This window comes from Anaerostipes butyraticus (assembly GCF_016586355.1).
GTDB classification, from domain to species: Bacteria; Bacillota; Clostridia; order Lachnospirales; family Lachnospiraceae; genus Anaerostipes; species Anaerostipes butyraticus.
Genome location: NZ_BLYI01000046.1, coordinates 54,232 through 104,359 on the forward strand (window position 1 = coordinate 54,232; position 50,128 = coordinate 104,359).

The following is a 50,128-nucleotide window of genomic DNA, read 5'->3' on the forward strand; positions in this document are numbered from 1 at the left end:
TTCATAGACCGATTGCGTGTCTGAATACAATCATCCATCAGGATCTGATCCTGGCGGATAATATCTGCGGGGATCTGGATTTCGAGGAAGGCGGCAGCCCGGTGGCTATGAACCGGATTCTGGCATTTAGGGATCCGGTGCTTTGCGACAGCTTTGCAGCAGAAATCATGGGCTATGAACCTTACGATATTGAATACATCCGTCTGGCGGAGGAACTGGGAGTGGGAAGCGCAGACACAGAGAAGGCCCGGATTCATGCCCTGAACCGGGAGGCGGAGACTGTGAAACAGGCGGCGCCGAAAGGGCAGGCGGCAAAACTGGCTGCTTATGTGAAAGCAAAAGACGCCTGTTCTGCCTGTTACGGTTCTTTGATCTATGCCTTAAACCGCCTGGATGAGCAGGGAAGGCTGAATCATAAAAAGAAAAAAAGTCTGGCCATTGGCCAGGGATATCGAAAGAAACAAGGAACATACGGAATTGGAAACTGTACGTCATGCTTTCGGAAATATGCCGCCGGCTGTCTGCCAAAAGCAGTGGATGTTGTAAGATTTTTGGAAGAAGAGTGGGAATAAGGTTTAAGATTGTACTAAAAATAGTAATTGTTATAAAACCGAAGAACTGGTAATCTAATTTTAAATATGATATAGTAATGTCGAAAAGAAGATACAAAGATCATAGAGTTTGGAGGTAACAAATGAAAGATATTGTAATTACAGATGCGATTAAATATATCGGTGCGGATGACAAAGACCTGGATCTGTTTGAGAGCCAGTATGTGATTCCAAATGGCGTATCATACAACTCTTATGTTATTTTAGATGAGAAGGTTGCAGTTATGGATACGATCGATCAGAGAAGAACCGATGAATGGCTGGCTAACCTGGAAAGAGAATTAGATGGAAGAAACGTGGATTATATCGTTGTTTCCCATCTGGAGCCGGACCACGCGGCAAGTCTTCAGGTTCTTGCAGAAAAATATCCGGAAGCAAAACTGATCGGAAATGCGAAGACATTCAATATGATCCCTCAGTTCTTCAGCATTGACAATCTGGCAGACCGCAGTGTGACAGTGAAAGAAGGAGATACGGTATCTCTTGGAAAACATACGCTTCAGTTCTTTATGGCTCCGATGGTACACTGGCCGGAAGTTATGGTAGCATATGAGCAGTCTGAGAAAATCTTATTCTCAGCAGACGGATTTGGTAAATTCGGCGCTTTGGATGTAGATGAAGACTGGGCATGCGAAGCAAGACGTTATTACTTCAATATCGTTGGAAAATATGGAATGCAGGTACAGGCGCTTCTTAAGAAAGCAGCCGGACTTGACATTCAGATGATCTGCCCGCTTCACGGACCAATCCTGAAAGAAAATCTCGGATACTATATCGGATTATATGATACATGGAGCAAATATGAGCCGGAAGATGAAGGTATTGTAATCGCATACGCCTCCATTCATGGAAATACAGGAAAAGCAGCGAAGAAATTTGCAGAGATTCTGGAAGCAAAAGGTGCAAAGAAAGTTGTTGTGACAGATCTTTCCAGAGATGATATGGCAGAAGCAGTGGAAGATGCTTTCCGTTATGACACTCTTGTTCTTGCATGTGCTACATATGATGGCGGATTATTCCCTTGCATGGAAGATTTCCTGCATCATTTGAAAGCAAAGAATTATCAGAAGAGAAAGATTGCGTTTATGGAAAATGGTTCCTGGGCTCCAACAGCCGCAAAGAATATGAAGGCAATCGTAGAGAACTTCAAGAATGTAGAATTAGTTGATCCGGTTGTTACGATCAAGTCTACAATGAAAGAGGAGAATGTGAAGACAATGGAAGAACTGGCAGACAATCTTCTTGCATAATCAGCATACATAAATATAGAAGAAACAGCGCAGCAGGAAAATTTTCTGCTGCGTTTTCCTTTTTCTGCTATAATAAAAAGAAAACTTGAAAGGAAGAGAAAAATGAAAAAATTTCGATATATATTCGGGCCGATTCCTTCCAGAAGACTGGGACGTTCTCTGGGAATTAGTCCTCTGCCAAAGAAGACATGCAATTATTCCTGCATTTACTGTCAGCTTGGAAGGACAGACCGGATGACCAACAAACGGCAGGAATTTTATAAGACGGAAGATATTCTAAAAGAATTTAAGGAATACCTGAAAGATTCTGATAAATTTGACATTGTAACTGTAGTAGGAGAAGGGGAGCCGACTCTTTGCAGCAACTTGGGAGAATTGATCTGTGGATTAAAAGAAATGACAGATAAGCCGGTGGCAGTGATTACCAACGGGGCTCTGCTTTCTGATCCGCAGGTAAGAGAAGAACTGTGCCATGCAGATATGGTGCTGCCGTCTCTGGATGCATATAATCAGGATATTGCAAAGAAAATTGACCGTCCTTACGGAACAATTCGATTTGAAGAAGAATTTCTGGGACTGAAAAAGTTCTGCAGCATGTATCAGGGAGAATTATGGCTGGAAATCATGCTGGTTGATGGAATCAATGACGATGAGGAATCCATTGCGCAGTTCAAAAAATTATTAAAAGAATTAAAGTACGACCGTCTGTATCTGAATACACCGGTACGTCCTCCGGCTGAAGAAGGCGTCAATGTGGTATCTGATGAGAGAATGGAATATGCGGTAAAAGAATTAGGCGGAATTTCCATCGAGATGCTCAGCTCCGGCAGTTTTTTCAGTGAGATTGAGGATGATTATGAGGCAGTCAAATCCATTATCGGACGTCATCCTATGAATCAGTTTGAACTGAATGGATTTCTGGACAGCCGTGGGACAGCAAATAAAGAAGAAATGATCGAGAAAATGAAGCAGGATGAAGAGATCGCTGTCATTGATTATAAGGGAATCTTAACATTCCGGCTGAGATAGAGAGGGGGAGACGAATATGAGAAAGCGCAGTGTACAGAGGGTAGCAGCCATCCATGATCTTTCAGGATTTGGAAGGGCGTCTTTGACAACGATCATACCGATTTTATCATCGATGGGAGTGCAGGTCTGTCCATTGCCGACAGCGATTTTGTCAAATCATACGGGTGGATTTGAAACGTTCAGTTATGTGGACTTTACCGATTATATGCAGGATTACATTGATGGATGGAAGAAGCTTAATCTGGATTTTGACTGTATTTACTCTGGATTTCTTGGATCAGAGCGTCAGATTCAGATCATTTCTGATTTTATCGATGATTTTGGAACAGAAGACAATATGGTGGTTGTGGATCCGGTGCTGGGGGACAATGGAACACTGTATTCAACCATGACCCAGGACCATGTCAGCAAGATGAGCCGTCTGGTGGAGAAAGCGGATATTATTACGCCGAACTTTACGGAAGTCAGTCTGCTGTTAGGAGAACCTTATGAGGAAAAAATCACAGATCATAAGATCAAAAAATGGCTGAAGACACTTTCTGATATGGGACCGGAAATCGTAGTGGCAACCAGTGTGCCGGATCAGGGAGAAGGAAAAGACACCAATGTAGTAGCTTTTGACAGGAGAAGCAATACTTACTGGAAGATTCAGTGCAGATATATACCAGCTTCTTATCCGGGAACCGGAGATGCCTATACATCCGTTATGATCGGGAGTCTTTTAAATGGCGACAGCCTTCCAATCGCCCTGGATAAAGGGGTGCAGTTTATTACCCAGGCAATTAAGGCAAGCTATGGATTTGATTATCCGAAACGAGAGGGAGTGCTGCTGGAAAAAGTACTGGAAGTTCTGAATATGCCTGTAGTCATAGGCGGATATGAGATGCTGGAATAGGAGGATGTATGTTTCGACGGATTGATCAGGAAAAATGGGAACGAAAAGAACATTACAAATATTATACGCAGAAGCTTCCATGCGGTTATTCTGTTACCGTCCGGCTGGATGTGACGAATTTTTATGATCAGATCAAAAAACGGGGGCTTCGGTTTTATCCGGCCTTTATTGCCTGTGTTTCCAGGGCCGTAAATGGAAGAAAAGAATTCCGCATGGGGAAAGATGCGGAAGGGAATCCAGGAATCTGGGACGCAGTGCATCCCAGTTATACGATCTTCCATGAGGATGATCATACCTTTTCCGATATCTGGTCTTTTTATGATGAGGATTTCCGGAAGTGTTATGAAAACATTGTCAGGGATATGGAAACATATAAAGACTGCAAAGGTCCCAAAGGAAAGCCGGATCAGCCGCCGAATTTTTACTGCATTTCCTGTGTGCCGTGGATGGATTTTACAGGATACGGAACCTGGGTGCCGGGAGGAGAACCGAATCTTTTCCCGATCATTACATTTGGAAAGTATGTGGACCATGACGGGAAGAAAGAATTATCAGCAGCATTGACGATTTCTCACGCGGCAGCAGACGGATATCATACCAGTATGCTGTTTCAGGAAATACAGAAAATTCTCTCAGAGTTTTCCGCTTTTTAAAAAATCAGAAGCGGCGGAGAAAGATAAGGATTTCAGCAGGTGAGAGATTTCTTTTTCTGACTGTTGAAATCCATTACGGATCCATTGCTGTATGATGCCAATGCAGCCCCGGGAGATGAAAATATAGCAGAATTCCAGATCCTCTTTCTTAAATTCCGGATACTGCTGTTCCCAGTTGGCGATGTTGTTTTCCTGAACACGCTGGTTCAGCTGATTCAGAAATGCAGGGTCACCATGGTCAGAGAATACCAGCCGGATCAGATCTTTGTGGCTGGAAATATAATGGATCAGAGAATCCATAAAGTCGGTCAGGGAGTTGTTGATATTGTACTGCTCCACGTTTTCATCCAGAGCCAGCAGAATCTCTTTTTCAATCTCACGAAGCAGATCCATGGGACTGGAATAATACGTATAAAAAGTACTTCGATTAATATCCGATTTCTCGCAGAGGCGGGAAACGGATATTTTTTGTATAGGCTGTTCTTTCATCAGAAGCAAAAGATTGGTTTTTAAAGCATGCTGGGTACGACGGACCCGGCGGTCGGTTTTTATTTCTTTCATATAATATCTCCTATCCTACAGTTTGTGATGATATGTCGGATATCCATCAAAAAGAGATGGTTTGGTGGTTGTTCTGTTTCTTTTTCTTTATTATAATATACATATGAAGGAAAAACAACAAATGTAGGATAAGGTGGTGTTTTTAGTGAACAGACAGGATTTTTATGATGGAAAAATGTTTGACGCCTATCAGTATATGGGGGCGCACAGAAAAGGGGACGTCATAGAGTTTGTTACTTATGCGCCGAGGGCGGAAAAGATAGCAGTGATCGGGGAGTTTAATGACTGGACAGAAGAATTTATGGAGAAAGATGGACAGAGCGGATTTTTTTCCATGAAATCCAGTGCGGCAAAAGAAGGAGATATGTATAAATACTGCATTTACGGACCGGGAGGAAGGATGCAGGAGCACTGTGATCCTTACGGATTTGAAATGGAACTGCGGCCGGGAGCCTGCTCTATCATTTGTGATCTTAAGCAGTACGAGTTTCATGATAAAAAGTGGATGGTAAACCGAAACAATGGAAAACACAGTCCGGTCAATATCTACGAGATGCATCTGGGTTCCTGGAGACAGAATCCGGACGATGAAAACGGATGGTATGAGTATGACGAGATTGCAAAGATGCTGGTTCCGTATTTGAAAGAAAATCACTACACCCATGTGGAATTAATGCCGCTGTCTGAACATCCTTTTGACGGATCCTGGGGATATCAGAATACCGGATTTTTTGCTCCGACCAAGCGTTATGGAAAACCGCAGCAGCTTATGAAATTTGTGGATATGCTTCATCAGGCGGAGATCGGGGTGATCATGGATTTTGTTCCGGTTCATTTTGCGGTTGACGGGTATGGACTGCGGCTTTACGATGGAACACCATTATATGAATACGATAATAAAGATACGGGAGAAAGTGAGTGGGGGAGCTGTAATTTTATCCACTCCAGAAGGGAAGTAAAATGTTTTCTTCAGTCTGCGGCCAATTACTGGCTGGAAGAATATCATTTCGACGGGCTTCGGATGGATGCGGTCAGCCGGCTGATTTACTGGCAGGGAGATGAGCGAAGAGGCGTAAACGGCACTGCCATTGAGTTTTTGAAAGATATGAATCTGGGGTTAAAACAGAGACACCCGGATGTCATGCTGATTGCGGAGGATTCCACCTCTTATCCGGGGGTTACAAAACCGGTGTACGAGGGAGGACTGGGCTTTGATTATAAATGGGATCTCGGATGGATGCATGACACGCTGGAATATTTTCAGACGCCTCCTGAGTACAGAAGCAGAGATTATCATAAGCTTACTTTTTCTATGATGTATTTCTGGAATGAACAGTATCTTCTGGAATTCAGCCATGACGAAGTTGTTCACGGAAAAGCAACGATCCTGCAGAAAATGTACGGCGATTATGAAGGGAAGTTCCCTCAGGCCAGAGCCATGTATTTGTATATGATCATGCATCCGGGGAAAAAGCTGAATTTTATGGGAAATGAGTTTGGACAGCTCCGGGAATGGACAGAAAAACAGGAACAGGACTGGAGTGTACTGAAATATCCGATTCATGACGCTTTTCATCATTATATGGAAGAACTGAACCGGATTTATCAAAAGGAAACGGCGCTGCATGAGGATTATGATCCGGATTATTTCCGGTGGCTGGACTGCCATCAGGAAGAACGGTGCATCTATGCCATTGGGCGCGGCGCAGGAGAAATGATGCTGGCGGCAGTTTTTAATTTTTCAGATCGGGAGCAGGAAGATTATGAACTGGAGATCGATGGAAGCTGGGAAGGAAAATGCATCCTGCACACTGACTGGGACTGCTGGAGCGGAGAAACGCCGAAAGGAAAAGAAATATGGGAGATAGAGAGAGGAAAGGAGACGTCAAAGATCACTGCGGCGCTGCCTCCATACAGCGGTATGCTGCTGGAGCTGACCAGGGATAAGAAGAAAACGCTAAAAACAAAAAATAAGAAATAGAATAGGCGGCATGCTGAAACGAATATGAAAGTTTTTTGATAAAAATGAAATAAAAATTTCCTTTTTGTTTAAAATGATATTTAACTTTCATTTTACTAAAGAATGAGAGAATAATTTACATGAGGCTGATATGATAGGTCATGTAGAAAAGAGACAGACTGACTGACAGGGAGGAAAGAGATGAATCAAAAAGCAAACATTACACAGTCACAGAAGTTAATGGTTTTCGTTTTAAGCATGTCGCTTTATGGATTAGCAACGTTATTTACAGAATTAATTCCGTCATTCCAGGTGGGAATCGTGGAATTTTCAGTGGAATATTTCTTGTTCATTCCACTGACACTGGCTATTTTATTTGATCCGATGTCCGCAGCGCTGGGAGCGGCCACAGGGGAAATCGTATTCAGCGAGATTATGCTGGGACAATTCGGAGGTCTGGGAGAACTGGAAAAATTCATTACCCTGACCATCGGAATTTATGTGGCAGGAAGACTGGTAAAGAATCCGAAGAACCGGAAAGCCGTTGCGGCTGCATCTATTTTCGGAATGATTCTCCAGCAGTTTATGGGATGTGTTGTAGATATCCTGAAAGTACAGCTTGCGGTATCTGATTTCGAAGCGGTGCCGGGACTTCCGCAGAGCGTTTTCTTTACCGAAGGATTTGCCTTCTTAAATGATGTGCTCTTCTCAGGAATTTTGTTCTGTATGCTGCCGACAGTATTCCTTGTCCCAAGATTATACGGAAAAATCGAGCCGCTTCTGGGACTGAAACCAAGAGATGAGAAGAATCTTCCGGCAGGAGACGCGGGTATGACAGCAAAAGCTGCCGCAGGAGCAGTGATCGGTTTCGCGGCAGCAGTGGGAGCCGAGCTTCTGGCGGAGAGCGGAATGTCTCTGATCGACTGGGAAGCCTCCTGGGCAGAAAGTTCCACGGCGTTTATTGTAGGAATTGCTGCTGCAGCTGTTCTGGTAATTCTGGTCTGTTCCAGAATCCTGAAAAATTCCAGAAGGACTGAAGCGGTGCAGGGAGAGATGTAAAATGATCCAGATTGAGAATTTGACATTTACTTATCCTGGTGCCGAAGAACCAACGTTAAAAAATTTATCAGTTGAGATCGAACAGGGAGATTTTCTCGCAATCGTTGGAAACAACGGCTGCGGGAAATCCACTTTCTGTAAGACACTCAACGGTCTGATCCCTCATTTTACAGCGGGCGACATGGAAGGAAAGGTTGTCATCGGAGGTCTTGACACGAGAGAGTGTGAAATCGGTGATCTGGCGCAGAAAATCGGATATGTGTATCAGGATTTCGAAAATCAGATCGTACGGCCGACGGTTTTGGATGACGCGTCCTTTGCGTGCCTGAATTTTGACGTAAAAGATTATGAGGAGAAGGGACGCAGAGCCCTGGAAATGTGCGGCATCGCCCACAAGACAGATGAATATATCTGGCAGCTGTCCGGCGGTCAGAAGCATCTTCTTGCTCTGGCGGGAGCGGCCGCTCTGTCACCGGAGATTCTGGTGTTGGATGAGCCGATCGCCCAGCTGGATCCGGCTCATGCGAGAGATATTTATGAAGTGCTGAAAACAATGAACGAGACATATGGAAAGACGATTATCGTCATCGAGCATCATACGGAATATATTGCCCGGTACTGTAAGCATGTAATGCTGATGCGCGGCGGGGGCATTGCCTGGAAACTGCCGGCCAGGGAAGCACTGTGCCGGGTGGAAGAGCTTCAGAAAAGCAATATTTTTCCACCGCAGGTTACGCTGGCGGCCAATCGCGTGGCAGGAGGCGCAGAGACGGTGCTTCCGGTTACCGTGGAAGAGGGAAAAGAGTTTTTTGGCAGATATCCGCAGACGGATGTGGCGAAAGCCAGGATTCTGGACGCGCCGCCGGAAGAAAATACCATACTGGAATTTGAAAATGTATCAGTGGAATACCGCTCCGTAAAAGGAGATCCAGTCCGTGTGCTGAATGATTTTAATCTGGAAATCCATAAAGGAGAGAAGATTGCGGTGATCGGCTCCAACGGCGCAGGAAAGTCCACGATCATGAAACTTATGTGCGGCCTGCTGAAGCCGTCTGAAGGGAAAATCCTTCTGCAGGGACAAAACATCAAAGAAATGGAAATGAATGAACTCTCCCAGATTCTGTCTCTTGTATATCAGAATCCGGAAGAAATGTTTATTAAAGATTCCATCCGAAGAGATATCGAATATGCCATGAAAGTACGGGATGTGGAAAATTATCAGAAAAGAACAGAAGGGCTTCTGGAAAGGTTCCAGCTGACGGACCTTCAGGACCGGGACGGGCGTCTGCTGTCAGGAGGACAGATGAGACGTGCTTCCCTGGCTATCGGCATCGCGCTGAATCCGTCTATTCTTCTGCTGGATGAGCCTACCGCCAATCTGGATATTGCCACAAGGAAGGAAATCCTTCGTACCTTAAGTGATATGAAGAACATTACAGATACTGTTATGATCGCAACCCATGATATGCAGCTGGTCTGTGAATGGGCAGAGAGGATCCTGGTATTGTCCGGAGGAAAATTATTAAAAGACGGCACGAGAGAAGAAGTGTTTAACGACCGGGAAGTTATGAAGGAAGCAGGCATCCAGCCGCCGGAAATTTACCAGATGGGGAAAGAAATCCGTCCGGAGATTTCCTGCTATACCGTAGATGAGTTTTTGCGTTTATTTCAAAGGGAGGCAGTGTAAATGAAAGAAAAATTATCGGAGAGTATTTTTGATAAAATATCCATTGATTATATCCGGAACCAGGTGCTGAAAAATGCCTATGGAAATGATGATACCGTCATTGCCAGGCTGGATCCGCGCGTCCTTTTGATCTGGTATTGTTTTTTCGGGATCGTGCCCTGGTTTCTGGACAATGTAGTTCTTTTGATCTGCCTGTTCCTGTTTGTGGCAGCTGCTGCCTATAAGGCGAAAATAGCGCCTCTCGTTATGTTCGTCTTCTGTCTGGGCGTTTTCTCCCAGACAGGATATCTTCTGATCGTTTCGCTGTTTTTTGGCGGAAATGCAGAGACAATCGTTCCGGTACTGATCATGACCCTGAAAGTTGCCATCGTTTCCATGGCTTCCATTACAGTATTTTCCGGGCTGGATCCGGACCGGCTTGCCAACGGACTCCTGTGGTTTGGATGCCCGGAGCGCCTGTCTTTCAGTATTTCATTTGCCTACAGGATTCTGCCGATTCTCATGGAAGAATTTCAGAATATTCTGCTGTCTTACCGCATGAGAGGAAAGGCGCCGAAGAAAAAAGGAATTTCAGGAAAGATAAAATATCTGATTTATCAGGTAAAGGTGATCATTCAGGCTTTTTATCCGTTGCTTCTGAATACGGCGAAAAGATCCAGGACGACCGTGGAGGCGCTGGAACTGAAGGGATATCGTTATGCGGCTTCCAACAAAGAAGTGAAGAGAATGAAATTATCAAGTTTAAAAATCGTAAAACATGATTTCGCTTTCATTGCCATCTCTGTTGTATGGGTATTTGGAAGCATAGGCATGTCTGTTACTATATAGAAGGAGAAGAAAATGAAGATAGATTTTCATACCCATGGAAAATTAGCAAAAAAACTGCCTTTTTCAGGAGCCTATACCAGCTGGCTTCTGACGGAGGCAAAAACAGCCGGTCTGGATGCCATCTGTCTGACGGAACATTTTAACACCATCGGATTCCAGGAAATATATCAGTATCTGGAGAATCACTATGAGAAAGAGGGAGACTGTTATGTAACGGATCAGGGCCTTAAACTATTCCCGGGAATGGAGACGGACATTGCGGAGGGCGGCCACGTGCTTTCCATCGGACCGTCCGATCAGATCCTGGAGTTAAACCAGAGACTGGAGCCATACAAAGAGAAAGGAAACTTCCTTCCGTTTGAGACCTTAAGCCGGTATTTTGATTCTTATGATCTGCTGGTGGGAGCGGGACACCCTTACCGGGAAGGCGGACACATTCCGGAACTATCGGACCATCTGATCCGGAAATTCGACTTTTTTGATCTGAATGGGAAAGATATCGCGGAAGATGAGGCCGGCACCAAAGAGAAGGTATATGCACTTGCCGGAAAATTTGACAAGAAGGTGGCAGCAGGAAGTGACACCCATCAGTCTTTCCAGTATGGATGCATTTACAATGTATTTGAGAAAGAATGTGTCACAGTAAAAGAAATCCGTGAGCAGATTGAGAAAGAAGCGTATGAAATCCGGATCTCCCAGATGGCGTCTTTCCAGGTGAAAACAGCAGGACTGCTGAAGAAGTCGCTGAAAGAGATCAATGCTCTGGGAGGAGATTATGTGACGCTTCTGGTAAAAGGAGCATAAAAAAGAGGGGAATTCCCTCTTTTTCAGCGCGGTATTTCTTTGGAATAAGATTCTTTCAGCTGATGCAGCTGATTCAGGGTATCCACCGGCATATCCATGGCGTCAGCTGTGAGAACCACCAGAGCGTCGGCCAGGGCGGTAGGGACGGTCATGGAATGATACTCCTCCGGCTGGCCGCGGTAGGCGTACAAATTGATATAGGCCCGGTTCTCCGGAGAGTCATAAATCTGACTGGTAAACAGGATGGTGGAAGCCTCCTGTTTTTTTGCGTAGTCTAAAATAACCCGGACTTCCAGGGGAACTTTCTGGAATCCAAACAGAAGAACGCAGTCGCCGGACCGGATATGGATCAGATCTTCAAAAATTTCAGAACCGGCAGAACGGATCATATGCACCGATTTGCCGAAGCGCCCCAGACGGAAATGAAGAAGCTGGGCCAGGCTTCTGGACGCGCCCTTTCCGAAAATGTGGATCTGGGAAGCCGATGCCAGGAGTCCGGCGGCCTCGGAGGCGGCCGAAAAATCCAGCTGCCGTATGGTGTCTTCCATATATTCAATCTGTTTCTGCAGAAGTTTCTTGAAGGATGAAGCCTCGTCGGTGTGAAGCGTGCGGGAAATCTTGTCCGCGGGGCTTAAAACATCCGGCTCCAGTGATTTCTGCAGATGATGTTTCAGCGCTTTGAAATCCTCGTATCCGGCGTGGCGGGAAAAACGGGAGATGGTAGATTCCGAAATCCCCAGCGCTTCGGACAACTGCTGTATGGACATAAAAATCACAGCAGAAGGATGCTGGTAAATATAATTGATGATTTTTTTCTCGGCTTTTGTATAAGAAATTCCCTCTGTGGGAAATTGAAAAGATGTCATTGTGTTGTCTCCTCCTGCCGAAAGTATATCACAGAATATTTACCAGCGGATAAAAAACAGGTAAAATTTTTATGAATCTTTACCTCTGCGGTAAATATAATAGGAATAAATAAACGGAACAAAACAAAGGATCAAAATGGCAGCCAGCAGGACGCCCAGATTCAATGGAGAAGGAAGGAATGCGGACAAAATGATGAAAAATCCTCCGGCGCACCATACTTTTGCGCTGAAACGATGGGTCTGAAACCAGATTTCAGGATCTGCCAGAGTCCATGGCGTTTTGATACCGACAAAATAGTTGTGTTTGAATTTGGGCATCATGTTTCCGATATAAATAAACAGAATGCCGATCAGAATCGGAAGAACAATCTGAACCTGCACATCGATGCCGAGACATACAGCAGTCGTGATGAGCTGGACCAGAAGGAGAAGAAGGCAGACAGCCGCCTTGATGCCGTCAAAATTTTTCTCAAATTTTACATAGTTGGCCCGCTTAGGATCAATATTTCTGGTCACATCCAGAAGGATGGTAAGAAACAGCATCATCAGAGGTTCTGTGAAAATCCATAATCTGCTGCCGTATCCATCGATTTCACCGGCCATATTCCAGTGGATCGGAATGCGGCTTTCCAGAAAAGGAAAGACTGCCGCGGCAAGCAGAATGGAAAACAGAAAAATCAAAAAGCAAATTTTATTTCTCTTGATCATTTTTTTCATAGGACAAATCCTCCTTAAAATCTTGGAGCCAGTTGATGATTTCTTCCAGGACGGAAAGATTCAGTTCGTAATAAACGTATTTTCCCCGTTTTTCATCAGTCACCAAACCGGCATCTTTTAATATACTTAAATGGTGAGAGATGGTCGCTCCTGTCATATCAAAATGCTGTCCGATCTCTCCGGCGGACAGAGATCCGTGTTTGAGAAGGTTTAAAATCTTCCGGCGGGTGCTGTCGGATAATGCTTTAAAAGTTTTCTGAAATCCCAAAAAATCACCTCTTTTTAAAAAACATTTAGAAGATTATCTAAATAATAAAGCACATACAATGTAAAGTCAAGGATATTTAGAAAAATATCAAAATGAAAATTCCGGGAAATAGAATGGGGAGAGAAAAAACATGGAAATCGCGCGAATATGGAATTGCAGTTTGGGATAAGGTATAATGATAGAAAGATAAAAGAAAAGGAGATGAGTAAAAATGAAGATTTATGATCTGGTAATTATAGGATCCGGACCTGCGGGAATGGCAGCAGCAATCTACGCAAAAAGAGCGATGCTGGACTGTCTTTTACTGGAAAAGGAATATATGCCGGGAGGACAGGTAATCCAGACTTATGAAGTAGATAATTATCCGGGGATTCCGAAGACCAACGGAATGGAACTGAGCAGTAAATTTGCAGAACATGCCAGAGAACTTGGGATTGAGACCCAGGTGGCTGAAGTAACAGATATCATGCCGGATGGAGATGTAAAGGAAATCATTCTCAAAAATGGAGAGAAGATTCAGACAAAAACGATCATACTGGCGACCGGAGCGGTTCACCGGACATTAGGTGTGCCGGGCGAGAAGGAACTGGCTGGTATGGGAGTTTCTTACTGCGCTACCTGCGATGGAGCATTTTTCAGGAATAAGATTACGGCAGTCGTTGGAGGAGGAGATGTGGCTTTGGAGGATGCGGTCTTTTTAAGCAGAATGTGCGAAAAAGTGTATCTGATCCATCGAAGAGATGAATTCCGCGGGGCTAAAATCCTTCAGAATCAGGTGAAAAACAATGATAAAATTGAAATTCTCTGGAACAGCGTGGTGACAAAAATCGACGGTGACAGCAAGGTTGAAAGCATACAAATTGAAAATGTGGATAGTCATGTGGATAAGACGCTGGATGTGGACGGAATCTTTATTGCCGTGGGAACGAAACCGGTTTCTGATCTGCTGAAAGGCCGTCTGGACATGGATGACCAGGGCTATATCAAAGCCGGAGAAGACGGAGTCACGAATCTGCCGGGAATTTTTGCAGGTGGGGACGGACGAACGAAAAATCTGCGTCAGGTGGTGACTGCGGTCGCAGATGGAGCTAATTGTGTTCAGTCAGTGGAGCGTTATCTGCAAAAAATGTAATTTTCAGATAATTTAGATGTATTTTTTTTGGTGACTAAAAAATTAAAAATCAAGGGTTTTTTTACGATTTGTGACAGATGTATAAGAGAAAGGAATGCAAGAAGTATTTGAAAAAAAACATCACATAATATGCACAAAGTTATCCACATGAAAAATCACGCAGAAAAGCCAAAAAATAGTTATACACAAAGTTATCCACATTATCCACAGTCTGTTATCGACAAAAATCGATTGTTAAAAACCAGAAAAAGGAAACGTTTGTTTTGTGTAGTATTTCCAAAAAGATTTTGTTTCATTGCCAGGGGTTATATGTTATAATAAATTTACATTAAAAGTAAAGGAGTTGGGAGCCATGAAGTTCATTATTAGTGGAAAGAACATTGAGGTCACCGAAGGAATCAGAGCAGCAGTTGAGGAGAAACTTGGACGTCTGGACAAGTATCTGGTAGACGATACGATCGTAAATGTTACCCTCAGTGTTCAAAAAGGAAGACAGAAGATAGAAGTTACCATTCCTATGAAAGGCCATATTATCCGTGCGGAGGAAGACAGTGAGGATATGTACGTATCTATTGATCTTGTAGTTGATGTAATCGAGCGTCAGATCCGCAGATATAAGACAAGATTGATGAATCAGAAGCATGAGGGAACCAGCTTCAGACAGGAATTTATGGATATGGAAGATGATGAGGAAGAAGATGAGATCCAGATCATCCGAAGCAAGAAGTTTGCAATCAAACCGATGGATGTTGAAGAAGCATGCATCCAGATGGAGCTCCTGGGACATGACTTTTTCGTATTCCGGAATTCCGATACCTTTGAAGTCAATGTAGTTTACAAACGAAAAGGAAATACATACGGTCTGATTGAACCGGAATTTTAAGCTGTATTCATGAGAGAGAGGTCTTCGGACCTCTCTTTTTCTCTTTCTGCCAGAAGCAGAAATATGTTTTTTTAAAGAGGAGTTGTGAAAAGAGATGCCCTGGAATTCATAAGAAACCTGGGGGAAAAGAATTTTGAGAATTTACAGGTTGTTAACTTGCGTCTTATATTTAGAAGTGTTACAATATGACAGTCTATATATTGCTGTAAAAGAGAGGAAATAGAACCATGTATGGACATTGAGAAGTTAGGAGAATAAGAAATGAGTTTATTAGATAAGGTTTTTGGTTCTCATAGCGATAAGGAGATCAAGAGAATCAGCAAGACAGTAGATAAGATTGAAGCATTAGATGAAGAAATGCAGAAATTGTCAGATGAAGAACTGAAACATAAGACGAAAGAATTCAAAGAGCGTCTGGAGATGGGAGAGAATCTGGATGATCTGCTTCCTGAGGCTTTTGCTGTTGTTCGTGAGGCCAGCAGCCGAACGATTGGAATGAAGCATTACCGGGTGCAGCTGATCGGAGGAATTATCCTTCATCAGGGACGAATCGCTGAGATGCGTACTGGAGAAGGAAAGACGCTGGTAGCGACGCTTCCGGCGTATTTAAATGCCCTGGAGGGAAAAGGCGTCCACATCGTTACGGTCAACGACTATCTGGCAACCCGTGATGCCCAGTGGATGGGACAGGTGCATAACTTTCTGGGGCTCAGTGTCGGCGTTGTGACCAATGACATGAACAATGACGCGAGAAGGGCGGCTTATCAGTGTGATATCACTTACATTACCAATAACGAACTTGGATTTGATTATCTGAGAGATAACATGGTGATTGATAAGAAGGATCTGGTTCAGAGGGATCTGCATTATGCCATTGTGGATGAGGTTGACTCTGTACTGATCGATGAGGCGAGAACTCCGCTGATCATTTCCGGACAGAGCAATAAGTCCACAGAACTTTACCGTGCCTGTGATATCCTGGCACGTAAGATGGAAAGAGGAAGTTCCGACGGAGAACTTTCCAAGATGGACATTCTGATGAATGAGGATATCGAGGAAGACGGAGATTTCCTTGTAAATGAAAAAGACAAACAGATTATGCTGACGGCGGAAGGTGTGAAAAAGGTAGAAGACTTTTTCCATATCGAGAACCTGGCTGATCCGGATAATCTGGCAATCCAGCATAATATCATCCTTGCCCTGAGAGCTCATAACCTGATGTTTAAGGATAAAGATTATGTGGTAAAAGATGATGAGGTATTGATCGTTGATGAATTTACCGGACGAATCATGCCGGGAAGACGTTATTCAGACGGACTGCATCAGGCGATCGAGGCGAAAGAGCATGTAAAAGTAAAGAGAGAGTCCAAAACACTTGCGACGATTACATTCCAGAACTTCTTTAATAAATACAGCAAGAAGGCTGGTATGACAGGTACGGCACAGACAGAGGAACAGGAATTCCGTGAGATTTATGGAATGGACGTTGTCGTGATTCCGACGAATAAGCCGGTGATCCGTGTGGATCATAACGATGCCATTTATAAGACAAAACGTGAAAAAATGAATGCGGTGGTAAATGACATCATTGAATCCCACAAAAAGGGACAGCCGGTGCTGGTTGGTACGATCACCATCGAGACATCGGAAGAATTGTCCAGAATGCTGAAAAAGCGAAATATCAAGCACAGTGTCCTGAATGCGAAATTCCATGAAAAAGAAGCGGAGATCGTATCCCATGCCGGTGAGATCGGAGCAGTTACCATTGCGACCAACATGGCAGGACGTGGTACGGATATCGTGCTGGAAGAAGGAGTTGCGGAACTTGGAGGATTGAAGATCATCGGTACAGAGCGTCATGAGTCCCGCCGAATCGATAATCAGCTGAGAGGACGTGCAGGACGTCAGGGGGATCCGGGAGAATCCAAATTCTATCTTTCTCTGGAGGATGATCTGATGCGTCTGTTCGGATCTGAGAGAATGATTGCGGTATATAATGCCCTTGGCATTCCGGAAGGAGAAGAGATCCAGCATAAATCTATCAGCAGGACCATTGAGAAAGCCCAGAAGAAGATTGAGAACAACAACTTTGGAATCCGTAAAAACCTGCTGGATTATGACAGGGTCAACAATGATCAGAGAGAAGTTATCTATAAAGAGCGCCGCCGGGTTCTGGACGGCGATAATATGAAACAGTCTGTTCTGAAGATGATGAAAGATACAGTGGAAAACAGGGTAAGACAGGTCATCAGCAATGAACTGTCACCAGATGAGTGGGATATGGCTGCTCTGAATGCGGAACTGCTGCCAATCATCCCTCTGCAGAAAATTGAACTCACGGAAGAAGAAAGGAAATCCAAGAAAGTTGAAAAACTGATCGAGAGACTTCAGCAGGAAGCTGTGGATCTTTATGAGCAGAAAGAAAAAGAATTCGAAGGATTTGATCTGCGTGAGATTGAGCGCATTATTCTTCTGAAAGTCATTGACCGTAAGTGGATGGATCATATTGATGATATGGATCAGCTGCGGGAAGGAATCGGAATGCAGGCATATGGTCAGAGGGATCCGGTTGTGGAATATCGTCTGGTCGGATTTGATATGTTCAATGATATGATCAAGTCTATTGAAGAGGAGACAGCAGGTGCCTTATTCCATGTACAGATTGAACAGAAGATCGAAAGAGAAGAAGCGCCGAAAATTACAGGAACCAACAAGGATATTGACGGACCAAGGACGCCTTATGTCAGAAAAGGCGCAAAGGTAGGAAGAAACGATCCTTGTCCTTGCGGAAGCGGAAAGAAATATAAGAATTGCTGCGGCAAAAACAAGAAATAAGGAGTTTATCAGTGATTGAGTTAGAACAATTAAAATATACTTTAAACTCTTTTCGAGAACCACTGGAGGACCTCAGTGGTTCTCTTGCGTTAGACGCGAAGAGAGAGCGGATCGATCAGCTGGAACAGTCCATGGAAGCCCCGGGATTTTGGGACAATGTGGAGGAATCCCAGAAGGTCATGAAGGAAGTAAAAAGTTTAAAAAAAGTAGTAGAAGAATATGAAGAGTTAAAGACCAAATTTGAAGATGCGGAAACCCTGATTGATATGGCAGAGGAAGAGGAGGATCAGGAACTTGCTGCAGAAGCTCAGGATACAGTAGACAGTTTTCAGGAAGAATATGAAAAGCTTCGTATTTCGACTCTTTTGACGGGAGAGTATGACAGAAACAATGCGATTCTGACGCTTCATGCAGGAGCAGGAGGAACAGAATCCTGTGACTGGGTCAGCATGCTGTACCGCATGTACACCAGATGGGCAGGAAAGAAAGGGTACGAGACGGAAGTTCTGGATTATCTGGACGGAGAAGAAGCAGGAATCAAGTCTGTGACAGTGAAGATAAAGGGAGAAAATGCTTTTGGATATCTTCGTTCTGAAAGAGGGGTCCACCGTCTGGTAAGGATTTCACCGTTTAATGCGGCAGGCAAGCGGCAGACATCCTTTGCCTCCTGTGATGTTATGCCGGAAATCGAGGAAGATCTGGAAGTAGAAATCGCAGATGAAGATATCCGCGTGGATACTTACCGTGCCAGCGGAGCCGGCGGACAGCACATTAATAAGACAGATTCTGCAATTCGTATTACCCATATACCGACCGGAATTGTCGTACAGTGTCAGAACGAACGTTCTCAGCATAAAAACAAGGATCAGGCAATGAAAATGTTAAAAACAAAGCTGTTTTTGTTAAAAGAACAGCAGCACCTGGAAAAATTGTCTGATATCAGAGGCGATGTATCAGACAATGGATGGGGAAGTCAGATTCGTTCATACGTTCTGCAGCCGTATACTATGGTAAAGGATCACAGGACCAATGAAGAAAGCGGAAATCCATCTGCGGTTCTGGATGGGGATCTGGATCCTTTTATGAATGCGTATCTTGCCTGGGAAAACCAGCAAAACCAGCAGAAAGAGGGAGAGTAATGAGAAAATGGATCGGATATCTGCTGGGAGCGGGTATTGCGGCGGGAACAGCTGGCGGAGCCTTTTCCTTATTCTGCAATAAGAAACTGAAAAACAGCCGGAAGACGTATTCTCTGGAAGAAATCGGGGAAATCCCGCAGTCAGATTTTATTATTGTTCCGGGATGCCTGGTCCATCCGGACGGCACGCCGTCTTATGCTCTGGAAGACCGGCTGACGGCAGCACTGGCTTTGTACGAAGAAAAAAAGGCAGATAAGATCATTGTGTCAGGAATCGCAAAAGAAAATCAGACAGGCAGGAATTACCTGCTCCGTCATGGTGTGGCAGAAGAAGATATTTTAAAAGATGACGGCGGTCTGGATACGTATTCCACAATTTACCGGTGTCGGGATGCTTTTTTAGGAAAACAGTTTTTAATCTGCACCCAGGAAAAATATTTTAAAAGGACAGGGTTCCTGATCAGTGAACTTGGGATGGACGGATTTTGTGTGAAAGCGGATGCCCGCCGCTATCAAAGAGAATACTATGAGAGATTCCGGGACTTCTTTGCGGCAGATAAGGCATGGCTGGAATGTAAAGTAACGAAGCCAAAACCAAAATATAGTTTGAAAGATCTTCCAATTTCCTATTGATTCCGGAAAACATCTGTGATAGTATTCTGTAGAAAGACAAATGTACACCACAGAAATACAAGAAGGAAAGATGTATGGAAGATGCAAAGTATTATGTGATCAAAAAGAAGGCGGTTCCTGAAGTCTTGTTAAAAGTACTGGAAGTGCAGAAGCTTCTTGATTCCAAGCAGGCGGTGTCTGTCATGGAAGCGGCAGAACGTGTAGGGATCAGCAGAAGCTCTTATTACAAATACAAGGATGATATTTTCCCGTTTTACGCAAAAGAAAAAGGGAAAAATATTACCTTTGTCATTGAGATTGAGGATCAGCCGGGAGTTATGGTTTCCATTCTGGAAGTTTTTGCCCGGTATCATGCCAATATTTTAACAATTCATCAGAGCATTCCGATCAATGGAAAAGGAGTTCTGACCGTCAGTGTAGATATTGTCTCAGAGCAGACGAATATATCGGCGATGATCCAGCAGGTAGAACAGCTTGCGTCTGTTTCCTGTGTAAAGATCATTGCCATGGAGTAAATAAGCTGACTAGAATTATCTGGAGGACTGATATGAAATACGTAATTATTTTAGGAGATGGAATGGCCGATGAGCCGATTGAGAGCCTTGGAGGAAAGACTCCTCTGCAGGCGGCTCATAAGCCGGTTATGGATGAGATGGCAAAAAAAGCGGAACAGGGGATTGCCTATACGGTGCCGGATAATCTTCCGGCAGGAAGTGATGTGGCGAATCTGTCCATGCTGGGATATGATCCGCAGAAATATTATTCCGGACGTTCCCCGCTGGAGGCCCTGAGCATCGGTGTGGATATGAAAGATACCGATGTGGCGTTAAGATGCAACATTGTCACCTTGGAAGAAGACGGGGAGTATGAAGACAAAGCGATCCTTGACCACAGTGCCGGGGAAATCACCACCGAAGAGGCGAAGATTCTGATTGAAGCGGTAAGAAAAGAGCTGGAAGATGATGAATACAAATTCTATCCGGGAGTCAGCTACCGCCACCTGACCATATGGGATCATGGAAAAATGGCTGATCTGGTTCCGCCTCATGATATTTTGGGAAAAAAGATTGGTGAATATCTTCCAAAAGAAGAAAAACTGCGTGAGATGATGAAGAAAAGTTTTGATATTCTGGATCATCATCCGATCAATGAGGCAAGAGCAGAAAAAGGCCTGAATAAAGCGAACAGCATCTGGTTCTGGGGAGCAGGAACGAAACCGGCTCTGGATGAGTTTGAAAGCAGAACCGGAATGAAAGGAGCAATGGTTTCTGCGGTAGACCTGCTGAAAGGAATTGCGGTCGGCGCCAAAATGAGAAATCTGGATGTGGAAGGCGCCAACGGAGGTCTGGATACTAATTATAAAGGAAAAGCAGAAGCTGCCCTGGAAGCCCTGCTTGAAAAAGGCGATGATTTCGCGTATATTCATGTGGAAGCACCAGATGAAATGGGACATCAGGGAAATACAGAGCATAAGATCCAGGCAATCGAATATCTGGACGACCAGGTAGTGAGAATTGTGAAAGAAGGACTGGAAAAGGCAGGGGAAGATTTCCGTATGCTGATCGGACCGGATCATCCGACGCCAATCGCAATCCGGACACATACAAAAGATCCGATTCCGTTTATGATCTATGACAGCCGCAGATCTCTGGGATCTCAGGAAGAATACAGTGAAGCGGCAGCAAGGAGTACAGGGCTGGTCATGGAATACGGATATGAACTGATGAACCGTTTATTACAAAAATAAGAGAAGATAGATGTAGGAGGCACGAAGATGCTAGTAGTGAAAAAGTTTGGCGGTACTTCTGTAGGCGATAAAGACCGCATTGTAAATGTAGCAAAGAGATGTATTGAGGAATATCAGAAAGGAAACGACGTAGTCGTGGTACTTTCAGCCATGGGCAAGATGACAGATGAGCTGATTGCCAAAGCGCAGGAAATCAATCCGAATCCGTCCAGAAGAGAGATGGATATGCTTTTGACAACCGGGGAGCAGACATCGGTTTCTCTGATGGCAATGGCAATGGACGCGTTAGGAGTGCCGGCCGTGTCTCTGAATGCATTTCAGGTTGCGATGCATACAACTTCTGTATACAGCAACGCAAGGATCAAGAGAATTGACACAGACCGCATTCTGAATGAACTGGAACAGCGAAAGATCGTAATCGTAACCGGTTTCCAGGGAGTGGATCGTTTTGACAATTATACCACGCTGGGACGCGGCGGTTCTGATACGACGGCAGTTGCCCTGGCAGCGGCGCTTCATGCTGACGCATGTGAAATTTATACAGATGTAGACGGCGTTTATACAGCGGATCCGAGAAAGGTGCCGGATGCAAAGAAATTGTCTGAGATTACCTATGATGAAATGCTGGAAATGGCGACCCTGGGCGCAGGAGTCCTGCATAACAGGTCAGTGGAGCTTGCGAAGAAGCATGATGTGCAGCTTGTGGTAAGATCCAGCATGACTCAGGAAGAAGGAACCGTTGTAAAAGAAAACGTAAGAAAGAGAACTTCTGAAATCAGCGGTGTTGCCGGAGACGATGACGCAGCAAGAATTTCTGTTCTCGGCGTGGAAGATATTCCGGGAATGGCATTTAAGATTTTCAATGTTCTTGCTAAAAAGAATGTAAATGTTGACATGATCCTTCAGTCTGTAGGTCATGGAAACAAAAAAGATATTTCCTTTACAGTAAAAGAAGGAGATATGGAACTTGCGGTAAAAGCGCTGGAAGATCATCTTCCGGATGACGCCTATGAAGGAATCAACTACACTGCAGAGATGGCAAAAGTATCCATCGTCGGCGTGGGACTGCGCAACCATTATGGAATGGCAGCCCGTATGTTCCAGGCATTATATGAGGCAAACATCAATATTCGTATGATTTCTACATCTGAGATTCGTGTAACGGTTCTGGTAAATAAAGAAGATATGGAAAAGGCAATGATCGCCGCACACGGCGCATTTAAACTGTAGCAATCAAAAAAACCGCCTGTAGACAGTTCAGGCGGTTTTTTTCAGGTAAGAAAGGATGGAAGCAGGATCAATGAAACGGAAGGATTATATTTCATGGGATCAGTATTTTATGGGAATTGCGCTGCTCTCTGCCCAGAGAAGCAAAGATGATCACACACAGGTAGGAGCATGCCTGGTGAATGATCATAATAAAATCCTGTCAGTGGGATACAATGGAATGCCGATCGGATGCAATGATGACGATATGCCGTGGGAGAGGGAAGGAGAGCCTCTTGATACAAAATATTTTTATGTTTGCCATGCGGAACTAAATGCCATACTAAATTACGGCGGCGGTTCCCTGGACGGAGCCAGGGTTTATGTGACTCTGTTCCCATGCAACGAATGTGCCAAGGCTATCATTCAGAGTGGAATGAAGGAAGTTATCTATATGCAGGATAAATACGCAGATTCAGATGCGACAATGGCGTCAAAGAAAATGTTTGACATGGCAGGAGTCACGTACCGGCAGTTTCAGCCGAAAGGACAGAGGATTATCATCGACTTATAAGGAATGGGAAAATGGATATTATAAAAATTTTGCAGGAAGAATTGGGAATCCGCCGGCAGCAGGCGGAAACAGCCGTCAGGCTGATCGATGAAGGGAATACGATTCCATTCATTGCCAGATACCGAAAGGAAATGACAGGGTCCCTGAATGATGAGACGCTCAGGAATCTGTACGAAAGACTGATGTATCTGCGCAGCCTTCAGGAACGAAAGGAGACTGTGGCAAAGAAGATCGAAGAACAGGGGAAAATGACGCCGCAGCTTGCTGAAAGTCTGGAGGAGGCAGAGACTTTAGTTGCTGTAGAAGATATTTACCGGCCGTATAAGCAGAAAAAAAGGACCCGGGCAATGATCGCAAGGGAAAAAGGTCTGGAGCCTCTGGCAGAGACAATTCTCGACCAGCGGCTGAAGGCGCCGGCAGAAGAGGAAGCAGAAAAATATGTCGATGAAGAAAAAGGCATCGCTTCTGCAGAAGAGGCTCTGAAAGGCGCAAAAGACATTCTTGCGGAGATGATTTCAGACAATGCCAAATACCGCAGCTATATTCGTAAATCTACCTGGGATCATGGGAAGATTGTTTCTGCGGCGAAAAAAACGGATGAGTCTTCTGTTTTTGAAATGTATTATGATTTTCAGGAACCGGTCAGCAGAATTGCAGGATATCGGATTCTGGCCATAAACCGCGGGGAAAAAGAAGGAATCCTTCAGGTAAAGATCGAACCGGATCAAAAAAGGATCGCAGGTTATCTGACCAGACAGATAATCAAGAAGAAAAACGGGCATGCAGCCAAAATTCTTCTGGAAGCGATCGAGGACAGTTATAAAAGGCTGATTGCCCCATCCATTGAAAGAGATATCCGGGGTGAACTGACAGAGAAAGCGGAAACAGAAGCTATCAAAGTATTTGGAAAAAACCTGGAACAGCTTCTGATGCAGCCGCCGATCGCAGGTCAGGTTGTCCTTGGATGGGATCCGGCTTTTCGAACCGGCTGCAAGCTGGCAGTCGTAGATGCTACAGGAAAAGTACTGGATACGGTGGTGATTTATCCGACAGCGCCTCAGAACAAGGTAGAGGAAGCGAAAAAAACAGTGAAGCAGCTGATCAGAAAATATGGGATAACGTTAATTTCCATTGGAAACGGAACGGCTTCCAGGGAATCAGAACAGATTGTAGTGGAACTGCTGAAAGAAATTCCGGAATCGGTACAGTATGTCATTACGAATGAGGCGGGAGCTTCGGTATATTCCGCCAGCAAACTGGCAGCAGAAGAATTTCCGGATTTTGATGTAGGACAGAGGAGTGCCGCTTCCATTGCCAGGAGAGTGCAGGACCCGCTGGCAGAGCTGGTAAAGATCGAGCCAAAAGCCATCGGAGTGGGACAGTATCAGCATGATATGAATCAGAAACAGCTCTCAAAGGCACTGGAAGGCGTAGTAGAAGCCACAGTCAACAAAGTAGGAGTGGATTTAAATACAGCATCGGCTTCTCTTCTGGAATATGTTTCCGGAATTTCTAAGGCAGTGGCGAAAAATATTGTGGCTTACCGGGAAGAAAATGGAAGATTTCAGAACAGAAAAGAACTGATAAAAGTATCCAAACTGGGACCAAAAGCTTTTGAGCAGTGTGCAGGATTTTTAAGAGTGACAGGGGGAGATCAGCCGCTGGATGCCACAGGGGTGCATCCGGAAACCTATGGAGAAACAAAGCAGCTGCTGGAGAGTCTGGGATATTCTCCGGAAGACCTGACGGGCGAAGGCGTTCGGGGAATCAGCAGAAAAATTACAGATTACAGTCAGCTGTCACAGGAACTGGGAATCGGGGAAATCACTTTAAGAGATATTGTAAAAGAGCTGGAAAAACCAGGAAGGGATCCGAGAGAGGATCTGCCAAAGCCGATCCTCAGAACGGATGTCCTGGAAATGAAAGATTTAAAACCAGGCATGAAATTAAAAGGAACTGTGAGAAATGTCATAGATTTCGGCGCATTTGTTGATATTGGCGTTCATCAGGACGGCCTGGTCCATATATCGCAGATGTCAGAAAAATATATCAAACATCCGCTGGAAGTTGTCAGCGTCGGTGATGTGGTAGATGTAACTGTCGTCAGTGTAGACGAGGCGAAAAAAAGGATCCAGCTGACAATGAAAGAGAATTAATACCAGCCTCCGGAAAAGGTGATCACCTGCCCGGTCATATAAGAAGGAGCCAAAGCTGTGTGATAGATCATCAAAGCAGCTTCTTTGGGGGAAGCAATATAGTCGGCGGGGATTTCTTCACGAATCATCTGCCGGTCTTCTTCTGAAAATTCCTGGTTCATATCGGTATCGATCATGCCAAAGGCAATAGCGTTAACCTGAATGCCGCTGGGAGCGACTTCTTTTGCCAGTGCTTTTGTAAATGCGTTGATGCCGCCTTTGGAAGCAGAGTAAAGGACTTCACAGGAGGCTCCGGCTTCTCCCCATATGGAAGAGATATTAATGATTTTTCCGGAATGCCGGGAAATCATATGGGGAAGAACGCTGTGGCATGCAGAAAAAGCAGACAGAAGATTTGTATTCAATATTTCATGCCAGTCTTTCACGGTTGTGTCTGTAAACAGTCCGACCTGGGAGATTCCTGCGTTGTTTACCAGACAGTCAATGGCGCCAAAATGGGAAATGGCACTGCGGACCATTTCGCCGGTAAAACCGGGATCACTGATATCACCGGTGAACGACAGACAGGAAACATCCTGTTTACAGATAGCCTCTTCCAGAGAACGCAGATGTTCGGGGTGATGAAATCCGTGGATGACGACATTCCATCCATTGGCGGCAAAACAAAGTGCTGCGGCGCGGCCAATTCCACGAGAACTTCCGGTTATTAATGCTGTTTTCATAAAAACCTCCGATTTTTTATTTAAGAAAATATTAAGAATAATTATATAAGATTATAACATAGCGGATTATTGAAATGAATCGAATAATTTGTTATACTGAACGAAACTGTAGAGGGAAGGAGCAGATAAATGTCAAAAAAGAAAAAAAAGAAAGCAGGGATCGGGGCGATTTTTGCAAGGATTCTTGTTGTGATTTTGACGATGGCCGTTGGTGGAATTGCCAGCTTTTTTGCTGTGAGGCAGTTCTTTTCTTATAAATTCGCGAAGGAGAAGAAAAAAGAGGTTTCCCAGCAGCTGGAAAAAGAGAATAAAGACCGGGTGGATGTGGCGCTGATGCAGGCAGGTGACATGATGACGATCCGCGTGTATCACAGCAAAAATAATCAGATGGTTTATATTCCGCTTCGCTCTGATATGGTGCTGAATCTCACAGACGACGGGAAACGGGCGGTAGAGCAGGAACTGGGAGAGAGTGTAGATACCGCAGAAGTATCGGATGTGATCAAGGCCATGAACGATGATGGAAATACCATGAAGGAACAGGTGGAAGAGACCCTTGGAATTACGATCAATTCCTATGAGCTGATCAAGGATGACGATCTTGTGGATATCATCAATGACGCAGGAACCATTCAGGCAGATCTGAGCCAGACCATCAGTTATGAAGATCAGGATGGAAAATCTGTGACACTGACATCTGGTGAGAATACAGTGGATGGAGACGCGGTTCTGGCGCTGGTGTCCAATGAGGCGAATATCGAGGATGAGGATGTCCATATGAAACTGATTGGGGACATACTCGTACAGGCATCTAAGACCGTGACAAGCATGACGTCTTCTGATTTTGAAAACTACGTTAAGAATTATTATTCCAAAGCAGATTCCGATACCAAGTACAGTGATGTTTCAGACAATCTGGAACAGATTCAATCTATTGAGGAAGATGATGTTAATTATCTGCTCCTGGACGGAAAAGAAAGCGGCGGGAAATTCAAAGTCGATACAGATGCGGCGAAAAAAGTATTCGATGTGCTTCTTGCTGAAGACGGAGATATTGATTCTGTGCTGAAAGCAGAAGATGCATCGACAGAGAAGACGACAGAGGCAGCCACAGAAGATACAGAAGATTCTTCTAAGAGCATCACGATCGAGATTCAGAATTCAACAAAGATTTCCGGTCTTGCCAGCCGATGGAAAGACAAGCTGACAGAAGATGGATACAGCATTGGATCGGTCAAGACAAACCGGCAGGGAGAGCTGACTCATACAAAGATCATCATTGCGGAAAAAGGTCTGGGTCAGGATCTGAAGAGTTATTTTAAGAACCCGGAATATGAAGTAGGCCAGGTGAGCAGCGGGGCGAAGATTTGTATCGTACTTGGAACAGAAGATGAGATTTAAGATTTCTGGATAGGAATCCGAAATTTTTCCATACTAACCACAAATGGTTTAGGAGGAATTTCGGTTGAAGAATTATTTTAAAATAATACTGGGAACATTTTGTATGGCAGCAGCGACAAATACGGTATTTCAGCCATTTGGCATTGTGACCGGAGGATTCAGCGGATTAGGGATCATCCTTTGGAGCATATTTCGAATACCGTTATGGGCAGCGAACACCATACTGAATGTTCCTTTTTTTATCGCGGCCTACCGGCAGAAAAACAGGAAATTTTTCTGGAATACCTTGTTTGGGGCTGTTATGCTGTCATTTTTTCTGGGAGTGCTGCCAAAATTCTCTTTTTTTCCACGGGATTTTTATGTTAACCTGATACTGGGCAGTCTCCTGATGGGTACAGGGATCGGCATCATTCTTAGAGATGGTAATTCCACCGGTGGGACGGATCTGATCGCGTTTCTGATGAAAAAACGCTTTCCTACAGTCAGCATCGCGGTGCTCCTTGGAATCTTTGACGGAGGGATTGTCTTTTTGGGAACCTTTGTATTCGGGATTGAAAATGCCTGCTATGCTCTGCTTTGTATCTATGGGATCACAAAAGTTGCGGATACGATCGCAGAAGGTCCGGGAGTGTCAAGACTGTTTCTGGTAATCAGTTCCAGAGGAGAAGAAATCGCAGAGATGGTTTTACACGATAAAAAGCGGGGCGTAACCAAAATCGTGGCATATGGTGGTTATACCGGCCGGCAGATTCCCATGTTTTTGTGTGTTGTTTCAAAGAAGGAAACGCCGGTTATGAAGGAGATCGTGAAAGAGAAAGATCCGCATGCCTTTGTTGTGATCACGGATGCAAGGGAAATTCTGGGAGAAGGATTTGTGAAAAATATACAATGAGTGTAAAAAAAACCTGATTTTTTCTTTTTTTCTTGTAAAAAATGCTGTATAGTAAAAGAAAAAGAAGAAGGCACATAGGGAAAGGTTGATGAAGGAATGATTTCGAATCAGGTTTTACAGGAAACAATTAATGGAATTAAAGGCATAACGGAAGTTGATTTATGCGTTATGGATCTGTCTGGCCGTCCGGTCGTTCAGACAATGGAAGCGATTGGCGATGTAGAGAAAGAAGTCAGATCCTTTTCTGAATCTATGGCCGAAAGTCAGGTAATCGACGGGGTACAGTACTTTAAGATCTTTGATGATAAAAGGCTGGAATATATTCTGCTGATTCAGGGACAGAATGAGAATGATTATACGATCGGAAAACTGGCAGTCTTTCAGATTGAAAATCTTCTGGTTGCGTATAAGGAACGTTTTGATAAAGAAAATTTTGTGAAGAATCTTCTGCTGGACAATTTACTGCTGGTGGATATTTATAACCGGGCCAAGAAGCTGTACATTGACGTAGAGAAAAGACGGATTGCATTTCTGATCCAGACTTCCTATGGCAAAGATCATAATCTGGTGGAAGCCATGAAGCAGCTGGATCTGATCCGGGAATCTGATTTCATTACGGCGGTGGATGAAAAAAGCGTAGTGTATGTGACAGAGGTGGAAGAAGAGGATTCACAGGGGCATTTTCTTGAACATGCGTCCCGAATTGTACAGGCTTTGGAGGCAGAGGAAATTCTGGATGTTAAGATTGCGATCGGGAATCCGGCGGACAATATTAAAGATGTATCCAGGTCTTATAAAGAAGCTCAGATTGCTCTGGAAGTCAGCAAGATTTTTTATGAAGAATCTACGGTCATCGCATATAATCAGCTGGGAATTGGAAGGCTGATTTACCAGCTCCCGCTTCCGCTGTGCAAGATGTTTATCCGGGAGGTATTTGGAGACTACTCTCCGGATTCGATTGATGAAGAAACTCTGATTACGATTGATAAATTTTTTGAAAATAATCTCAATGTATCAGAGACGTCCAGACAGCTGTTCATACATAGAAATACACTGGTTTATCGTCTGGATAAGATCCAGAAGAATACAAATCTGGATCTGAGAAACTTTGAGGATGCGATCGCATTTAAGATCGCGTTGATGGTTGTTAAGTACATGAAATATATGGATACGATGGATTAGGACTATGATTATACTAGATAACGTAACAAAGGAATACAAACAGGGCCATCCGGCCCTGGATCGTGTGTCACTGCACGTTCACAAAGGGGAATTCGTCTTCGTGGTAGGGAAGAGCGGTTCCGGAAAAACGACGCTGATGCGTCTTCTGCTGAAAGAGATAGAACCTACCAGCGGCAGGATCATTGTCAATGGATATGATTATGCCAAGATCAAATCAAGAAAGATTCCTTATCTGCGGCGTCAGATTGGGTTTGTTTTCCAGGATTTCCGATTATTGCAGGACAGGAACATTTATGACAATGTAGCGTTTGCGCAGAAAGTTGTAGAGGCGCCGAACCGTCATATGAAGCGCCAGGTGCTCAATGTCCTGGATCTGGTTGGTCTGGCGGACCGCCTGAAAGCATTTCCGGGGGAACTTTCCGGAGGAGAGCAGCAGAGGGTTGCAATCGCAAGGGCGATGGTCAACCATCCTCTTTTGCTGCTTGCGGACGAGCCAACCGGCAATCTGGATCCGGTTACAGCCAGAGAGATCATGGATCTCCTTGATCAGGTTCAGAAAAGAGGAACGACAGTTGTAACGGTAACTCACAACAAGGATCTGGTCAATGCAATGGGCAGGCGAGTGATTTCCCTGGAAGATGGACGGATAGAACAGGACGAAGCAAGGGGGTCTTATGATATTTAGACGTTTTTTTTATGGACTAAAAGAGGGAGCCAAGAGTATTTTTCGCAATAAAGTGTTCTCACTCGCATCGATCGGAACGACGATCGCATGTGTGTTTTTAATCGGAGTGTTTCTTGCCGTTGTACTGAATGTACGAGCTACAGTGCATAAAGTGGAGCAGTCTGTCGGCATTTCAGTTTTCTTTGATGAAGGACTTTCCCAGGAGAGGAAAGATCAGATTGGAAAAGAGATCAAAAAGAACAAAGATGTAGACAGTGTTACTTATATTTCCGCAGAGGAAGCGTGGGAACAGTACAAAGAAGAGGTTTTCAAAGGAAATGAAGACCTCTTGGAAGGCTTTGAGGGAGACAATCCCCTGAGCGAATCAGATTCCTATGAAGTAACTTTAAATGAAGTCGCTGATCATGAAGAAGTGGCGGAAACCTTAAAGAAGATAGAAGGCGTCCGGAAAGTGCAGTATTCAGAAATTGCGGCAGAAGGAGCGGCAAAACTGAATTCTCTTGGTACTTATGTAGCCGCCGCTTTGATTCTTATTTTATTCGGGGTTTCTATTTTCCTGGTAAGCAACACAGTTTCCATCGGAGTCACTGTCCGAAAAGATGAGATTGCGATCATGAAGCTGATCGGGGCTGCCAATGGCTTTATCAAAGCGCCGTTTTACATGGAAGGAGTGATCATCGGGATTGCAGGATCTGCGATTCCAATCCTGATTATCTATTTTGGATATCATCACATCATATCCTGGATGGCGGAGAAGTTTTATGTGGTAACTTCATTTATGGAATTTGTTTCAGTCCGTGAGATTATGATGTATCTGATTCCGGCCTCATTGATTGTAGGGCTGGTGATCGGTCTTTTGGGCAGTTCCATAACGATTAGAAAATATTTGAAAGTATAAGAAAGGATGAATATTTTATGCAGAAAAAGAGGGTCTTGCTGGCCGCTGCGGCAATGATGGCGGCATGCTCTTTAGCGACAGGAACATATCGGACAGATATCTGGGCAGAAGGAAGCAAAAATGAGATTCAGAAAAAGACGCAGAAGCTGGAGAATCTTAATGCTCAGATGGCAGATGAGATTGAGCAGCTGGATAAGAAGGTAAGCGAAAGCAATGAAAAGTACGAGAAATATGTGAAAAAGCAGAATAATCTGGAAGAGCAGATCAAAGAGACAAAAGAAGAACTGAAAGAAGCCAAAGAATCCAGAGAAAAGCAGTATGAAACAATGAAAAAGCGGATCAAATTCATGTATGAAAATGGAGATACCGCATATCTGGAAATTATATTGAAATCAGAATCTTTTCAGGAACTGGTTACAAAAGCAGAGTATGTTTCAAAAGTAGCAGAATATGATTCCAATATGTTCAAAAAGCTGAAGAAAACAGAAGAAACCATTGAAAATGCGTCCCAGAAGCTGGAAGAGGACTATGATAAAGTTACAAAACTGGTGGATCAGACGAAGGAAGAGAAAGATCAGCTGGACAAGGTGGTGACGGCAAAGAAAGAAAAGGTTCAGGAATACCAGAAGGAACTGAGTGAGAATGAAGAACTGCTGGCAGTATATGAAGAAGCTGAGCAGCAGGATGAAGATGCAGCTTATGTAGAGGCAGACAGCGCTGCGGCAGTTATAAGCACAGAAAGCGCTCAGCAGAACAGCACATCTGCAGATACAGGCAGCAGTACGGAAACTTCAGCCGGTACAGGCGCTTCTGCAAGTACAGAAAATACTGCGAGCGCTTCCACAAGCACCAGCAGCAAGCCAGGCGCTTCTACAAGCACCAGTAAAAAGCCAGGCGCTTCTACAAGCACCAGTAAAAAGCCAGGTGCTTCCACAAGCACCAGCAAAAAGCCAGGCGCTTCCACAAGCACCAGCAAAAAACCAGGCGCTTCCACAAGCACCAGCAAAAAGCCAAGTGCTTCCACAAGCACCAGTAAAAAGCCAAGTACATCCACAAGTACCAGCAGTACAAGTTCCTCCAGTACACTTTTATGGCCGGTACCGTCTCTCCATACGATTTCTTCCGGATATGGATACCGGGTACATCCGGTAACGGGAGTATATAAGCTTCATGGAGGAATTGATATTCCGTGCAGCACCGGAACCACACTGGTGGCAGCAGCTTCCGGAACGGTAGAGGTGGCCGGATACAGTGTTTATAATGGATATTATATCAAGATTGATCATGGAAATGGTCTCGAGACTATGTATCTGCATTGTTCCAAACTTCTGGTTTCTGCAGGTGATCATGTGACCCGGGGACAGACCATTGCCAAATCCGGAGCGACAGGAATGGTAACCGGAGCACATCTCCATTTCGTTGTGAAGAAGAATGGCAGCTATGTAAATCCAATGAATTATCTGTAAAGGTACATATTTTGCAGGGAAAATGCCAGGGGCAGGTAAGACTCATATGAGTCTTACCTGCCCCCCCTTACTTTTTGTGTTCCAAATTTGCAGAGTTTTCGTTTTATAATTCTTCACCGTTAGTTTCGATGACTTTCTGATACCAGTAGAAGGATTTCTTTTTCAGCCGGGCAAAATCACCAGTACCGTCGTCGTAGCGGCGGACATAGATGAAACCATAGCGTTTTGCGTATTCTCCGGTGGAAGCGGATACCAGGTCGATGCATCCCCATGGAGTGTAGCCGATCAGATCGACACCGTCTTTTACTGCTTCTTTCATCTGCTCGATATGGCGGCGCAGATAATCGATGCGGTAGTCATCATTGATGGAACCGTCTTCTTCTATGGTATCTTTCGCTCCCAGGCCGTTTTCCACAACCATCAGAGGGAGACCGTAGCGGTCGTACAGATCATTGAGGCCGTAGCGCAGACCTTTTGGATCGATCTGCCATCCCCAGTCGGAAGTTTCCAGATAAGGGTTCGGTACACCGCCGAGAATATTTCCCTCGCCGCTTTCTGCGTTCGGATCGGCAGACTGGCAGGAAGACATATAGTAAGAGAATGTCAGAAAGTCTACGGTGCCTTCTTTCAAAATCTCATCATCCCCAGGCTGTTTTTCAATCACAATGTTATTTTCACGGAAGAACCGGTTCATATAGGCCGGATAAGCTCCTTTGCACTGGACATCAGAACAGAAATAGTTCTGGATCCGGTTATATTCCTGATTGGCAAGGACATCATCCGGATTGCAGGTCAGCGGATAAGAGCAGGAATAGATCATCATGCTGCCGACTTTGTAATCAGGATCAATTTCGTGGGCTCGTTTTACAGCCTTTGCGCTGGCAAGGAACATATGATGAAGCCCCTGATACCGCTGCTGCGGAATATCCGGCTGATTCATAAATTCCGTCGGATGTTCCAGATCATTTAAGATTCCCTGATTCAGAAGCGCTCCCATAGGCGCTACGGAACTGTTGATTTCATTGAAGGTGAGCCAGTATTTGACTTTTCCTTTGTAGCGCTGGAAAATCGCCTCACAGTAGTTCATAAAGTAATCGATCATTTCACGGCTGACCCAGGAGTTGCATTTCTTAGTGAGGCCGAAAGGAACCTCATAATGAGAAATGGTGATCAGCGGTTCGATGCCGTATTTCAGACATTCGTCAATGACTTCATCATAATGGCGCAGACCGGCCTCATTCGGTTCAGATTCATCTCCATTTGGGAAAATTCTTGTCCATGCAATGGAGAAGCGATAGGTCTTAAAGCCCATTTCCGCAAACAATTTGATATCTTCTTTGAAACGTTCGTAGTGATGAATGGCTTCGTGGCTTGGATAGAAGGTTCCTTCCTGAAGAACCGGAGTGATGGTCTTTGACTGACCGAATTTTCCGCCGGTGCAGATGTCGGCGACGGAAATGCCTTTTCCGTCCGCATTCCACGCGCCTTCACACTGGTTGGCGGCTGTGGCGCCGCCCCATAAAAATCCATCTTTAAAAACTGACATAATCGGTATCCTTTCTGTGTGGCTGGGTTATCTGGTTAATGTTAAAATTTCTTCACCGGCATTGACAGCGCCGGTTTTTGTAAGTTTCAGTTCCTGATAATCGTCTGTGTTGGTCACAATCACAGGAGTGGAAGTGTCAAAGCCTTCTTTTTTCAGGGAGTCCAGATCAAAACTTAACAGCAGATCTCCTTTTTTGAAGGTATCTCCCTGTTTCACATGAGGCGTAAAGTATTTTCCGCCCAGTGATACGGTTTCCAGTCCTACATGGATCAGGAGGGTTGTACCTTGTCTGGAAGTAAGTCCCAGGGCGTGATGGGTATCCATCAGGGTTTCCACAGAACCATCGAACGGAGCGTATACTTTTCCTTCGGAAGGGATCACAGCGTATCCCTGTCCAAGAATACCGGCTGCGAATGTCGGATCATTGACATTTTCCAGAGGGATGGCTTCTCCTGTCAGAGGATTTGCAACTGCCGGCTGACTGCTGGCAGCTGGTTCTGCTGTGTCAGCATCCGTCATAATGGCCGTGTTATCAGAACCTTCGGCAGGGGCCTCATTTTTCGTTACAATGAATGTGAAAATGAAGGCCAGAATAAAGGCGGCTGCGGCAATGATGCATGCGTATATAAAGTTTTGTCCGCCGTCCGGAGCTACAAACTGAACAATGGCAGTCAGGCATGGCGTTGCAAAAGCATATGCTTTTAACTGTACCAGGCCGGTGATCAATCCGCCGATGCCGGAGGCGATACAGGCTGCGTACATTGGTTTCTTTAATTTTAAGGTAACTCCATACATGGCAGGTTCGGTAACTCCCGCAAGCAGTGCGGAAATTCCTGCAGGAAAGGCAATCTGTTTCATTTTAGAATCTTTTGTCTTAAAAGCTACGGCGAATGTTGCTCCTGCCTGTGCGAGGTTGGATGAAAGCATGGCAGGCAGCAGCATGGTATCAAAACCAGCAGAAGCAATCGCAAGCAGTGATGCAGGGACGAAAGCCCAGTGCATACCGGTCATTACGATAAACGGCATGAATCCGGCAAACAGCGCAAGCGCCAGCCATGGAGCAAAGTTGTAAATCCCATTTAATACATACTGGAGTCCATTTCCGACAATTAGTCCGATCGGAGCCAGAATACATAATGTGACCGGAGCAACGATTACAACGATCAAAAGTGGTTTTAAGAAGTTTTTGGACCATTCCGGAGTAATCTTATCGATAAAGATTTCCACATATTTCAGGAGAATCGTGGAGAACATAGCCGGGATAACGGAAGAAGAATAACTTCCGTGGATAACCGGAATCACTCCAAAAAGCCGGGTTGGCGTATCACTTCCAAGGAGGCTGATAATATCCGGATGGATCAGCATAGCTGCAACCATAACAGATAAGAAGGTATTGCAGTTTAATTTTTTGGAAGCCGTGTAGGCAACAAAAACCGGGAGAAAATAGAATGCCGCGTCTCCAATGGCATTAATAATAATGTAAGTATCACTGGTTGTTTCCAGTATACCGAGAAGGGATGGCCCCAGAAGAATTGCAAGAACCTTCAGGAGACCTCCGGCAATGATGGCAGAGATCAGAGAAGTCATACATCCTGCGATGAAATCCAAAGCTACATTGACCGGATTCTGCTTTTCTTTTGGCTGATCTGCGGCAGATGAAGATCCCGCAAAGTTTCCTGGTTTTGTAACTTCCTGATAGCATTTGGCGACGTTATTGCCGATGATGACCTGGTATTGTCCGCTCTTTTTCATGATTCCCATAACGCCGGGAATATTTTCCACAATTTTATCGTCCACAACAGATTCATCGTTTAAGATAAAGCGGAGTCTTGTCATACAGTGGGTGACAGTGCGGATATTGGACTGTCCTCCCAGGTTTTCAATTAATTTCTGGGCAGTAGTAGAATAATCCATAATATAGTCCTTTCTTGAAATTTAGTGAATAGTGTTATTTATCAAGAAGTTTTGCCCGCGACGCCGTACGCTCGTCTTGGTTACAAGCCTCATGGATGCCTCATAAAAATGAGGAAATTTATTTAGATTCTCTGGTTAGTTTTTCCACATAAATGATCAGATAAGCACGCTCTTCTGTGGAAATGCTCCGGTGATATTTAAATGTAATGATCGTACTGATTTTATTGACACATTTGGCGGACTCTGGATAGGCTGCTGCAACAGAGTCATAAAGAGTCGGGTCATCCCGGAAAAGATTGCCGGATATGATACGCTGTGTCAGATATTTCAGATGAGTTACAAACCGGTAATAAGGAGTGGAGTCCTCATCCAGATGGATGTTAAAATGGGCTTCCACGGTCCGGATGATATCATTTACAAATTTCACAACCGTTTCAAGATCAGCGGTGCTGACTGCGTGATCTGTGCGGTTATCGATAAAATGAAGGGCGATAAATGCTGCCTCGTCATGTGGAAGTGCATATCCGGTACGTTTTTGAATCAGGTCAATGGCATACAGGCCAACGGAAAACTCAGTGCGGTAGGCACGGCGGATTTCCATGGTCAGCTGATTGGCAAACAAAACATTGCTTTTCAGCCGGTCCAGCAGACCATCAATATGATCTGTCAATGTAAGATGGATGATATCATTCAGAGACAGATCTTTTTCTTTGCAGGCGAAGGATATGATATCTTCCGCCAGTTCAGCGGCCAGAGGATCGGCATTGCTAAGAAGCTGGTCATAGCGGCCTTTTACTTCATCGGAAAGTACAAAGATTTTCTGAGAATCATCACGAGGGAAAAGATCGCCTTGTTTTTTTCGGAATCCAAGGCCAAGACTCATGACAATGACTTCTTTGTCATTCTCATCCCTTGCGATCACCACATTATTGTTCAGTATCTTTTGTATCTTCACGATCAAAACCTCCTAAAAACAAAAAAAACAACACCTTTTCCTATTCATCCTGACAACAGAAAAGATATAAAAAACCCCTGTTCCAAGATTAATAAAAAGGTATTGCCCATTACGGTTACAAACCAACAATCTAATAAATTTTTTATCTGCTGATATTCTAACATGAGGGTTTTTGAATTGCAAGAAAAACTTAAACTTTTATGAATTCTTTGTGAAAACAATCAAATACTAGATAAGTAAGGAAAAGAATCTGCTATAATAAGAACCATTGGAGAAAGACGGGAGGAAAGATTTCATGAAGAAAAGAATTACAAAGATCGTCATAGCGGTTTTGACGGTACTGTGCCTTGCGGAAGGATTTTTTCTGTACCGGGCCTACTGGGGAGCCAGCGATACGATGCGGATGGTTCAGAAAATAAGGAATATTGAAAGAGCCATCCAGACATACTATAAAGGTGATGTCGATGAGGATCAGCTGGAAACTTACACGTATAAAGGACTGGTGGCCGGACTTGGAGATCAGTATTCTGACTATTATTCGGAGGAAGAGTACAAGGAACTGACAGAGAGTACAGAAGGAGTCTACAGCGGAGTAGGAATCACCATGACAAAAGATTCCAGCAGCGGCGAAATTACTGTAGTCAATACGCTGAAGGGAAGCCCTGCTTATGGAAGCGGACTTAAAAAAGGAGATGTTCTTACTAAAATTGGTGATGAAGAAATTGGAAAGAATGCTAATTTAAATGACGTAGTCAGCAAAGTAAAAGGAAAAGAAGGAACGAAAGTTACTCTGACATTTCAACGGGGAGACGATACAAAAGAGTATACATTTACAAGAAAATCCGTAGAAAATCCAACGGTTGATACGAAGATGTTAAGCGGAAACATCGGATATCTGTCAATTTCCGAATTTGATGAAATCACAGTGGAACAATTTGAAGACGGTTTAAAAGATCTTCAGAAGCAGGGCGCCAAATCTCTGATCATTGATCTGAGAGATAATCCGGGAGGACTGCTTTCAGCAGTGGTGGATATTGCCGATGATATCCTTCCGAAAGGAAAAATCGTATATACGGAAGACAAAAACGGCAAAAAGAAATATTATAATGCAGAAGATGATGATCAGTTAAATATGCCGTTATGCGTTCTGGTCAATGGAAACAGTGCCAGTGCTTCAGAAATCCTGGCAGGAGCAATCAAAGACAGAGATGCAGGAACTCTGGTAGGAGAAAAAACGTTCGGAAAAGGAATTGTCCAGGGATTTTATGGTCTGGGAGATGATTCCTATGTAAAACTTACCTATGCGTCTTACTATACGCCGGCAGGGCATAATATTCATAAAAAAGGCATTCAGCCGGATGTTGCTGTGAAGGATAATGAAAATACAAAGACAGATGAGCAGCTTCAGAAAGCGGTTGAAGTGCTGCAGAATGAAGATTAGGAATAAAAAATCCGGGTCTCAGAAAGAGACGCCGGATTTTTTCAATCCCAGCGAAGATAGAACAAACATTCGAAAATGGTCTGTACAATTTAAGACGGCTTTGCTATAATAAGCGAAAGAGAGCGCCTGTACAGGCTAAAAAGGAGAGATTTACATGGATCATTTTGAATTAGTATCAGAATATGAACCGACCGGTGATCAGCCTCAGGCAATCGAGAAACTGGTACAGGGGTTTAAAGAAGGAAATCAGTTTGAGACGCTGCTGGGTGTTACAGGATCCGGCAAGACATTCACAATGGCAAATATTATTCAGGCCCTGAATAAGCCGACACTGATCCTGGCGCACAATAAGACGCTGGCAGCACAGCTTTACAGTGAATTCAAGGCTTTTTTCCCGCACAACGCAGTGGAATATTTTGTAAGTTACTATGATTATTATCAGCCGGAAGCTTATGTTCCGTCTACAGATACGTATATTGAGAAGGATTCATCGGTCAATGATGAGATTGATAAGCTGCGCCACAGCGCTACGGCGGCACTGATCGAGCGGAAGGATGTCATTGTCGTGTCCAGTGTTTCCTGCATTTACGGAATTGGTAATAAGGAAAGTTATACGAAGATGATGATCTCCCTCCGCCCTGGAATGATCAAAGACAGGGATCAGGTGATTGACGAACTGATCAATATCCAGTATGTAAGGAATGAACTGGATTTTAAGAGAGGAACGTTCCGTGTCAAGGGTGATGTTCTGGAAGTTGTTCCGGTCTCTACCTTTGAAGATGCAGTGAGAATTGAATTTTTTGGAGATGAGATCGACCGGATCGTGGAGTTTGACATTCTGACCGGTGAAGTCAAAAGAAGTGTGAATTTTATTGCAATCTTTCCGGCGTCTCATTATGTTGTTCCTCAGGAACAGATTGAGCGGGCTATCAAAGGCATTAAGGAAGAACTGGCACAGCAGGTGGAGTATTTTAAAGAGAATGACCAGCTGATCGAAGCCCAGAGGATTGCGGAGAGAACAAATTTTGATATTGAGATGATGAAGGAGACCGGATTCTGCTCCGGAATTGAAAATTATTCCCGGCATCTTTCCGGGCTAAAACCGGGAGAGCCGCCGAATACCCTGATTGATTTCTTTGGGGATGATTTTTTAATGATCGTGGATGAATCGCATATGACCATCCCGCAGATCGGTGGAATGTATGCGGGAGACCGGTCCAGGAAATCTACACTGGTGGATTTTGGATTCCGGCTTCCGTCAGCGCTGGACAACCGCCCTCTGGAGTTTTCAGAATTTGAGCAGAAGATCGATCAGATGCTGTTTGTCTCCGCGACACCGGGGAAATACGAAGAAGAGCATGAACTGCTGAGAGCTGAGCAGATCATACGGCCGACCGGGCTTCTGGATCCGCTGATTGATGTGAGACCGGTCAGCGGACAGATTGATGATCTTTTGGGAGAGATCCGGAAGGAGACGGACAAAGGACATAAGGTGCTGGTAACAACGCTGACCAAGCGGATGGCGGAAGAACTTACAGACTATATGAGAGAAGTGGGAATCCGCGTCAAATATCTCCATTCGGATATTGATACACTGGAGAGAATCGAGATTGTCAGGGATCTTCGAATGGGTGTTTTTGATGTGCTGGTTGGAATCAACCTGTTAAGAGAAGGTCTGGATATTCCTGAGATTACGCTGGTCGCTATTTTGGATGCCGATAAGGAAGGATTTCTCCGGTCTGAGACCTCCCTGGTACAGACTATCGGACGTGCCGCCAGAAACAGCGAAGGACACGTGATCATGTATGCAGACACGGTGACAGATTCCATGGAAGCAGCCATATCAGAGACCAACCGAAGGAGAGAGATCCAGGATCAGTATAATAAAGAACACGGCATTACGCCGCAGACCATTCAGAAAGATGTCAGGGATCTGATCAGGATATCAGATGATCAGGAAGAGGCTGTGGATGAATACGAAAAAGACATAGAATCCATGACGAAGAAAGAATTAAAAGAGATCATAGAGCGTCTGACGAAGAAGATGAATCAGGCGGCAGCAGAACTGAATTTTGAGGAAGCAGCGAAACTGAGAGATGAATTAAAAGAATTTAAGACAGCATACAGAGATTATGATGAGTAGGAGCAGTGATGAAGAACGAAACCATTCGAATCAAAGGAGCAAGAGAAAATAATTTAAAAAATATCGATTTGGAAATACCGAGGAATCAGTTTGTCGTCCTGACAGGGCTGAGCGGATCCGGCAAGTCCTCTCTGGCGTTTGATACGATTTACGCAGAGGGACAGCGCAGATATATGGAATCTTTGTCTTCTTATGCAAGACAGTTTCTGGGCCAGATGGAAAAACCGGATGTAGACAGCATTGAAGGACTGTCTCCGGCGATTTCCATTGATCAGAAGTCCACCAATCGAAATCCGAGATCCACAGTCGGAACGGTAACGGAGATTTATGATTATTTCCGTCTGCTTTATGCAAGGATTGGAATTCCTCATTGTCCAAAATGCGGAAAGCCGATCAGCAGGCAGACAGTGGACCAGATGGTAGACCGTCTGATGCAGCTGGAAGAAGGAACAAGAATCCAGCTTCTGGCTCCAATCGTACGGGGAAGAAAGGGAGAGCATAAGAAGATTTTCCAGAATGCCAAGAAAAGCGGTTATGTCCGTGTCAGAGTGGATGGAAGTATTTATGATCTTTCTGAAGACATTCCAATGGAAAAAAATAGAAAGCATAATATAGAGATTGTGGTGGATCGTCTCGTAATCCGGCCGGGAGTGGAAAAAAGAATGACAGATTCCATCGAAACAACTTTGAATCTGACAGACGGCCTGATGACGGCAGACGTCATCGGCGGAGAGCCGATCAATTTCAGTCAGAGTTTTTCCTGTCCGGACTGCGGAATCAGCATTGACGAGATCGAGCCGAGGAGTTTTTCATTTAATAATCCATTTGGCGCCTGCCCGGTCTGCCATGGTCTGGGATATAAGATGGAATTTGACCCGGATCTTATGATACCGGATCAGAAGCTGAGTATTGATGAGGGCGCGATCCAGGTATTCGGATGGCAGTCCTGTACCGATAAAAAAAGTTATACCAGGGCGATCCTTGACGCGCTGGCCAGGGAGTACCAGTTTGATCTGTCCACACCATTTTGCGAATATCCGGAAAAAATAAAAAATATACTGCTGTATGGAACCGGCGGGCATGAAGTGAAAGTTCATTATAAAGGACAAAGGGGAGAAGGTGTCTATGATGTTGCTTTTGAAGGAATTATAAAGAACGTAAGCAGAAGATACCGTGAGTCTTCCCAGAGAATGAAGGCAGAATATGAAGCTTTTATGACGATCACGCCATGCGATGCCTGTCATGGACAGCGTCTGAAGGCAGAATCTCTGGCAGTGACAGTGGCGGATAAAAACATTGCGGAAATGTGTGATATGTCCGTAGGTGAACTGGCGGCTTTCCTGGATCAGATGGAACTGACCGAGAGACAGCAGCTGATCGGGGCACAGGTTCTAAAAGAAATCAGGGCAAGGATTGGATTTTTGAATGATGTCGGACTGGAATATCTGACACTGACCCGGGCGACAGGAACGTTATCGGGAGGAGAAGCCCAGAGAATCCGTCTTGCGACTCAGATTGGATCTGGTTTGGTAGGAGTTGCATATATTCTGGATGAGCCAAGCATCGGACTGCATCAGAGAGATAATGACAAACTGATCCGGACGCTGAAAAATTTGAGAGATCTTGGAAATACGCTGATCGTAGTGGAACATGATGAAGATACGATGCTTGCGGCAGATCATATTGTGGATATCGGACCGAGAGCGGGAGAATTTGGCGGAGAAGTGGTTGCGCAGGGAACTGCGGAGGAGATCATGGAAAATGAAAATTCCATCACCGGAGCGTACTTAAGCGGAAGAATCCAGATTCCGGTTCCAAAGGAGAGACGGAAACCAACAGGTTTTCTGAAAGTAGTCGGAGCTGCAGAGAACAATCTGAAACATATTGATGTAGAATTCCCGCTGGGAGTGTTCACCTGTGTGACGGGAGTGTCCGGATCAGGAAAGAGCTCCCTGGTCAATCAGATTCTATATAAAAGACTGGCGAAGGAACTGAACCGGGCCAAGACAAAAGCAGGAAAGCATGATGATATCATTGGATTTGACCAGCTGGATAAGATTATTGATATCGATCAGTCGCCAATCGGGAGAACACCCCGCTCTAATCCGGCGACTTACACAGGAGTATTTGACCAGATCAGAGAACTGTTCGCTATGACAAAAGATGCAAAAGCCAAGGGCTATAACAAAGGACGCTTCAGTTTCAATAAGAAGGGCGGACGATGTGAGGCCTGCGCGGGAGATGGAATCATTAAGATTGAGATGCATTTTCTTCCGGATGTTTATGTTCCATGTGAGGTCTGCCATGGCAAAAGATACAACAGGGAGACCCTGGAGGTAAAATATAAAGGAAAAAGTATTTATGATGTGCTGAATATGACGGTAGATGAAGCATGTACGTTTTTTGAGAATCTTCCATCCATCCGCAGAAAGATTGAGACGCTGAGAGATGTGGGGCTGGGTTACATCCGGCTGGGACAGCCGTCAACAGAATTGTCAGGAGGAGAAGCTCAGAGAATTAAGCTGGCTTCCGAGTTAAGCAAGAGAAGCACAGGAAAAACGATTTATATCCTGGATGAGCCGACAACAGGACTGCATTTTGCAGATGTACACAAGCTGATCGACATTCTTGGGAAATTAACAGAAGGCGGAAATACAGTGATTGTAATTGAGCATAATCTGGAAGTGATCAAGACCGCGGATTATATTATTGATATGGGGCCGGAGGGAGGCTCCGGAGGAGGAACCGTTGTGGCAAGCGGAACTCCGGAAGAAATTTGTGAAGTGGAAGCTTCTTATACAGGGCAGTATCTGAAAAAATATCTTCAGAAAACGCATCCGGCGTCCTGAAACTGAAAAATTCCCGATGGAACGTCCATTGATTCAGAGGATCCGGCGTCCGGTCGGGAATTTTTTTTAATCTTCCATCTGTTTTCCAAGAAAGGAGGCGCCAATCCGGGCCGTTAAAAGATCCTGGTCAGTAAAATTTCCTTCATTGGAAAGAAGGCATACCAGACCGATGGCGTCTCCCTCTGCGATAATGGTGGAAAAAGCAATTTCAGCAAATTCTTCAGGAAAATCTGAAACCAGGGGGAAGAAGCCGGAATCTTTTTTTGCAAGAATCATCTGTTTTCTGTCGTGAAGGGCGTCTTCGGCCTGGGGGTGAAGTATTTTCCCAAGAAGTTTTTTTCCGTTGGGACCAGCAGCCGCGATTACGGAATCCTGGTCACAAACACAAACTGTATAGGGAAGAGAAGCGGCAACCGCATCTGCAAACTGCTGTGCGGAAGGACTCATTTCTCCGATCGGAGAATACTTTTTCAAGATAATCCCGCCGTCCCGTTCTGTAAAGATTTCCAAAGGATCGCTCTCCCGGATATGCATAGTTTTACGTATTTCTTTTGGAATGACAATGCGTCCGAGATCATCGATTCTTCGTACAATACCTGTAGCTCTCATGATTGATCCTCCATCATTTTTTTATATCCATAGTATTTGTAAAAAGGTTGGTTTTATACCCAGGATTATGCTATAATATCTCATTAATAGGAAAAAGGAGAAAGAACATGAAGTTTCAAACACAGCTGACAGCAAAAGATATTTTTAAATTTTCCATGATGTACACGTATTCTGGAGCATCAGGAATTTTTTCCATTGTTATGATCATTGTAGGATTTTTTATGTGCATTCGAGGAATCGCTCAGGGCCAGGACTGGACTTACATTGTAACAGGAGCCTTGATTCTTCTGCTTCTTGTAGTGATCAATCCGCTTATTTTATACCAGAAAGCTAAAAAACAGGCCGACACCCATCCTACGTATCAGCAGCCGTCTTATTATACGATGAAAGAGGATGGGATTTTTGTTGAAATTGGAGATGACACAGGAATCATTGAGTGGAACCGTATTATGAAGATCAGGCATAGTTTCGGACTTTATATTCTGTATACCGGGAAACAGCAGGCATTCGTTTTTCCGGATGAAGCCATGGGAAGCCAGAAACAGGAAATCATGAAGTATATTGAAGAACATGTCAGAGCAGCAAGAACAAATCCTGTCAGACAGACACAGAAAGATTCAGGGATTTCCAGATATGCCAAGGCTTCCGGCGAGGCGAAGGAAGAAGAAGGCAAAGAAGAAAAAACGGAAGAGTAAAGGAGATTAGAATGATCATTCAGAGTCATAGCGCAGATGAAACTTTCCAGCTGGGCGAGAAGATCGGAAAAGAAGCGAAAGCCGGGCAGGTGCTTTGTCTGTATGGGGATCTGGGAGTTGGGAAAACCGTGTTTACCCAGGGGCTGGCGAAAGGGCTTGGAGTTGAAGAGGCAGTCTCAAGTCCTACATTTACAATCGTAAAAGAATATGAGGAAGGCAGACTGCCTTTCTATCATTTTGATGTCTATCGGATCGGCGATATTGAAGAGATGGATGAGATTGGATACGAAGATTATATATATGGAAATGGTGTCTGTCTGATTGAATGGGCAGATTTGATCCAGGAAATTCTGCCGGATCATTTTACAAGGATTGAAATTCGGAAAGATCTGGAAAAGGGATTTGATTATCGGGATATAGAGATAAAGGAGATATAGATGAAATTATTGGTATTGGATAGTTCCGGGCTGGTAGCCTCCGTGGCACTGCTGGAAGACGACAGACTGATCGCTGAATATACGACAGGAAATAAACTGACACATTCTCAGACTCTTCTGCCGATGCTGGATGAGGTGATCCGGAGAACGTCTTTTAACATGGATGAAATTGACGCAGTCGCAGTGGCAATGGGACCGGGGTCTTTTACAGGACTGCGAATCGGGGCAGCAACAGCCAAGGGGCTTGGACTGGCTCTGAACAAACCGATCATTGGGGTCCCAACAGTGGATGGACTTGCATATCAGCTGTTTGGTGTGAACAGTCTGATTTGTCCGATGATGGATGCAAGAAGGAAACAAGTGTATACAGGATTTTATCGATTCCACGGATCTCAGATGGAGGTTGTGAAAGAACAGTGCGCCCAGAGTGTCGAGGATACATTAAAACAGCTGAAAGAGTATAAAGAACCTGTAATATTTTTAGGAGACGGAGTGCCGGTTTATCGTAAAGAAATCGAAGAGGCTATGGGAACGGATGCAGTCTTCGCGCCTGCCCATGTGAATCGGCAGAGAGCCGGAGCTGTCGGGGCGCTGGCAGAAGTATATTATGAGAAGGGAATGTGGCAGACAGCAGATGCTTTTGCGCCGGAATATTTGAGAAAATCACAGGCAGAAAGAGAGAGGGAAGAGCGGATCCATGGAAAAAGCGAAAGCAAATGCTAGAGAATGGCATGTGCACAAAGCTCTTCCGGAAGATCTGGCAATGATCGCGGAAATTGAACGGATTACATTTCATAAACCGTGGAGTCTGGAGAGCATTGAATCATTTTATTACAAAAAGACCAGTGATATTTATGTGTGGAGAGACCGCAATAAGATCAGTGGTTATATTATGGCGGAGCATATTCTGGAACAGGGAGAACTCCAGAGAATTGCGATTGTTCCATTTATCCGCAAGATGGGAATTGGGACATTGCTTTTGCAGGAATTTCGGGAGAGATACCGAAAAATGGGAGTTGAGACCATTTATCTGGAGGTGAGGGAATCCAATCAGGCCGCAAGAAATTTCTATAAAAAGTCAGGATTTGAGGAGTATGGAAGGCGTCCCAAATATTATTCAGATCCAATGGAAGATGCGATTTTAATGTTTTGGGACGATCCGGATCCTATCCATTCATTACCAGTAGAATCAGGGGAAACTTCGACTTATAATGATTCTGGTAAGGAGGAGGAAACTATGATTTGTAATGTTTGTGGAAATAAGATTGACGAAAAAACTGATTTTATAGAAGTAAAAAAAGAGTGGGGATATTTTTCAAATAAAGATACGGAAATACATGAATTTAAGATATGTGAACGTTGCTATGACCGTATCGTAAAACAGTTTGAGATATCTCCGAAAGTAACTGAAAAAAGTGAAGTTTTGTCATAAAGGATGATATATGTTAGATGTATGTTTGTTAGGAACAGGAGGCATGATGCCTCTGCCGTACCGCAGGCTGACTGCGTGCATGACCCGTTTTCAGGGACATAGTCTGCTGATTGACTGCGGAGAAGGAACACAGGTAGGAATTAAAGACCGAGGATGGAGCGTTAAGCCGCTGGATGCCATCTGTTTTACACATTTTCATGCGGATCATATCAGCGGACTGCCGGGTCTTTTACTGACCCTTGGAAATGCGGAGAGAACAGAGCCGCTTCTGATCATAGGACCCCGCGGTGTGGAAAAGGTGGTAAACTCTTTAAGAATCATTGCGCCGGAACTTCCGTTTCCAATCCGGTTTTATGAGCTGAAGGAAAAAGAGCACAGGATCGAGATGGATGGATACACGATCGAGGCATTCCAGGTGAAACATAATGTAATCTGCTATGGATACAGTGTTGTAATTCCACGTGCGGGCAAATTTGATCCATGCAAGGCCAGGGAAAATGATATTCCGATGAAATACTGGAACCGGCTTCAGAAGGGGGAAACCCTGGAAGATGAAAATGGGCGTGTATTGACAAGTGATATGATTTTAGGAAAACCAAGAAAAGGGATCCGGCTTACGTATTGTACAGATACCAGGCCGGTGCCTGCCATTGTCAGACATGCCGCTGATGCAGATCTGCTGATTTGTGAAGGAATGTACGGAGAAGATGGAAAAGAAGCCAAAGCAAGAGAATATAAACATATGACGTTTTACGAAGCAGCCAGGATTGCAAAAGAGGCAGGTGTAAAACGTTTATGGCTGACCCATTACAGTCCGTCTCTGGTACGGCCGGAGGAATTTATGGGGAAGGTCCGTAAAATTTACCCAAATGCCGTCCCGGGAAAAGATGGAAAGACGATAACTTTAGATTTTCAGGAGGAGTAAAGGTACCAATGAGTGAGTGTGTAAAAATACTGGCGGTCGAGTCTTCTTGTGATGAGACAGCTGCGTCTGTCGTAGAAAACGGCCGTATTGTAAAATCTAACATTATTTCATCTCAGATTGAACTGCATAAACTGTACGGGGGAGTCGTACCCGAAATCGCATCAAGAAAACATATTGAAAAGATTAATTATGTAATAGAAGAAGCATTGAAGGAAGCAGGAGAGACGCTGGATACAATCGACGCAATAGCGGTAACTTATGGTCCAGGCCTGGTGGGCGCTCTGCTGGTGGGAGTTGCGGAGGCAAAAGCAATTGCCTTTGCGAAGAAAAAACCTCTGGTAGGAGTCCATCATATTGAAGGACATATCTGTGCCAACTATATTGAGCACCCGGATCTGAAACCACCGTTTCTTTGTCTTGTAGTATCCGGAGGGCATACCCATCTTGTAAATGTGAAGGATTATGTGACGTATGAAGTGATCGGACGTACCAGAGACGATGCTGCCGGGGAAGCGTTTGATAAGGTGGCCCGCGCAATTGGACTGGGATATCCGGGAGGACCAAAGATTGAAGCACTTGCGAAAGAGGGAGATAAAAACGCAATCGCATTCCCAAGAGCAAAAGTGAATGATTCTAAGATGGATTTCAGTTTCAGCGGACTGAAATCAGCTGTATTGAATTATCTGAATCATTGTCAGATGAAGGGAGAAGAGGTTAACAAAGCAGACGTTGCCGCTTCTTTCCAGGAAGCAGTCGTGGATGTATTAAGCGCTCATGGTGTCGAAGCCGCGGTTGAGTTAGGATATAAAAAACTGGCGATTGCCGGGGGAGTTGCGTCCAATCATGCGTTTCGTGAGAAAATGATAGAGCGGTGCAAAGAGGCAGGGATTGATTTTTACTATCCGTCTCCTGTTTTTTGTACGGATAACGCTGCCATGATCGGCGTATGCGGATATCATGAATATATGAATGGAACGAGAAGCGGATGGGATTTAAATGCAGTGCCAGGATTAAAAATTGGCAGCAGATAGGAGTATGATATGCGGAAAAAAGTCGTTGCGATTGTTTTAGCGGCAGGAGAAGGGAAACGCATGGGAAGCGGGATTCCCAAACAATATATGCTGATAAAATCACGGCCTTTGGTATATTATGCCCTGAAGGCATTTGAAAACAGCCCGGTGGATGAGGTCATCCTTGTAACAGGAGAGGATGAGATCGAGTACTGCAGGCAGTACATTGTAGAAAAATATAACTTTCATAAGGTAACCCGGATCGTAGCAGGAGGATGCGAACGCTACGCTTCGGTATATTGTGGGTTAAAAGCTGTGAATCAGGCGGATTACGTGCTGATTCATGATGGTGCACGCCCGATGATTAACAGGGAACTGATCAAACAATGTATTTTAAATGTTATGGAGTACAGGGCCTGTGTCGTTGGAATGCCGAGCAAAGATACGATAAAAATAGTAGATCAGAGAAATTATGCAATTCATACGCCGGAGCGGAAAACTCTATGGCAGGTGCAGACGCCGCAGTGTTTTGAATACAGTCTGGTTATGAATGCTTATCAGAAATTAATGGAGAGCGGAGCGACCAATGCGACAGATGACGCAATGGTTGTTGAGACATACGCAAAAGTTCCGGTAAAACTCATTGAAGGCGGGTATGATAATATAAAGATTACGACGCCGGAAGATGTGAGAATTGCAGGCAGTCTGATGAAGGCAAGAAAGGTCCTGCGGGTGCTTCATCGTATCCATGATAAGGTCATTTATGCCCAGATGCAGGTGTTCAAACGGCATCAAAAAAGAAAAAAATAAAAAATTTGAAAAAAGATGTTGACAAGTATATCCTGGTTTGTTATTATATACAAGCGTCATCGAGAGAGCGACGCAAAGAACAACAGAATATACGCGTGGAGAGGTATCGAAGTGGTCATAACGAGGCGGTCTTGAAAACCGTTTGTCCGCAAGGGCGCGTGGGTTCGAATCCCACCCTCTCCGTTATCATGAATAACAACATGAGATCAACCCTTGGAGAAGTACCCAAGTGGCTGAAGGGGCTCGCCTGGAAAGTGAGTAGGTCGTTAATAGCGGCGCGAGGGTTCAAATCCCTCCTTCTCCGTTGGATATTTCATCCAAAAAAAGTTGAAAAAAGTTGTTGACAAGCTGAAAAAGATGTGATATATTAAAATAGTTGCACGAAACAGTGAACAACAACGAAAACAGCTGTGTCGAACGGCACGGAGGAAGAATGAAGATTGACAACTGAACAATAAGACAACCTTGAAAATTCTGATGAATTTTTCAGGAAGGTTTTTAAAGAAAAACCGACGAACGTTCTTTATAGAACAGTAATGAACAAGGATAAGAAGCTAGTGCTTTCTTGACTTGGGACAAACCATTTAACATGAGAGTTTGATCCTGGCTCAGGATGAACGCTGG

General features: G+C 44.4%; 45 protein-coding genes and 2 tRNA genes (1 of these 47 cut by a window edge). 38 read left to right on the forward strand and 9 right to left on the reverse strand.

What is annotated here, in order from left to right; all coding sequences use genetic code 11:
* The 5 genes from JMF81_RS10935 to JMF81_RS10955 form a co-directional block, all read left to right on the forward strand.
* Positions 1–572, forward strand: partial view of a DUF362 domain-containing protein gene (locus tag JMF81_RS10935; protein ID WP_201311485.1) — the 3' portion only. The gene continues 526 nt to the left of window position 1, outside the view; the window shows 572 of its 1,098 coding nt (coding positions 527–1,098); its start codon lies off the left edge, out of view; it ends in the stop codon at positions 570–572.
* Between the two features lie 122 nt (positions 573–694).
* Positions 695–1,861 carry an FprA family A-type flavoprotein gene (locus JMF81_RS10940; RefSeq protein ID WP_201311486.1) on the forward strand — a complete coding sequence of 389 codons (1,167 nt, stop codon included), beginning with the start codon at positions 695–697 and terminating at the stop codon, positions 1,859–1,861.
* 102 nt (positions 1,862–1,963) lie between these two features.
* Positions 1,964–2,890, forward strand: coding sequence for a radical SAM protein (locus JMF81_RS10945; protein WP_201311487.1), 927 nt, complete (start codon positions 1,964–1,966; stop codon positions 2,888–2,890).
* A 16-nt stretch (positions 2,891–2,906) separates the two neighbouring features.
* A complete protein-coding gene (locus JMF81_RS10950; protein ID WP_201311488.1) occupies positions 2,907–3,785 on the forward strand; it encodes a pyridoxamine kinase in 879 nt (292 codons plus the stop codon).
* Positions 3,786–3,793: 8 nt separating this feature from the next.
* Positions 3,794–4,438 (forward strand): chloramphenicol acetyltransferase, encoded by a 645-nt coding sequence (locus JMF81_RS10955; protein ID WP_201311489.1) that lies wholly within the window; start codon positions 3,794–3,796, stop codon positions 4,436–4,438.
* Here the strand turns inward: JMF81_RS10955 and JMF81_RS10960 are convergent.
* Positions 4,418–4,999, reverse strand: a complete 582-nt coding sequence (locus JMF81_RS10960; protein WP_201311490.1) for a TetR/AcrR family transcriptional regulator — start codon at positions 4,997–4,999, stop codon at positions 4,418–4,420. The two genes, JMF81_RS10955 and JMF81_RS10960, sit on opposite strands and share 21 nt — an antisense overlap.
* 145 nt (positions 5,000–5,144) lie before the next feature.
* Here JMF81_RS10960 and glgB point away from each other — a divergent pair, with 145 nt between their 5' ends.
* From glgB to JMF81_RS10985, 5 genes are all read left to right on the forward strand, one after another.
* Complete coding sequence (gene glgB / locus JMF81_RS10965) at positions 5,145–6,980, forward strand: 1,4-alpha-glucan branching protein GlgB (protein WP_201311491.1); 1,836 nt, start codon at positions 5,145–5,147, stop codon at positions 6,978–6,980.
* A gap of 180 nt (positions 6,981–7,160) precedes the next feature.
* A complete protein-coding gene (locus JMF81_RS10970) occupies positions 7,161–8,018 on the forward strand; it encodes a cell division protein FtsQ (RefSeq protein WP_201311492.1) in 858 nt (285 codons plus the stop codon).
* 1 nt (position 8,019) lies between these two features.
* Entirely contained in the window at positions 8,020–9,705 is a 1,686-nt protein-coding gene (locus JMF81_RS10975; RefSeq protein ID WP_201311493.1) for an ABC transporter ATP-binding protein, read from the forward strand.
* Positions 9,706–10,533, forward strand: a complete 828-nt coding sequence (locus JMF81_RS10980; protein ID WP_201311494.1) for an energy-coupling factor transporter transmembrane component T family protein — start codon at positions 9,706–9,708, stop codon at positions 10,531–10,533.
* A 12-nt stretch (positions 10,534–10,545) separates the two neighbouring features.
* Positions 10,546–11,337, forward strand: a complete 792-nt coding sequence (locus JMF81_RS10985) for a PHP domain-containing protein (RefSeq protein WP_201311495.1) — start codon at positions 10,546–10,548, stop codon at positions 11,335–11,337.
* A gap of 23 nt (positions 11,338–11,360) precedes the next feature.
* On the opposite strand, the gene JMF81_RS10990 is transcribed toward JMF81_RS10985, so the two are convergent.
* The 3 genes from JMF81_RS10990 to JMF81_RS11000 all read right to left on the reverse strand — a co-directional run bounded on the left by JMF81_RS10990 (position 11,361) and on the right by JMF81_RS11000 (position 13,188).
* Positions 11,361–12,203, reverse strand: a complete 843-nt coding sequence (locus tag JMF81_RS10990) for a MurR/RpiR family transcriptional regulator (protein WP_201311496.1) — start codon at positions 12,201–12,203, stop codon at positions 11,361–11,363.
* 69 nt (positions 12,204–12,272) lie between these two features.
* Positions 12,273–12,920 carry an SdpI family protein gene (locus JMF81_RS10995; protein ID WP_201311497.1) on the reverse strand — a complete coding sequence of 216 codons (648 nt, stop codon included), beginning with the start codon at positions 12,918–12,920 and terminating at the stop codon, positions 12,273–12,275.
* Complete coding sequence (locus tag JMF81_RS11000) at positions 12,895–13,188, reverse strand: autorepressor SdpR family transcription factor (RefSeq protein ID WP_201311498.1); 294 nt, start codon at positions 13,186–13,188, stop codon at positions 12,895–12,897. Before JMF81_RS11000 ends, JMF81_RS10995 begins: the two co-directional genes overlap by 26 nt.
* A gap of 211 nt (positions 13,189–13,399) precedes the next feature.
* On the opposite strand from JMF81_RS11000, the gene trxB reads away from it, so the two are divergent.
* The 10 genes from trxB to JMF81_RS11050 all read left to right on the forward strand — a co-directional run bounded on the left by trxB (position 13,400) and on the right by JMF81_RS11050 (position 25,492).
* The gene (gene trxB, locus JMF81_RS11005) at positions 13,400–14,320 is read left to right on the forward strand and encodes a thioredoxin-disulfide reductase (RefSeq protein ID WP_201311499.1); all 921 of its coding nucleotides are present in this window, start codon (positions 13,400–13,402) and stop codon (positions 14,318–14,320) included.
* A gap of 352 nt (positions 14,321–14,672) precedes the next feature.
* Positions 14,673–15,203 (forward strand): ribosome hibernation-promoting factor, HPF/YfiA family, encoded by a 531-nt coding sequence (hpf, locus tag JMF81_RS11010; RefSeq protein WP_201311500.1) that lies wholly within the window; start codon positions 14,673–14,675, stop codon positions 15,201–15,203.
* 261 nt (positions 15,204–15,464) lie between these two features.
* Positions 15,465–18,038: a preprotein translocase subunit SecA gene (gene secA / locus JMF81_RS11015; protein WP_201311501.1), complete on the forward strand. Its 2,574-nt coding sequence runs from the start codon at positions 15,465–15,467 to the stop codon at positions 18,036–18,038.
* 11 nt (positions 18,039–18,049) lie between these two features.
* Positions 18,050–19,177 (forward strand): peptide chain release factor 2, encoded by a 1,128-nt coding sequence (gene prfB, locus JMF81_RS11020; protein WP_201311502.1) that lies wholly within the window; start codon positions 18,050–18,052, stop codon positions 19,175–19,177.
* Positions 19,177–19,809, forward strand: a complete 633-nt coding sequence (locus JMF81_RS11025) for a SanA/YdcF family protein (RefSeq protein ID WP_201311503.1) — start codon at positions 19,177–19,179, stop codon at positions 19,807–19,809. Before prfB ends, JMF81_RS11025 begins: the two co-directional genes overlap by 1 nt.
* A gap of 74 nt (positions 19,810–19,883) precedes the next feature.
* On the forward strand, positions 19,884–20,324 hold the full coding sequence (locus JMF81_RS11030; protein WP_201311504.1) for an ACT domain-containing protein: 441 nt from the start codon (positions 19,884–19,886) through the stop codon (positions 20,322–20,324).
* A gap of 32 nt (positions 20,325–20,356) precedes the next feature.
* Positions 20,357–21,556, forward strand: coding sequence for a cofactor-independent phosphoglycerate mutase (locus tag JMF81_RS11035; protein WP_201311505.1), 1,200 nt, complete (start codon positions 20,357–20,359; stop codon positions 21,554–21,556).
* Positions 21,557–21,583: 27 nt separating this feature from the next.
* Positions 21,584–22,786, forward strand: a complete 1,203-nt coding sequence (locus tag JMF81_RS11040; protein WP_201311506.1) for an aspartate kinase — start codon at positions 21,584–21,586, stop codon at positions 22,784–22,786.
* 70 nt (positions 22,787–22,856) lie between these two features.
* Complete coding sequence (locus JMF81_RS11045; RefSeq protein WP_201311507.1) at positions 22,857–23,336, forward strand: deoxycytidylate deaminase; 480 nt, start codon at positions 22,857–22,859, stop codon at positions 23,334–23,336.
* An 11-nt stretch (positions 23,337–23,347) separates the two neighbouring features.
* Positions 23,348–25,492, forward strand: a complete 2,145-nt coding sequence (locus tag JMF81_RS11050) for a Tex family protein (RefSeq protein ID WP_201311508.1) — start codon at positions 23,348–23,350, stop codon at positions 25,490–25,492.
* Here JMF81_RS11050 and ymfI read toward each other — a convergent pair.
* On the reverse strand, positions 25,489–26,214 hold the full coding sequence (ymfI, locus tag JMF81_RS11055; protein WP_201311509.1) for an elongation factor P 5-aminopentanone reductase: 726 nt from the start codon (positions 26,212–26,214) through the stop codon (positions 25,489–25,491). The genes JMF81_RS11050 and ymfI overlap by 4 nt on opposite strands.
* 129 nt (positions 26,215–26,343) lie before the next feature.
* On the opposite strand from ymfI, the gene JMF81_RS11060 reads away from it, so the two are divergent.
* The 6 genes from JMF81_RS11060 to JMF81_RS11085 all read left to right on the forward strand — a co-directional run bounded on the left by JMF81_RS11060 (position 26,344) and on the right by JMF81_RS11085 (position 32,738).
* Positions 26,344–27,615 carry an LCP family protein gene (locus JMF81_RS11060; RefSeq protein WP_201311510.1) on the forward strand — a complete coding sequence of 424 codons (1,272 nt, stop codon included), beginning with the start codon at positions 26,344–26,346 and terminating at the stop codon, positions 27,613–27,615.
* 64 nt (positions 27,616–27,679) lie between these two features.
* Positions 27,680–28,507, forward strand: coding sequence for a YitT family protein (locus JMF81_RS11065; protein ID WP_243282613.1), 828 nt, complete (start codon positions 27,680–27,682; stop codon positions 28,505–28,507).
* A gap of 96 nt (positions 28,508–28,603) precedes the next feature.
* On the forward strand, positions 28,604–29,689 hold the full coding sequence (locus JMF81_RS11070) for a PucR family transcriptional regulator (RefSeq protein WP_201311511.1): 1,086 nt from the start codon (positions 28,604–28,606) through the stop codon (positions 29,687–29,689).
* 4 nt (positions 29,690–29,693) lie between these two features.
* On the forward strand, positions 29,694–30,374 hold the full coding sequence (gene ftsE, locus JMF81_RS11075) for a cell division ATP-binding protein FtsE (protein WP_201311512.1): 681 nt from the start codon (positions 29,694–29,696) through the stop codon (positions 30,372–30,374).
* Positions 30,364–31,272 (forward strand): permease-like cell division protein FtsX, encoded by a 909-nt coding sequence (ftsX, locus tag JMF81_RS11080; protein WP_201311513.1) that lies wholly within the window; start codon positions 30,364–30,366, stop codon positions 31,270–31,272. Before ftsE ends, ftsX begins: the two co-directional genes overlap by 11 nt.
* A 17-nt stretch (positions 31,273–31,289) precedes the next feature.
* Positions 31,290–32,738: a peptidoglycan DD-metalloendopeptidase family protein gene (locus tag JMF81_RS11085; protein WP_201311514.1), complete on the forward strand. Its 1,449-nt coding sequence runs from the start codon at positions 31,290–31,292 to the stop codon at positions 32,736–32,738.
* Between the two features lie 103 nt (positions 32,739–32,841).
* On the opposite strand, the gene JMF81_RS11090 is transcribed toward JMF81_RS11085, so the two are convergent.
* The 3 genes from JMF81_RS11090 to JMF81_RS11100 all read right to left on the reverse strand — a co-directional run bounded on the left by JMF81_RS11090 (position 32,842) and on the right by JMF81_RS11100 (position 37,153).
* The gene (locus tag JMF81_RS11090) at positions 32,842–34,284 is read right to left on the reverse strand and encodes a glycoside hydrolase family 1 protein (protein ID WP_201311515.1); all 1,443 of its coding nucleotides are present in this window, start codon (positions 34,282–34,284) and stop codon (positions 32,842–32,844) included.
* A 27-nt stretch (positions 34,285–34,311) separates the two neighbouring features.
* On the reverse strand, positions 34,312–36,198 hold the full coding sequence (locus JMF81_RS11095) for a beta-glucoside-specific PTS transporter subunit IIABC (protein WP_201311516.1): 1,887 nt from the start codon (positions 36,196–36,198) through the stop codon (positions 34,312–34,314).
* 118 nt (positions 36,199–36,316) lie between these two features.
* Positions 36,317–37,153: a PRD domain-containing protein gene (locus JMF81_RS11100; protein ID WP_201311517.1), complete on the reverse strand. Its 837-nt coding sequence runs from the start codon at positions 37,151–37,153 to the stop codon at positions 36,317–36,319.
* Positions 37,154–37,448: 295 nt separating this feature from the next.
* Here JMF81_RS11100 and JMF81_RS11105 point away from each other — a divergent pair, with 295 nt between their 5' ends.
* From JMF81_RS11105 to uvrA, 3 genes are all read left to right on the forward strand, one after another.
* Positions 37,449–38,594 (forward strand): S41 family peptidase, encoded by a 1,146-nt coding sequence (locus JMF81_RS11105; protein ID WP_201311518.1) that lies wholly within the window; start codon positions 37,449–37,451, stop codon positions 38,592–38,594.
* Between the two features lie 154 nt (positions 38,595–38,748).
* Positions 38,749–40,737: an excinuclease ABC subunit UvrB gene (gene uvrB, locus JMF81_RS11110; protein WP_201311519.1), complete on the forward strand. Its 1,989-nt coding sequence runs from the start codon at positions 38,749–38,751 to the stop codon at positions 40,735–40,737.
* An 8-nt stretch (positions 40,738–40,745) separates the two neighbouring features.
* Complete coding sequence (gene uvrA / locus JMF81_RS11115; RefSeq protein ID WP_201311520.1) at positions 40,746–43,586, forward strand: excinuclease ABC subunit UvrA; 2,841 nt, start codon at positions 40,746–40,748, stop codon at positions 43,584–43,586.
* 66 nt (positions 43,587–43,652) lie between these two features.
* On the opposite strand, the gene JMF81_RS11120 is transcribed toward uvrA, so the two are convergent.
* Positions 43,653–44,195 (reverse strand): stage V sporulation T C-terminal domain-containing protein, encoded by a 543-nt coding sequence (locus JMF81_RS11120; protein ID WP_201311521.1) that lies wholly within the window; start codon positions 44,193–44,195, stop codon positions 43,653–43,655.
* Between the two features lie 107 nt (positions 44,196–44,302).
* Between JMF81_RS11120 and JMF81_RS11125 the strand changes: the two genes are divergently transcribed.
* The 9 genes from JMF81_RS11125 to JMF81_RS11165 all read left to right on the forward strand — a co-directional run bounded on the left by JMF81_RS11125 (position 44,303) and on the right by JMF81_RS11165 (position 49,808).
* Entirely contained in the window at positions 44,303–44,890 is a 588-nt protein-coding gene (locus JMF81_RS11125; protein ID WP_201311522.1) for a YcxB family protein, read from the forward strand.
* 11 nt (positions 44,891–44,901) lie between these two features.
* The gene (tsaE, locus tag JMF81_RS11130; protein ID WP_201311523.1) at positions 44,902–45,327 is read left to right on the forward strand and encodes a tRNA (adenosine(37)-N6)-threonylcarbamoyltransferase complex ATPase subunit type 1 TsaE; all 426 of its coding nucleotides are present in this window, start codon (positions 44,902–44,904) and stop codon (positions 45,325–45,327) included.
* Positions 45,328–46,050, forward strand: coding sequence for a tRNA (adenosine(37)-N6)-threonylcarbamoyltransferase complex dimerization subunit type 1 TsaB (gene tsaB, locus JMF81_RS11135; RefSeq protein WP_201311524.1), 723 nt, complete (start codon positions 45,328–45,330; stop codon positions 46,048–46,050). It begins immediately after the preceding gene.
* Positions 46,025–46,759, forward strand: a complete 735-nt coding sequence (rimI, locus tag JMF81_RS11140; RefSeq protein ID WP_201311525.1) for a ribosomal protein S18-alanine N-acetyltransferase — start codon at positions 46,025–46,027, stop codon at positions 46,757–46,759. Before tsaB ends, rimI begins: the two co-directional genes overlap by 26 nt.
* A gap of 10 nt (positions 46,760–46,769) precedes the next feature.
* Positions 46,770–47,684 carry a ribonuclease Z gene (locus JMF81_RS11145; RefSeq protein ID WP_201311526.1) on the forward strand — a complete coding sequence of 305 codons (915 nt, stop codon included), beginning with the start codon at positions 46,770–46,772 and terminating at the stop codon, positions 47,682–47,684.
* A gap of 8 nt (positions 47,685–47,692) precedes the next feature.
* A complete protein-coding gene (gene tsaD, locus JMF81_RS11150; protein WP_201311527.1) occupies positions 47,693–48,715 on the forward strand; it encodes a tRNA (adenosine(37)-N6)-threonylcarbamoyltransferase complex transferase subunit TsaD in 1,023 nt (340 codons plus the stop codon).
* A gap of 9 nt (positions 48,716–48,724) precedes the next feature.
* Positions 48,725–49,504 (forward strand): 2-C-methyl-D-erythritol 4-phosphate cytidylyltransferase, encoded by a 780-nt coding sequence (ispD, locus tag JMF81_RS11155; RefSeq protein ID WP_201311528.1) that lies wholly within the window; start codon positions 48,725–48,727, stop codon positions 49,502–49,504.
* A gap of 97 nt (positions 49,505–49,601) precedes the next feature.
* Positions 49,602–49,687, forward strand: a tRNA-Ser gene (locus JMF81_RS11160).
* Positions 49,688–49,719: 32 nt separating this feature from the next.
* Positions 49,720–49,808 (forward strand) — tRNA-Ser (locus tag JMF81_RS11165).
* The last annotated feature ends 320 nt before the right edge of the window (positions 49,809–50,128 follow it).

Coding starts and splice junctions, on each gene's coding strand:
- tsaE (WP_201311523.1), top strand. CDS start 44,902: ATGATCATTCAGAGTCATAGCGCAGATGAAACTTTCCAGCTGGGCGAG.
- uvrA (WP_201311520.1), top strand. CDS start 40,746: ATGAAGAACGAAACCATTCGAATCAAAGGAGCAAGAGAAAATAATTTA.
- JMF81_RS10975 (WP_201311493.1), top strand. CDS start 8,020: ATGATCCAGATTGAGAATTTGACATTTACTTATCCTGGTGCCGAAGAA.
- JMF81_RS11045 (WP_201311507.1), top strand. CDS start 22,857: ATGAAACGGAAGGATTATATTTCATGGGATCAGTATTTTATGGGAATT.
- uvrB (WP_201311519.1), top strand. CDS start 38,749: ATGGATCATTTTGAATTAGTATCAGAATATGAACCGACCGGTGATCAG.
- JMF81_RS11145 (WP_201311526.1), top strand. CDS start 46,770: ATGTTAGATGTATGTTTGTTAGGAACAGGAGGCATGATGCCTCTGCCG.
- JMF81_RS11125 (WP_201311522.1), top strand. CDS start 44,303: ATGAAGTTTCAAACACAGCTGACAGCAAAAGATATTTTTAAATTTTCC.
- JMF81_RS11095 (WP_201311516.1), bottom strand. CDS start 36,198: ATGGATTATTCTACTACTGCCCAGAAATTAATTGAAAACCTGGGAGGA.
- JMF81_RS10950 (WP_201311488.1), top strand. CDS start 2,907: ATGAGAAAGCGCAGTGTACAGAGGGTAGCAGCCATCCATGATCTTTCA.
- ftsX (WP_201311513.1), top strand. CDS start 30,364: ATGATATTTAGACGTTTTTTTTATGGACTAAAAGAGGGAGCCAAGAGT.
- JMF81_RS11035 (WP_201311505.1), top strand. CDS start 20,357: ATGAAATACGTAATTATTTTAGGAGATGGAATGGCCGATGAGCCGATT.
- JMF81_RS10940 (WP_201311486.1), top strand. CDS start 695: ATGAAAGATATTGTAATTACAGATGCGATTAAATATATCGGTGCGGAT.
- tsaB (WP_201311524.1), top strand. CDS start 45,328: ATGAAATTATTGGTATTGGATAGTTCCGGGCTGGTAGCCTCCGTGGCA.
- JMF81_RS10995 (WP_201311497.1), bottom strand. CDS start 12,920: ATGAAAAAAATGATCAAGAGAAATAAAATTTGCTTTTTGATTTTTCTG.
- JMF81_RS11070 (WP_201311511.1), top strand. CDS start 28,604: ATGATTTCGAATCAGGTTTTACAGGAAACAATTAATGGAATTAAAGGC.
- tsaD (WP_201311527.1), top strand. CDS start 47,693: ATGAGTGAGTGTGTAAAAATACTGGCGGTCGAGTCTTCTTGTGATGAG.
- JMF81_RS10955 (WP_201311489.1), top strand. CDS start 3,794: ATGTTTCGACGGATTGATCAGGAAAAATGGGAACGAAAAGAACATTAC.
- JMF81_RS11030 (WP_201311504.1), top strand. CDS start 19,884: ATGGAAGATGCAAAGTATTATGTGATCAAAAAGAAGGCGGTTCCTGAA.
- secA (WP_201311501.1), top strand. CDS start 15,465: ATGAGTTTATTAGATAAGGTTTTTGGTTCTCATAGCGATAAGGAGATC.
- JMF81_RS11050 (WP_201311508.1), top strand. CDS start 23,348: ATGGATATTATAAAAATTTTGCAGGAAGAATTGGGAATCCGCCGGCAG.
- ymfI (WP_201311509.1), bottom strand. CDS start 26,214: ATGAAAACAGCATTAATAACCGGAAGTTCTCGTGGAATTGGCCGCGCC.
- ftsE (WP_201311512.1), top strand. CDS start 29,694: ATGATTATACTAGATAACGTAACAAAGGAATACAAACAGGGCCATCCG.
- JMF81_RS10970 (WP_201311492.1), top strand. CDS start 7,161: ATGAATCAAAAAGCAAACATTACACAGTCACAGAAGTTAATGGTTTTC.
- hpf (WP_201311500.1), top strand. CDS start 14,673: ATGAAGTTCATTATTAGTGGAAAGAACATTGAGGTCACCGAAGGAATC.
- JMF81_RS11040 (WP_201311506.1), top strand. CDS start 21,584: ATGCTAGTAGTGAAAAAGTTTGGCGGTACTTCTGTAGGCGATAAAGAC.
- trxB (WP_201311499.1), top strand. CDS start 13,400: ATGAAGATTTATGATCTGGTAATTATAGGATCCGGACCTGCGGGAATG.
- JMF81_RS10985 (WP_201311495.1), top strand. CDS start 10,546: ATGAAGATAGATTTTCATACCCATGGAAAATTAGCAAAAAAACTGCCT.
- JMF81_RS10990 (WP_201311496.1), bottom strand. CDS start 12,203: ATGACATCTTTTCAATTTCCCACAGAGGGAATTTCTTATACAAAAGCC.
- JMF81_RS10960 (WP_201311490.1), bottom strand. CDS start 4,999: ATGAAAGAAATAAAAACCGACCGCCGGGTCCGTCGTACCCAGCATGCT.
- JMF81_RS11085 (WP_201311514.1), top strand. CDS start 31,290: ATGCAGAAAAAGAGGGTCTTGCTGGCCGCTGCGGCAATGATGGCGGCA.
- JMF81_RS11105 (WP_201311518.1), top strand. CDS start 37,449: ATGAAGAAAAGAATTACAAAGATCGTCATAGCGGTTTTGACGGTACTG.
- JMF81_RS11060 (WP_201311510.1), top strand. CDS start 26,344: ATGTCAAAAAAGAAAAAAAAGAAAGCAGGGATCGGGGCGATTTTTGCA.
- ispD (WP_201311528.1), top strand. CDS start 48,725: ATGCGGAAAAAAGTCGTTGCGATTGTTTTAGCGGCAGGAGAAGGGAAA.
- JMF81_RS11120 (WP_201311521.1), bottom strand. CDS start 44,195: ATGAGAGCTACAGGTATTGTACGAAGAATCGATGATCTCGGACGCATT.
- JMF81_RS10980 (WP_201311494.1), top strand. CDS start 9,706: ATGAAAGAAAAATTATCGGAGAGTATTTTTGATAAAATATCCATTGAT.
- JMF81_RS11090 (WP_201311515.1), bottom strand. CDS start 34,284: ATGTCAGTTTTTAAAGATGGATTTTTATGGGGCGGCGCCACAGCCGCC.
- JMF81_RS10945 (WP_201311487.1), top strand. CDS start 1,964: ATGAAAAAATTTCGATATATATTCGGGCCGATTCCTTCCAGAAGACTG.
- rimI (WP_201311525.1), top strand. CDS start 46,025: ATGGAAAAAGCGAAAGCAAATGCTAGAGAATGGCATGTGCACAAAGCT.
- JMF81_RS11025 (WP_201311503.1), top strand. CDS start 19,177: ATGAGAAAATGGATCGGATATCTGCTGGGAGCGGGTATTGCGGCGGGA.